The sequence below is a fragment of the Bacillus sp. UNC322MFChir4.1 genome, from assembly GCF_000746135.1.
Lineage (GTDB): Bacteria > Bacillota > Bacilli > Bacillales > Bacillaceae_G > Bacillus_A.
In genome coordinates, this window is sequence record NZ_KN050809.1 from 1 (window position 1) to 57,671 (window position 57,671).

General features: G+C 35.0%; 63 protein-coding genes, 3 other RNA genes and 3 riboswitches (1 of these 69 running past the window's edge). Of the genes, 15 read left to right on the forward strand and 51 right to left on the reverse strand.

Going from position 1 to position 57,671, the window contains the following annotated elements; genetic code table 11:
- Together BR72_RS17235 and BR72_RS17240 are read right to left on the reverse strand one after the other, a co-directional pair.
- On the reverse strand, positions 1–201 hold a 201-nt coding region (locus BR72_RS17235), incomplete at its 3' end, for a transposase (RefSeq protein ID WP_035434793.1).
- A 177-nt stretch (positions 202–378) separates the two neighbouring features.
- Positions 379–1,857, reverse strand: coding sequence for an Lsa family ABC-F type ribosomal protection protein (locus BR72_RS17240; RefSeq protein ID WP_035434889.1), 1,479 nt, complete (start codon positions 1,855–1,857; stop codon positions 379–381).
- 688 nt (positions 1,858–2,545) lie between these two features.
- On the opposite strand from BR72_RS17240, the gene BR72_RS17245 reads away from it, so the two are divergent.
- Positions 2,546–3,148, forward strand: coding sequence for an HD domain-containing protein (locus BR72_RS17245; RefSeq protein ID WP_035434891.1), 603 nt, complete (start codon positions 2,546–2,548; stop codon positions 3,146–3,148).
- Between the two features lie 98 nt (positions 3,149–3,246).
- Here BR72_RS17245 and BR72_RS17250 read toward each other — a convergent pair whose 3' ends face one another.
- From BR72_RS17250 to BR72_RS17305, 13 genes are all read right to left on the reverse strand, one after another.
- The gene (locus BR72_RS17250) at positions 3,247–3,669 is read right to left on the reverse strand and encodes an NUDIX hydrolase (RefSeq protein WP_035434893.1); all 423 of its coding nucleotides are present in this window, start codon (positions 3,667–3,669) and stop codon (positions 3,247–3,249) included.
- Positions 3,670–3,684: 15 nt separating this feature from the next.
- Positions 3,685–4,482, reverse strand: a complete 798-nt coding sequence (locus BR72_RS17255; RefSeq protein ID WP_035434895.1) for an ABC transporter permease — start codon at positions 4,480–4,482, stop codon at positions 3,685–3,687.
- Between the two features lie 2 nt (positions 4,483–4,484).
- Positions 4,485–5,468, reverse strand: a complete 984-nt coding sequence (locus BR72_RS17260) for an ABC transporter ATP-binding protein (protein WP_035434897.1) — start codon at positions 5,466–5,468, stop codon at positions 4,485–4,487.
- A gap of 11 nt (positions 5,469–5,479) precedes the next feature.
- Positions 5,480–6,289, reverse strand: coding sequence for an ABC transporter permease (locus tag BR72_RS17265; RefSeq protein ID WP_035434898.1), 810 nt, complete (start codon positions 6,287–6,289; stop codon positions 5,480–5,482).
- Positions 6,280–7,011, reverse strand: a complete 732-nt coding sequence (locus tag BR72_RS17270; protein ID WP_231559730.1) for an ArsR/SmtB family transcription factor — start codon at positions 7,009–7,011, stop codon at positions 6,280–6,282. Before BR72_RS17270 ends, BR72_RS17265 begins: the two co-directional genes overlap by 10 nt.
- 72 nt (positions 7,012–7,083) lie before the next feature.
- Complete coding sequence (locus tag BR72_RS27180; protein ID WP_231559731.1) at positions 7,084–7,251, reverse strand: DUF5937 family protein; 168 nt, start codon at positions 7,249–7,251, stop codon at positions 7,084–7,086.
- A gap of 267 nt (positions 7,252–7,518) precedes the next feature.
- Positions 7,519–8,253 (reverse strand): oxygen-insensitive NADPH nitroreductase, encoded by a 735-nt coding sequence (nfsA, locus tag BR72_RS17275; protein ID WP_035435626.1) that lies wholly within the window; start codon positions 8,251–8,253, stop codon positions 7,519–7,521.
- 463 nt (positions 8,254–8,716) lie between these two features.
- Positions 8,717–9,427, reverse strand: a complete 711-nt coding sequence (locus BR72_RS17280) for a Crp/Fnr family transcriptional regulator (RefSeq protein WP_035434900.1) — start codon at positions 9,425–9,427, stop codon at positions 8,717–8,719.
- A 393-nt stretch (positions 9,428–9,820) separates the two neighbouring features.
- Positions 9,821–9,985 (reverse strand): rubredoxin, encoded by a 165-nt coding sequence (gene rd, locus BR72_RS17285; protein WP_035434903.1) that lies wholly within the window; start codon positions 9,983–9,985, stop codon positions 9,821–9,823.
- Positions 9,986–10,011: 26 nt separating this feature from the next.
- Positions 10,012–11,232 (reverse strand): NAD(P)/FAD-dependent oxidoreductase, encoded by a 1,221-nt coding sequence (locus BR72_RS17290; RefSeq protein ID WP_035434905.1) that lies wholly within the window; start codon positions 11,230–11,232, stop codon positions 10,012–10,014.
- 21 nt (positions 11,233–11,253) lie between these two features.
- Positions 11,254–12,489 (reverse strand): FprA family A-type flavoprotein, encoded by a 1,236-nt coding sequence (locus tag BR72_RS17295; protein ID WP_035434907.1) that lies wholly within the window; start codon positions 12,487–12,489, stop codon positions 11,254–11,256.
- Positions 12,490–12,648: 159 nt separating this feature from the next.
- Entirely contained in the window at positions 12,649–13,356 is a 708-nt protein-coding gene (locus tag BR72_RS17300) for a class I SAM-dependent methyltransferase (protein WP_035434909.1), read from the reverse strand.
- Positions 13,357–13,681: 325 nt separating this feature from the next.
- Complete coding sequence (locus tag BR72_RS17305) at positions 13,682–14,404, reverse strand: YwiC-like family protein (protein WP_035434911.1); 723 nt, start codon at positions 14,402–14,404, stop codon at positions 13,682–13,684.
- Between the two features lie 710 nt (positions 14,405–15,114).
- On the opposite strand from BR72_RS17305, the gene BR72_RS17310 reads away from it, so the two are divergent.
- Both BR72_RS17310 and BR72_RS17315 read left to right on the forward strand, forming a co-directional pair.
- Positions 15,115–15,342, forward strand: coding sequence for a DUF1858 domain-containing protein (locus BR72_RS17310; RefSeq protein ID WP_035434913.1), 228 nt, complete (start codon positions 15,115–15,117; stop codon positions 15,340–15,342).
- Positions 15,343–15,354: 12 nt separating this feature from the next.
- Positions 15,355–16,584, forward strand: a complete 1,230-nt coding sequence (locus tag BR72_RS17315; RefSeq protein WP_035434915.1) for a DUF438 domain-containing protein — start codon at positions 15,355–15,357, stop codon at positions 16,582–16,584.
- A 223-nt stretch (positions 16,585–16,807) separates the two neighbouring features.
- Here BR72_RS17315 and BR72_RS17320 read toward each other — a convergent pair whose 3' ends face one another.
- The 8 genes from BR72_RS17320 to BR72_RS17355 form a co-directional block, all read right to left on the reverse strand.
- A complete protein-coding gene (locus tag BR72_RS17320) occupies positions 16,808–17,389 on the reverse strand; it encodes a YdcF family protein (RefSeq protein WP_035434917.1) in 582 nt (193 codons plus the stop codon).
- A gap of 167 nt (positions 17,390–17,556) precedes the next feature.
- Positions 17,557–18,909 (reverse strand): MATE family efflux transporter, encoded by a 1,353-nt coding sequence (locus BR72_RS17325; RefSeq protein ID WP_035434919.1) that lies wholly within the window; start codon positions 18,907–18,909, stop codon positions 17,557–17,559.
- A 102-nt stretch (positions 18,910–19,011) separates the two neighbouring features.
- The gene (locus tag BR72_RS17330; protein ID WP_035434921.1) at positions 19,012–19,845 is read right to left on the reverse strand and encodes a MerR family transcriptional regulator; all 834 of its coding nucleotides are present in this window, start codon (positions 19,843–19,845) and stop codon (positions 19,012–19,014) included.
- A 92-nt stretch (positions 19,846–19,937) separates the two neighbouring features.
- Complete coding sequence (locus tag BR72_RS17335) at positions 19,938–20,423, reverse strand: hypothetical protein (protein ID WP_035434923.1); 486 nt, start codon at positions 20,421–20,423, stop codon at positions 19,938–19,940.
- A gap of 172 nt (positions 20,424–20,595) precedes the next feature.
- A complete protein-coding gene (locus tag BR72_RS17340) occupies positions 20,596–22,146 on the reverse strand; it encodes a solute symporter family protein (protein WP_035434925.1) in 1,551 nt (516 codons plus the stop codon).
- Positions 22,147–22,149: 3 nt separating this feature from the next.
- Complete coding sequence (locus BR72_RS17345) at positions 22,150–22,488, reverse strand: DUF485 domain-containing protein (RefSeq protein WP_035434927.1); 339 nt, start codon at positions 22,486–22,488, stop codon at positions 22,150–22,152.
- 200 nt (positions 22,489–22,688) lie between these two features.
- Positions 22,689–23,309, reverse strand: coding sequence for a sterol desaturase family protein (locus BR72_RS17350; RefSeq protein WP_035434928.1), 621 nt, complete (start codon positions 23,307–23,309; stop codon positions 22,689–22,691).
- Positions 23,310–23,369: 60 nt separating this feature from the next.
- On the reverse strand, positions 23,370–23,678 hold the full coding sequence (locus tag BR72_RS17355) for a hypothetical protein (protein ID WP_035434930.1): 309 nt from the start codon (positions 23,676–23,678) through the stop codon (positions 23,370–23,372).
- Between the two features lie 561 nt (positions 23,679–24,239).
- Between BR72_RS17355 and cspD the strand changes: the two genes are divergently transcribed.
- Together cspD and BR72_RS17365 are read left to right on the forward strand one after the other, a co-directional pair.
- Complete coding sequence (gene cspD / locus BR72_RS17360) at positions 24,240–24,437, forward strand: cold-shock protein CspD (protein WP_035434932.1); 198 nt, start codon at positions 24,240–24,242, stop codon at positions 24,435–24,437.
- Positions 24,438–24,772: 335 nt separating this feature from the next.
- A complete protein-coding gene (locus tag BR72_RS17365; protein WP_035434935.1) occupies positions 24,773–25,021 on the forward strand; it encodes a DUF2564 family protein in 249 nt (82 codons plus the stop codon).
- Between the two features lie 110 nt (positions 25,022–25,131).
- Here BR72_RS17365 and BR72_RS25805 read toward each other — a convergent pair whose 3' ends face one another.
- The 3 genes from BR72_RS25805 to BR72_RS17375 all read right to left on the reverse strand — a co-directional run bounded on the left by BR72_RS25805 (position 25,132) and on the right by BR72_RS17375 (position 26,695).
- Positions 25,132–25,308, reverse strand: coding sequence for a zinc-finger domain-containing protein (locus tag BR72_RS25805; protein ID WP_081904923.1), 177 nt, complete (start codon positions 25,306–25,308; stop codon positions 25,132–25,134).
- Positions 25,309–25,321: 13 nt separating this feature from the next.
- Positions 25,322–25,981: a ribonuclease H family protein gene (locus BR72_RS17370; protein WP_035434937.1), complete on the reverse strand. Its 660-nt coding sequence runs from the start codon at positions 25,979–25,981 to the stop codon at positions 25,322–25,324.
- 228 nt (positions 25,982–26,209) lie between these two features.
- On the reverse strand, positions 26,210–26,695 hold the full coding sequence (locus BR72_RS17375; protein ID WP_035434939.1) for a QueT transporter family protein: 486 nt from the start codon (positions 26,693–26,695) through the stop codon (positions 26,210–26,212).
- 10 nt (positions 26,696–26,705) lie between these two features.
- Positions 26,706–26,750: riboswitch (PreQ1 riboswitch) on the reverse strand.
- Positions 26,751–26,918: 168 nt separating this feature from the next.
- On the opposite strand from BR72_RS17375, the gene BR72_RS17380 reads away from it, so the two are divergent.
- Genes BR72_RS17380 through BR72_RS17390 form a run of 3 tightly spaced genes read left to right on the forward strand, consistent with a single transcriptional unit; the run spans position 26,919 to position 29,112 of the window.
- Positions 26,919–27,791 carry an aldose 1-epimerase family protein gene (locus tag BR72_RS17380; protein WP_035434941.1) on the forward strand — a complete coding sequence of 291 codons (873 nt, stop codon included), beginning with the start codon at positions 26,919–26,921 and terminating at the stop codon, positions 27,789–27,791.
- A gap of 15 nt (positions 27,792–27,806) precedes the next feature.
- Positions 27,807–28,202, forward strand: a complete 396-nt coding sequence (locus BR72_RS17385) for a reverse transcriptase-like protein (protein WP_035434943.1) — start codon at positions 27,807–27,809, stop codon at positions 28,200–28,202.
- A 4-nt stretch (positions 28,203–28,206) separates the two neighbouring features.
- The gene (locus tag BR72_RS17390; RefSeq protein ID WP_035434945.1) at positions 28,207–29,112 is read left to right on the forward strand and encodes a DMT family transporter; all 906 of its coding nucleotides are present in this window, start codon (positions 28,207–28,209) and stop codon (positions 29,110–29,112) included.
- A gap of 2 nt (positions 29,113–29,114) precedes the next feature.
- On the opposite strand, the gene BR72_RS17395 is transcribed toward BR72_RS17390, so the two are convergent.
- From BR72_RS17395 to BR72_RS17420, 7 genes are all read right to left on the reverse strand, one after another.
- Positions 29,115–29,375, reverse strand: a complete 261-nt coding sequence (locus BR72_RS17395) for a DUF6123 family protein (protein ID WP_035434946.1) — start codon at positions 29,373–29,375, stop codon at positions 29,115–29,117.
- A gap of 161 nt (positions 29,376–29,536) precedes the next feature.
- Entirely contained in the window at positions 29,537–29,677 is a 141-nt protein-coding gene (locus BR72_RS25810) for an FbpB family small basic protein (RefSeq protein WP_081904924.1), read from the reverse strand.
- A gap of 874 nt (positions 29,678–30,551) precedes the next feature.
- Positions 30,552–31,418, reverse strand: coding sequence for a 5'-3' exonuclease (locus tag BR72_RS17400; protein ID WP_035434948.1), 867 nt, complete (start codon positions 31,416–31,418; stop codon positions 30,552–30,554).
- Positions 31,419–31,535: 117 nt separating this feature from the next.
- On the reverse strand, positions 31,536–32,249 hold the full coding sequence (locus tag BR72_RS17405) for a P-type ATPase actuator domain-containing protein (protein WP_035434950.1): 714 nt from the start codon (positions 32,247–32,249) through the stop codon (positions 31,536–31,538).
- Positions 32,250–32,559: 310 nt separating this feature from the next.
- A riboswitch (M-box (ykoK) riboswitch) is annotated at positions 32,560–32,725 on the reverse strand.
- 287 nt (positions 32,726–33,012) lie between these two features.
- A complete protein-coding gene (locus BR72_RS17410; RefSeq protein ID WP_035434951.1) occupies positions 33,013–33,399 on the reverse strand; it encodes a DUF350 domain-containing protein in 387 nt (128 codons plus the stop codon).
- Positions 33,396–34,628, reverse strand: a complete 1,233-nt coding sequence (locus tag BR72_RS17415) for a glutathionylspermidine synthase family protein (RefSeq protein ID WP_035434952.1) — start codon at positions 34,626–34,628, stop codon at positions 33,396–33,398. Before BR72_RS17415 ends, BR72_RS17410 begins: the two co-directional genes overlap by 4 nt.
- A gap of 3 nt (positions 34,629–34,631) precedes the next feature.
- Complete coding sequence (locus BR72_RS17420) at positions 34,632–34,943, reverse strand: hypothetical protein (RefSeq protein WP_035434953.1); 312 nt, start codon at positions 34,941–34,943, stop codon at positions 34,632–34,634.
- 81 nt (positions 34,944–35,024) lie between these two features.
- Between BR72_RS17420 and BR72_RS17425 the strand changes: the two genes are divergently transcribed.
- Entirely contained in the window at positions 35,025–35,474 is a 450-nt protein-coding gene (locus BR72_RS17425; protein WP_035434954.1) for a hypothetical protein, read from the forward strand.
- Positions 35,475–35,706: 232 nt separating this feature from the next.
- On the opposite strand, the gene ssrS (BR72_RS25815) is transcribed toward BR72_RS17425, so the two are convergent.
- The 5 genes from ssrS (BR72_RS25815) to BR72_RS17440 form a co-directional block, all read right to left on the reverse strand.
- A non-coding RNA gene (gene ssrS / locus BR72_RS25815) (6S RNA) lies at positions 35,707–35,891 on the reverse strand.
- 21 nt (positions 35,892–35,912) lie between these two features.
- Positions 35,913–36,097, reverse strand: a non-coding RNA gene (gene ssrS / locus BR72_RS25820) — 6S RNA.
- 115 nt (positions 36,098–36,212) lie between these two features.
- The gene (locus BR72_RS17430) at positions 36,213–37,046 is read right to left on the reverse strand and encodes a sulfurtransferase (protein ID WP_035434956.1); all 834 of its coding nucleotides are present in this window, start codon (positions 37,044–37,046) and stop codon (positions 36,213–36,215) included.
- Between the two features lie 2 nt (positions 37,047–37,048).
- Positions 37,049–37,321, reverse strand: a complete 273-nt coding sequence (locus BR72_RS17435; RefSeq protein ID WP_035434957.1) for a YpbS family protein — start codon at positions 37,319–37,321, stop codon at positions 37,049–37,051.
- Positions 37,322–37,333: 12 nt separating this feature from the next.
- Positions 37,334–37,795, reverse strand: a complete 462-nt coding sequence (locus BR72_RS17440) for a GNAT family N-acetyltransferase (RefSeq protein WP_035434959.1) — start codon at positions 37,793–37,795, stop codon at positions 37,334–37,336.
- Between the two features lie 70 nt (positions 37,796–37,865).
- Between BR72_RS17440 and BR72_RS17445 the strand changes: the two genes are divergently transcribed.
- A complete protein-coding gene (locus BR72_RS17445; RefSeq protein WP_035434961.1) occupies positions 37,866–38,120 on the forward strand; it encodes a DUF3931 domain-containing protein in 255 nt (84 codons plus the stop codon).
- Here the strand turns inward: BR72_RS17445 and BR72_RS17450 are convergent.
- A complete protein-coding gene (locus BR72_RS17450; protein ID WP_035434963.1) occupies positions 38,117–41,779 on the reverse strand; it encodes a dynamin family protein in 3,663 nt (1,220 codons plus the stop codon). The genes BR72_RS17445 and BR72_RS17450 overlap by 4 nt on opposite strands.
- A gap of 492 nt (positions 41,780–42,271) precedes the next feature.
- On the opposite strand from BR72_RS17450, the gene BR72_RS17455 reads away from it, so the two are divergent.
- Positions 42,272–43,438, forward strand: coding sequence for a DUF418 domain-containing protein (locus tag BR72_RS17455; protein WP_035434965.1), 1,167 nt, complete (start codon positions 42,272–42,274; stop codon positions 43,436–43,438).
- A 14-nt stretch (positions 43,439–43,452) separates the two neighbouring features.
- Here BR72_RS17455 and pbuX read toward each other — a convergent pair whose 3' ends face one another.
- A complete protein-coding gene (pbuX, locus tag BR72_RS17460) occupies positions 43,453–44,775 on the reverse strand; it encodes a xanthine permease PbuX (RefSeq protein WP_035434967.1) in 1,323 nt (440 codons plus the stop codon).
- Positions 44,775–45,368 (reverse strand): xanthine phosphoribosyltransferase, encoded by a 594-nt coding sequence (locus tag BR72_RS17465; RefSeq protein ID WP_035434970.1) that lies wholly within the window; start codon positions 45,366–45,368, stop codon positions 44,775–44,777. Before BR72_RS17465 ends, pbuX begins: the two co-directional genes overlap by 1 nt.
- Before the next feature lie 106 nt (positions 45,369–45,474).
- Positions 45,475–45,576, reverse strand: a riboswitch (purine riboswitch).
- Positions 45,577–45,940: 364 nt separating this feature from the next.
- On the opposite strand from BR72_RS17465, the gene BR72_RS26485 reads away from it, so the two are divergent.
- The 3 genes from BR72_RS26485 to BR72_RS17475 are packed head-to-tail and all read left to right on the forward strand — an operon-like array spanning position 45,941 to position 48,237.
- Positions 45,941–46,087 carry a cytochrome c oxidase subunit 2A gene (locus tag BR72_RS26485; protein ID WP_090995267.1) on the forward strand — a complete coding sequence of 49 codons (147 nt, stop codon included), beginning with the start codon at positions 45,941–45,943 and terminating at the stop codon, positions 46,085–46,087.
- Positions 46,088–46,117: 30 nt separating this feature from the next.
- A complete protein-coding gene (locus BR72_RS17470; protein WP_035434971.1) occupies positions 46,118–46,591 on the forward strand; it encodes a cytochrome c oxidase subunit II in 474 nt (157 codons plus the stop codon).
- Positions 46,588–48,237 carry a b(o/a)3-type cytochrome-c oxidase subunit 1 gene (locus BR72_RS17475; protein ID WP_035434973.1) on the forward strand — a complete coding sequence of 550 codons (1,650 nt, stop codon included), beginning with the start codon at positions 46,588–46,590 and terminating at the stop codon, positions 48,235–48,237. The genes BR72_RS17470 and BR72_RS17475 overlap by 4 nt, the downstream gene beginning before the upstream one ends.
- Positions 48,238–48,305: 68 nt before the next feature.
- Here BR72_RS17475 and BR72_RS17480 read toward each other — a convergent pair whose 3' ends face one another.
- The 10 genes from BR72_RS17480 to BR72_RS17520 form a co-directional block, all read right to left on the reverse strand.
- Positions 48,306–48,770: a GNAT family N-acetyltransferase gene (locus BR72_RS17480; RefSeq protein WP_035434975.1), complete on the reverse strand. Its 465-nt coding sequence runs from the start codon at positions 48,768–48,770 to the stop codon at positions 48,306–48,308.
- Positions 48,771–48,826: 56 nt separating this feature from the next.
- Positions 48,827–50,344: a carboxypeptidase M32 gene (locus BR72_RS17485; RefSeq protein WP_035434977.1), complete on the reverse strand. Its 1,518-nt coding sequence runs from the start codon at positions 50,342–50,344 to the stop codon at positions 48,827–48,829.
- 125 nt (positions 50,345–50,469) lie between these two features.
- Entirely contained in the window at positions 50,470–52,407 is a 1,938-nt protein-coding gene (locus BR72_RS17490; protein WP_035434979.1) for an ATP-dependent DNA helicase, read from the reverse strand.
- Between the two features lie 132 nt (positions 52,408–52,539).
- Positions 52,540–52,725 carry a DUF3921 family protein gene (locus tag BR72_RS17495; RefSeq protein WP_035434981.1) on the reverse strand — a complete coding sequence of 62 codons (186 nt, stop codon included), beginning with the start codon at positions 52,723–52,725 and terminating at the stop codon, positions 52,540–52,542.
- Between the two features lie 63 nt (positions 52,726–52,788).
- Positions 52,789–53,925, reverse strand: coding sequence for a THUMP domain-containing class I SAM-dependent RNA methyltransferase (locus tag BR72_RS17500; RefSeq protein ID WP_035434983.1), 1,137 nt, complete (start codon positions 53,923–53,925; stop codon positions 52,789–52,791).
- Positions 53,926–54,138: 213 nt separating this feature from the next.
- Positions 54,139–54,528: RNase P RNA component class B (gene rnpB, locus BR72_RS25830), an RNA gene on the reverse strand.
- 87 nt (positions 54,529–54,615) lie between these two features.
- Positions 54,616–54,957 carry a cell division regulator GpsB gene (gene gpsB, locus BR72_RS17505; RefSeq protein ID WP_035434984.1) on the reverse strand — a complete coding sequence of 114 codons (342 nt, stop codon included), beginning with the start codon at positions 54,955–54,957 and terminating at the stop codon, positions 54,616–54,618.
- A gap of 70 nt (positions 54,958–55,027) precedes the next feature.
- Positions 55,028–55,582 carry an SLOG family protein gene (locus tag BR72_RS17510; protein WP_035434986.1) on the reverse strand — a complete coding sequence of 185 codons (555 nt, stop codon included), beginning with the start codon at positions 55,580–55,582 and terminating at the stop codon, positions 55,028–55,030.
- A gap of 59 nt (positions 55,583–55,641) precedes the next feature.
- A complete protein-coding gene (locus BR72_RS17515; RefSeq protein ID WP_035434988.1) occupies positions 55,642–56,172 on the reverse strand; it encodes a CotD family spore coat protein in 531 nt (176 codons plus the stop codon).
- 569 nt (positions 56,173–56,741) lie between these two features.
- On the reverse strand, positions 56,742–57,278 hold the full coding sequence (locus tag BR72_RS17520) for a YppG family protein (protein ID WP_035434989.1): 537 nt from the start codon (positions 57,276–57,278) through the stop codon (positions 56,742–56,744).
- A gap of 194 nt (positions 57,279–57,472) precedes the next feature.
- Here BR72_RS17520 and BR72_RS17525 point away from each other — a divergent pair, with 194 nt between their 5' ends.
- Positions 57,473–57,671, forward strand: the 5' portion of a protein-coding gene (locus BR72_RS17525; RefSeq protein WP_035434991.1) for a YppF family protein. 11 nt of this gene lie beyond the right edge of the window; 199 of the gene's 210 nt are visible here — the first part of the coding sequence; the start codon lies at positions 57,473–57,475; its stop codon lies off the right edge, out of view.

A 57,671-nucleotide genomic window follows, 5' to 3' on the forward strand; every position in this document is an offset into this window, starting at 1 on the left:
CGGTGCATTACCTTTACTACGTTCATCAAATGGTTCACCATTTTTCCATTTTTTCACCCAAACCTTTAATTGTGTACAACTTCGAATACCTAATCGTTCTGAGAGCCTTTGATAACTTTCGGACCCATTCACATAGGCCCTAACGGCATCTAACTTAAATTCTTCCGTGTAGGATTGAAATTGTTGTCCCTTTTTCGCCATAGAAAAATCCCCTCCAAGTTTCATTCTTTCCTTCATCTTATCATGAAGGTTTTTTTGAATGTCTACTTAAAGGGGATAATACCATAGAGAAATTAGGCTTTTTTCATCACTCCATTAAAGCGTCCTATAGTTTAATGACTTGATTTACTGATTATATCTTCAATCATTCACTTTGAACTACATAGATATAGTTTTTGTTGCAACTGTTTGTTGAAATGTCTTATCATGCTCAACAATAACCATTGTTGGATTAAATTGTTGAATAAGCTCTTCAATCTGCATACGCGAATAAATATCAATAAAGTTTAATGGTTCATCCCATATATATAAATGAGCTTTTTCACATAAACTTTTAGCGATAAGCAGCTTTTTCTTTTGTCCGCCAGAATAATGAGATATATCTTTCTCAAATTGAATTCGGTCAAAATCCATCTTACGTAGGATGGATTTAAATAACGTCTCATCAATCTCGTGCTCTTCAATAAAGTCCGATAACGATCCCTTCAAATGAGAAGTATCTTGCTCGACATAGGAAATGATGAGTCCTGAACCTAAATTAACTGAGCCTGTATGCTGTATTGAATGTCCTAGAATTAGCTTTAGGATACTACTTTTCCCGCTTCCATTCTTTCCATCAAGTACAATTCGGTGCCCTTGTTCAACTATGAAGCTAATTGGTTCATTTACTATTTGGTCATCATACTTAACAGACACATCAGCCAAAACAACCAATTCATTTGACTGAAATTTCAATTGTTCTAATTTTAACGACTCAGTTTTCTCTACATTTTTTAGTAATTTTGACTTTTCTTCAATAGCTTTTTGTTGCCTTGATTCAATGTTCTTCGCTCTCTTCATCATCTTGGCCGCTTTATGTCCTACAAAACCCTTATCTAACTTAGATCCTGAATTCCTTGTTCCATTTTTGGAAGCTTCCACTTGATGAGACCAACCTACTGAACGCTTTGAAGACTGTTTTAATCTCTCTATGTCTTTTTGTAGACGCTCATTTGTAGCCTCCTCATGTTCCTGCTGTCTATCAAAATTTAACTTCCAAGAAGAATAGTTACCACTTTGAACTTCAATATTCGCTCTATTTATAGATAAAATATGGTCAACACATCCATCTAAAAAGATTCTGTCATGTGAAATTAAAATAAACCCTTTTTTCTTCCTTAGATAAGCAGAGACCATCTTTCGTGCATCAGTGTCTAGATGATTTGTTGGCTCATCAATTAATAGAAATTGACCCTCATTCAAAAACAGTGCAGCAAGCAACACCTTTGTTTGTTCTCCATTTGATAATGTTTTAAATGGTCGGTACAGAACCTCAGCATCAACATTTAAATAGGATATTTCACGCAGAAATTCCCAATCTTCTGCTTGGGGACAAATTTCTTCAAGAATTTCATAAGTAAACTTGTTCTTATCCGAAACTGGATAAGGAAAATAATTAAATTCTACCGAAGCAGTGATTTTCCCACTATATTCATAATTCCCTAATAACAAATTAAAGAATGTCGTTTTACCTCGTCCGTTTCTACCAATAAAGCCCAATTTCCAATCTGTATCTATTTGAAAGTTTACACCTTCAAAAATATTATCAAAGTTACCTGGGTATGAAAAAGTTAAGTCTTGAACTTGTATCATTGACATAATAATTCCTCCTTTATAGATCAACACTTTTCGTATAAAGTCGGAATATCCATCAACTTTTTAATTCCTCCATATAAGTGTGATGGATATTAACGACTTATATAGAGCATTACATGTGTAACAATAGTGTCTGAATTACTCATTTTTCTCTCTCCTTTATTTGTTCAGTTACAGTTACTGATTAATAAATATGAACTTACCTATAAGAGAAAAAAAATCCTCCCAATTTGTAATTGGAAGGATTAGTCTTTCACTTATACTTAATAAGTCCATATTCATCATTGGAATTATGACAAATAAAGCATGAACTGATTTATAAAAAATGGATAGACTAACCCTATATTTTGTAGTTTGAAGTTATTCATTTCAAATTAAAATATAGATTAGTTAATCATTATTCACTCATCAGTCCTCTCATAATTCTATTTTCAGACTAACATTCTTTTTTACGGAATGCAATATCAGAATCATCTTCACCTAATCCAAACTCCTCTAAAATCCTTCGAGTAAAGAGATAAAACATCGTCACTTTATTTCAAACCCACACTACTAGCAAGTGAACCATATTTTCTAAACGTACAGGTTTTCATTTAGCCCAATTACATAATATCTATAAATCTTAATATAAATATAAAATTGACACATTCTACTTTCGTATTAAGATTAAAATATATGGAGGCGAATTTATATGGAATATAACATTTTAAAAGTTATTGCACTAGCAGAAAAACTAAAATATGAAATGCGGCACAGTTGGCTCTCTAACGGCCGTCAAGAGAGTGTAGCAGAGCATACATGGCGTATGTCACTCATGGCTATCCTCGTTCATCCTTATTTAGATGAAAAAGTGAATATCGAAAAATTACTTAAGATGGTAATTATCCACGATTTAGTCGAAGCGGAAGCTGGTGATATCCCTGCATTCGATACGATGAATAGTGAAGAATTAACACGAAAAAAACAAGAAAATGAACAACAAGCGATTCTGAATATTAAACATACACTGTCAGGCCCACTTGGGGAAGAATTATATGAACTATGGATGGAGTTTGAAGAAAAAGAAACGTATGAAGCAAAAGTAGCAAATGCTTTAGATAAGCTAGAAGTAAAAATTCAACATAATGAAGCAGACATCGATACATGGCTGCCTATCGAACACAAAATGACATTCCAAGTTGCTCAGCATACGGATTTTGATTCATTCTTATCAAAGTTACAAAAGATTATTGAAAAAGAAGGCGAACAAAAATTAATTGCTGCTGGGATTGATGTTGGGGCTTGTAAACAGTAACAGTTTATACTTTAAAGAAACTACTTATATATTTTATAGAAGAAACCGCATGAAAATTTTTCATGCGGTTTCTTCTATCTTACTATTCTCTTCTTTCATTAAAAGTAATTTTCATCTAGAACAAATTGATGAAACAACTCTTTATCCTCTGGAAAAGATAAGTGGATTCTTTCTATTTCACTCAAACTTTTCCAACTAATTTCATGAATTAAACCGTCCGGATCACATATTTCTGCTTTTCCGCCAATCACTTCTACTTCATAGTACACAATATGAACGTTATACCCATTGCTATCACCAGTTTTTTCATGTACCTTTTGAATGATTCGTACATCATATCCCGTTTCTTCTTTCACTTCACGAATACAACACTGTTCAAATGTTTCATTTTCAAATTTCCCTCCAGATGGCACGGACCATTTTAATTCTTCCTCTTTTACATCTGGTCGTCCTTGTAATACCATTAATAAATTTTCATCTTTATTGATACATAATGCTGCTGCACCTTGAAAAATCTCCATTTTTTCTCCCTCCTCTTAAAACAAAACCATATTCCCTGTTCGTTTCGCATGCTTTTCTGCCTTCCGAACGAGCAAATAAGATATGATCACCAACAAGGCTAACATACTAAATAACAAGCATAAGTTTGGGAATAAATCTAAAATACTCTTTCCCTCCATCAATAGTGAGCGAAATATTTGTAGCACATATGTTAATGGAAACAACGCTGCCATTATTTTTCCCCATAAAGGCAACACAACAATAGGAATACGTACACCAGCAAAAAATTGCATCGGTTCTTCTAAAATTGTAAAGAGAATGCTCGCATCTCTTGAAAATAAAAAGATAGTGTTCAAGACCCCTCCCCATACAACTGCTGAAATACATAACACAATAAAAGCAAATACAATATTTTCAACTGGTGGTACCTTCACATCATCAAGAAATAAGACAATGAGTATAGAGAAAACGGTAAACATCCATACACCTTCTATTAAATTTGCTCCTGCCCGGCAATACATCATCCATACGCGTGATACAGGTGTTAAAAAAATGAGCTCTAATGTCCCATTTTGACGTTCCCATGACATTTGCCATGCTGATTGGACAAGACTCCAAAAGAAAACATAGCCGATATAACCTGTAATGAGAAAAAAGCTAATTTGCTTTGGATCCATCCATTTTGCCAGTGGACTACTATTTGATGTATCAAATGGTTTCACCGAAAAATAAGCGGTCGCAAATAATAATACAGGCCAAATGAATAAAGAAAAATAGACCATTTTACTATGAAAATGATTACGGTGACTCTTCTTCCATTCTGCAAAAAACATATTCACGCACTCACCCCATTTGCAATTTGCAAGATTGCATCCTCTAATCTCGCTTTATGTGTTTCTAATTGTAGTATGCTAATTTGATGTTTTGCTAATAACGATAAAACTACCGTGGTCATATCAAAAGATGCTGTTAATTCATAGCGCAGTCCATCTCCCATATGTTCCTTTACAAACTTTATTTCTCTTTTTCCAAAAGAACGCTCCAATTGTTCCGTTAATTCATTTGATAATACAGAAATCACAATTTCTAAATGATGCTCACGTACAATAGATTGTATAATATCTTGAGGAGTTCCTTCATACAGAAGACTTCCTTTTTCAATAATATAAAGACGATCGCAAAGCTCTTCTACTTCTTCAAGATAGTGACTTGTTAATAAAATTCCTTTATTCTGTTCTTTCGCTAATTTATATACCATTTCTCGTAATTTTTTTGCTACTGGTGCATCTAATCCTAATGTCGGCTCATCAAGAAATAAATAATCAGGATCATTGATGAGTCCTCTTGCAATTTGTAAGCGCTGTTTCATTCCCTTTGAATATCGTTCAACAGGTGTATTGGCAGCTTCTTCTAACTCTACTTGCTTCAAAAGAAAATGAATGCGTTCTTCTAATTCTGCTCCTTTTAAACCATATAGACTTCCAAAATACTGAAGATTTTCTTTCCCCGTTAAGCGCCAATAAAGCATACGCTCCCCACCAGCAATCATATTAATTTTTTTCTTCACAAGAATATCCTGTTTTGTACTATCTGTTCCATCAATTTCAATCACACCTGAAGTCGGTTCAAGAAGCGTAGCTAACATTTTAATGGTTGTTGTTTTTCCAGCACCATTCACACCTAACAAACCAACAATTTCTCCTTTCTCAATTGTTAAATCTAACCCGTTCACTGCCTCAATTATTTTTCTTTTTTTGCGAAAAAAACCTATTTTTTCTTCTAATTCATAGCGTTTCACAAGTTGTTTCGCCCGTATCATCCAAATCTCCCCTATGCAAAATGTTTTTCAATAACATACTTTTCCATTCGTTTTATAGCTATTACACCAATTACAAAGTAAACAACTCCTAATCCTAGTAACCACATAAGATCAGATTGTATAGCAGTTACATTCCCGCCCTCGATTATGCATAATCGAAATGCTGATAGGCCATGTGATAATGGCATGAGCAAGCTTATAGTCTGTAAAAACGCAGGAAGATAGCCTACCGGAAAAAATACTCCGCTAACAAGACTCATAAAAATAAACAACGTATTTTGCGTTAAATATGTATCTCGAAAATAAAGCATGAAAGCTCCAAGCACTAATGCTTGCGCAAAAATTGAAAAAAAGAAAATAAGTAATAACAGTGATACAGCAACGATATTCATTTCACGAAATTGCAATCCAAACAACAAACCAAACATAAAAATTGCAATAAATTCAAGTCCAACTCGAAGCATTCCTTGCGCAGCTGCTCCTAAAAAATATCCTTGCCGAGATGATGGAGTTAACAACAGTACATCTAACGTTCCCTCACGTAATTCTGTAATGAACGTTCGACTCACAATCATTAATAAAGAAACGGCAAACGAATAAAAAACAGCACCTAGTATAACGTAGGAAAGATAATCATCTGTTTTTCCTAGTTTTATAAAGCTATCATTTAATTTTCCTTGGAACATAAAGTGGTACGATAAATACGAAAACAATACAATATAAATACCACTTAAAATATGGCCAAGAAAAAATGCCCATGGATACGCTCTTTGCATCGTATAAAAATCACGACGAAATGTAGCCCAAAACGTTAACCACACGTTTTTTCCTCCTCTATTTTATGAATGGCTGGAAAGTCCATAAATTGATCTAAATCTACTCGAATTTGTTCCAGCTTTTCACGATTTGTTTGATAAAATACGTAATATCCTTTTCTTTCTTTTTGTACTAGTTCAGTTGCTTCAAGTATTTTCAAATGATTCGAAACAGTCGATTTCGTAAGGTTGTATCTCTCTGTTAATTGCTGCGTACAAAACGATTGAAATGATAAGTCTCGCAACATTTTTAAACGTGTTTCATCTGATATCGCTTGTAAAATTTGCAATAAATCTTTTGGTACTTCATCTGGATAGGATGAAGCAATTCCGACTTCATAATACACTTTTATATGAGTAGAAATGAAGTTATCCATTAGCAAATGGGGTGCGATAAAAGTTGATGGATAAAACGTGATTGCAGATAAATCTACAAAACGATACTGCCATGTACGTGCTTTTAAAAATGTGATGTGCTCCCCTTCAATTAGAAATCTTGGATGTAACGTCTTAGAAAGTAATAATGGATTTTGTTTTATCATTTCTTTCAAATCATGTACGGATTGCTGGAGCCAAGGTTCAATTCGAAAAAGCTCCCTTGCAAAATAACATTGATGGTATTCGTATAAAAAATTACAAATCGTTTCTTTCTCTAAATCCGGAAAAAATCTTTGAAATGCCTTTTCATCTGTAGCTCGTAATCTTTCAATCCCTTCTTCTACATACACTTCAACTGAAAAATCTGAACACCAGTCGATAAATCGAAACCAATCATCACTTTTTTTGTTAATTTCATGCAGCTATTCCTTTTCATTTTCATTCATCATACTCAATAGATTTTCTGCCCACGGTAGTCGCTTCACATGATGTGCCGGATTAGATAAAACGTGCAGACTTAATAACATTTCGCGAAATGGTGAATAAACAACTTTGACATGCCGCTCAAACCAAGATGTAATGTGTACCATATGGTCCCCTCTCTTTGATTCGGTATCTATCGAATCAGTTTTATAATTTTGCAAAATTATTCAGTATATTAGCAGCATAGGAATAAATCGTCAATCAAAAATTTGAAATATTTTTATTTCGCAAACAAAAAAAGACTTTAGCTTCTGCTAAAATCTTTTCCGGTGATTTTTTTATGATTGAAAAACACATGGGAATAAATTTTAAAGACCTTGTTTTTTAATCATGCAAAAAAGCAAACCTGTGTGAACAGATTTGCTTTTTCTACATTATTTTTGGTTAAATCCCTTCTTAACCAAAAACTCTTTCATATACAATCGTTTCTCCTGTGACATAAACTTGCTCATTGATCCTGTCCACGTTATATCCTTTTGATTTGTCAATCTTTCTTTATAATATTCATTGGTCGTATGATCATATTCATCTAGTAGTTCGTTATATTTCTTCTCATCATATGTGTTTTCATGTAAAATAGCTTCAACTGGTAAGCGCGGTTTCACCCCATGCTTTTCATCCGGTACACCAACTGTCATTCCAAAGACTGGGTACACGTTATCTGGCAAATGTAGTAGTTCACTCACTTGTTCTGGGTTATTACGAATACCCCCAATATAACAAATGCCATATCCGAGAGATTCCGCTGCAAGTGCTAAATTTTGAGCAAAGAGAGACGCATCTACCGTTGCCACAATAAAGTTTTCTGTTGTACCAGCTTTTATTTCTGTCCCTTGTTTTTCACATGCTACTTCTAACCGCTTTAAGTCTGCACAGCAAACAAAGAATGCTGCACAACTTTTCACATGACGATTTCCAGATAGCTCTGCTAATTGCTCTTTTAACGCTTCATCTGTTACATATACAACTGAATAAGCTTGCACAAAATGTGATGATGCTGCATGCTGTGCTGCTCCAATCATTCTTTCGATTATATTCTTTGGAATTGGCTCTTTCTTATACTTCCGTACTGATACGTGTTGTTCCATCGTATGTATTATTTCATTCATCATATCCTACCCCCTATGGTGTGAATACTCCATAATTACCATATTTTTTGTATACGCACAAACGATATGCTTAAAACACAATGATACATGAAAAGAATCAATCGTATTTGATTGCTCCTTTCTTACATATTAAACTGCTTTCAATTTCTCTACACCTTTAACAAATTTCCAAACGAAATAGTGTATTCCTACCAGTGCAAAGAAAATGCTAAATTAACATAATACAGATGAAATATGATTGCCTTTCGTACAATTCACCTCTAAAGTTTTGTTACTCTTATTAAAACATTTCATTTTTCAACATATAAATCGCAGCTACGCAGAATACAACATGACCGCTTCTATGCATGGTCAGATGCTCTCGTCCCCCCTAGAAAGAAAGGGGTTTTTATGTCGTTTTTTCAACTTGTATATATAGTTAACTTAACCTTACTTTTTATCCAGTTCAATATCAATTATCCATCTACTCTATATATTTTCTAAAGGCTAACTTATTTTTAATTATTAGCTGCTTATTTCCAATTGATGTTATAAACCCTAAGTCTTCAAATTTACTAAATTTACGACTAATTGTTTCCCGTGTCACCCCTATATAACTTGCAATTTCTTCCCGTGTTAACGGTAAATTTATAATTATCCCTTTATCAGTATCCTTACCATACTTTTCACAAAACTCTAAAATGATATAGGCAATTCTAACTTCTGGATCATTTGTTGCAAGATTATGAGCTAAATTTTCTGTATGCGCTAACCGTTTTGTAACGGTTTTTAACAGTTTTAATGCAATACCTGGATTTCGCTCTATTATACTATCCATATCATTTTTCTTTAGCATACAAATTTTCGTATCTTCCATAGCATACGCACTAAAATTACTCTTCTCATCACAATTAAATATGTTTAATTCACAAAAACACTCACCGCTCGTTAAAATATGCAAGATTTGCTCTTTTCCTTGAGGGGTTAGTTTAGATAACTTTACTTGCCCCTTATTAATAATAAATAATGTATCTGATTTCTCCCCTTCATGAATTAATGGTTGTCCCTTTTTAAATTGCTTATGTTTTGACATTGCAGCTATTTTTAAAATTTCCTCATCAGATAGGGATTTAAAAATGAGAACTTTTCTTGGACAAGGCTCCACTGCATTTTTATGATAACAATGTTCTTTCATATTACCTCACCTAACTTTACATATAGTATATAAAATGAAATTTTAATCAGTGTCTTTTCATTATTAGCCCTCACCAATCAGGCTTTTATGGACATTAATACGTAATAAAGTGAAACTTCCGTCAGTGGGGGTTTTCTTCATCCCCACTGATGGTTAGTTGAACCAATCGGGCTTTTACGGGCAGTTATCCCCCACCTATCTTCTTTGCTTCTCTCTGAATCTTGAGGTGGGGGTCTTACTGCCCGTTAATGCGGGATAAAGTATCCTTATGATACCTAAATTATTATATCTCTTCCTAAAAGCTAAACCAGTGACCTAAATCACATCAAAAAATTCTTTTCATATAAAAAAGTAACGAGAAATTATATAACCTTCTCGTTACTTTTTCTTTTGCTATTCCTCTACCGGTGCAAAATGTTCAGTATCTTCTCCACATACTGGACACACCCAATCTTCTGGTAAATCTTCAAAACTTGTTCCTGGTTCTACATCTTCATCCGGATCTCCAACTTCTGGATCATAAATATAGCCACATGGTAAGCAAATATATTTTTTCATTATAATGTCCTCTTTCTATTATTATATTAAGATTTCAGTTTCTCTTTTACCTTGCTCATTATTTCACTTACATTCGTATTTTTCATATCAATCTCTTCTAATGATACCTGCTTTTCAATAGCAGACTTGTAAGGAATGGATGCTGCAACTCCTTCTAATGAGATGACACCTACTATTTTATTATCTTTGATAAATAACCTTGTATACTTCTCTTTACCATCTTCTTCAACGATAGTTGTATCACATTGTTTCTCATCAACGAATCCAATCGAGAATAAAGATACATCGAACGCATTAAAAATAGTAGTTGAAATTGCTTCCTTATAAATTGCAGGATTAGAAACCATATTACTTCCGGCAATTTTCCCTTGATCCATTGCTCGTCCCCATAGTCCGCCAATTTCACCGTTTACTTCTGCTACATCCCCAGCAGCATATACAGATTCCACATTCGTTTCCATCTTCTCATTGACAATAATGCCTCTATTTACATGAATAGGAGTATTGTTTACTAAAGAAATGTTAGGAGTGACCCCAATTGAATACACAACACTATCACAATCTATTCGTTGTTCACCATTCACTTTCATTCCAGTTACTACTTCTTCTCCAAGAATAGAATCAATAGTCGTATTTACATATACTTTTACTCCGGCACTTTCAATTTTTTCTTTTAATAGAAGAGAAACTTTTTCATCTAATTGTCTTCCCATTAGTGTAGCGGCAACTTCTACAATGGATACTTGTTTGCCAGCTTTCATCATAGACCAAGCTGTTTCTAATCCTTGTACGCCTCCACCAATGTTTACAACATGCTTTTTATCTTCTAAACATGCTTTAAAGTTATCCGCTTCCTGCATGTCTCTAATCGTAAAGACACCTTTTTTATTTATTCCACCTACTGGTAGCCTTCTATTATTTGCACCGGTACAAATTAATAGTTTGTAATAAGAAATTGTTTCATGATTTGATGTAACAATATATTGCTGCTCTGTATCAATTTTTACTACTTTTGTATTTGTGAAAACCGATATATTATTATTTTGGTACCATTTTTCTTTTTTGATTAAAACTTTTTCACTGTGTAAATCTGAATATAACTCTTTTGACAGTTTAATTCTGTTATAAGGTAAAGATGGTTCTTCACCAAAAATAAATATATTTGAATCCTTGTCATGATCTCTAATTGTCTTTGCAGCATTTACAGCGGCTACTCCACTTCCGATAATAACAAAATTCTTTTCCATATTTTCACCTACGTTTTTCTATTAAATAGAACTTAATAATAAATCTGTAACAAACGTTGTTGCATGTTTAATTCGTTTTGTTTTCTCTTCATCCTTTGGAGAGAATCTTATACGAATAGGGAATTCAACATGAGTCATACCTGTAGACTTAATAACATTTGATGTACTTTGTACATTCATGTTTGTTTCATTTAGGTAATCTTGTACGACCTCAATTGCCTCACCACTCCAACCATATGATCCGAATGCAGCTGCGATTTTCCCTTCTAAGTTCATTTCCTTCATTTCTATTAAAATTTCTTCTAAGTTTCCAATCATATCTGCGTATTTAGTTGAAGATCCGATGAAAACTGCATCTGCTTCTTGAATACTTTCTAGAATTATAGCTTTTTCTGATTTGTCAGCATTAAATACTGTTACTTCAATGTTTTCTGCTTCAAATGTTTCTTTAATGATATTCGCGATTTTTTTCGTGTTATTTTTAATGGTTGTATATACAATAGTTACTTTTTTTCCTTGTGTTGTATCTTTACTCATTTCTGCATATAAATCGATATATTTTTGTACATCTTGACGTAAAATGTATCCATGAGACGGAGCAATCATTTGAACATCTAAGTCTTTCAATGCTTCCATTAACGTTCTGACATATCTTCTATGCGGGTGAATAATCGCATTATAATAACCTATGAAATCTTCCGTAATATCTTCATTCGCTTCATCGTTAAAGAATTCATAATTCGCTACATGTGTACTGAAAATATCACATGGGAATAAAATTTTATCCTCTATGCAATACGTGATCATTGTTTCTTCTGTATGAAGATATGGAGTTTCTTTAAATTTCAATGTCTTTCCGCCGATATCTAATGTGTCACCATCTTTTACAACTAAAAAGTTTCTGTGATGCAATTTATACATTTCCTGCAATTCAGGTACTGCGATTTCTGTACATACAATTGTAGCATTCGTAGCTCTTGATGCTAATGCTGCCAATCCACCTGAATGATCGGGTTCTGTATGATTCACTACGATATATTGAATGTCTTGTGGATCAATTAATTCACTTAAATATTCTACAAATTCTCTTCCAAACTCTATGTCAACTGTATCAATTACTGTTGGTTTTTCAGTTTTTAGAAGATACGCGTTATAAGTTGTTCCTTTTGCTAAGATTAAACGATGAAACGGAACTTCCCTATCATCAATTTTCCCTACCCAATATATATCTTCAGTTAGCTTAATTTCTCTATTCATATTTTTCAATTCCTCCTAATTGTTATCTCTTAACAACAAATTTATTATAAAAATTTTCCTAAGATAAAAAGAGGACTTGAATCACATTTTATAAAAACAAAAAAAAAATACTTGAGTAAATGAAAATTTTTCTTTACTCAAGTATTTTTTATGACATATTTATTTTGTAGCTACAAGAACTAAAGCTGGCCCATTCGGTAAATACGCCTCTTTTTTAAAATTACCGAAAGTTTCTACAGTACGAAAACCACATTCTTTTAACATAGGCAGTAGTTGTTTTTTCGTAATGGGATATAACGGAATACTATTTGATACTTCTTTATCATCCACATTCAATGTTGCAGTAAATAATACTTTTTCTCCTTCTAACGTATAATTACGCTTAAACGAGAAATGTTTCTTCTCCAGTATCGGAAATTTAAAATTATTTTCATTTAATACTTTTTCATAATTTACAATTTGAATAATTAGTTTTCCGTTTGCTTTTAATTTTTCATAAGATCCACAGATAAAATTAAAGATTTCTTTCGAATTGTCCAAATGAACAAGTGTATTTCCAATACAATAAATACCATCAAATACTCCAGGCACATTTTCAATTTGTTGCATTCCAAATGTATTTACACTAAATATCCCTTCGCAAGCTGCAGCTTTCTCCCGAATTTTTGCAGCCAGCGTCTTCTCTGGTTCCATCGCAGTAACAGCAAACCCCATTTCAACTAGCGCTTGGGCTACATTACCTGTTCCTGCGCCCACATCCAGTATAGAGCTACCTTTTTGTAAATAAGAGACTATAAAATTTATTTGTTTCTCATTTGCAGGAAAAATTTCATCATAATATGGCGTTAACATTTGATAGAAAGTCATTATTTATACAGTCCTTTCAGGATTTAGCATTCAAATCATAATCAATTACTATCCGCAAATAGCAGGATAATATATATAAATCGCTGCTATGCGAAATACAACATGCCCTCCTACTGGCCTGCTCCTTTTGTTTTAAACATCGCACATGGCAGAAAAAGGTCCTGACCGCTTCTATGCATGGCCAGTTGCTCTCGCCCACCTAAAAAAAGAGGGTTTATGTCGTGTTTTCAATTTGTATTTATATATACGAAATGTAAAGAAACTATTTGAGTTAGTTTTCTTATCAAAATATTACTAAACATTCACAAACTTACTGTAATAATTATTACAGCAATGCTCTGACTAATAATACTACTGAAACAAAAAAGTAAATAGAATTTATACTCTCTAAAATACCCACTTTTAGAATCGAAATATTTCTACCATAAAATAATATAGATCGTATCAAACTTGGTATAAAGGCAATGGTAAACCACGGTGATACAATTAAAGTCACAATCACAAGTAAAGAATGATACCCCCATGAAACAAAGCGATACGTTGGATTCTTTTTCTCACGAATCATCGTCTTCACATAAAACGTACTTCCCATAAAATATAAAAATGATATAGTTGCAACAACCCATATCTTCTCATCAACTGTTTTCATTGTGAAATAATAACTAATGATTCCTCCTATACAAAACAAAATAATGGCACATGTATCATTTAGTAAAGCTCGTTCGTTTTTTTGGCGAGAAAAATAAATATTTATGAAAAAACATGGGAGCATAATAATGGAAAAGAACACAATACGCCATTCGTATATAAGAGCAATGATCGCACACACACAAGCTACACTAAAATAAAGAAAGAAAGAATGTAAATAATACTTCTTTCGTGGTTGTTTTACGTACATTAATAAAGGATACGTGGCTAAGTACACAAACAACCATGCTAAAAAGAGTGGTATGTGATACCATGTCCCTTTACCAATTAAAACACCCAAAATGAATGGAATAAGCAACATTCCCCATGCCCCGTGCTGCTTTGGAATAATTAACTTCATTCTTTCAACACCCTTACCCAAAGTTTTTTATCAACAATGTCATTTACTGATACTTACAAAAGAATTCATGCCATTAACCCTATAAAGTTTTGTAAAAGTGATATTTCTAATAGTTTTTTAATATACTTTGCCACCGAATGAAACAAAGAGCTTGAGAACAATACCTATATAGAATAAAGTAACACTCTTATCAGTTGGGATTTGCTTCATCTTCCACCTAACTTCTTTGCTTTCGCTTAATTTTGAGGCGGGGGTATTACTAGAGATAAGCTTTTTATTAAGGATAAACTATATTGAGGAAAGATACTGTGAGCGAAATCACGATTAATCAAAATTAAACCCTCCTATCGATTTATATCCTCATTGTAAAGTTATATAGACATTCATGTTGTGAGATATATCACGCATGAAATTGTCATTGCAAAGTGACACCTAAATCAGCCTTTTATGGACCTATTCCCTACCTATCTCTTTGGCTTCTTTAAAATCTTGAGATGGAAGTCTTAAGTGCCCGTAAATAGCGTGATAGAAATTCCTCTTTATCACGGTCTCTGGTACTTCTTTTTACACAGCGTACCCCAACTAACATTCCCTAGTTTTCTCTTCAAATTTTCAAAAATCACACGTGTGATTTTCCTCACTTCTTATTCATTCTTTCTATGTTACATTGTTTTCGAGAATTAATATCACTTATTTCCGAGGTGAGAGTGATGACAAAGATGATTGATTTTAGTCAAACCGTTTGCGATTTGGCTAACAAATACCCTGAAATCATCCCTATCTTAAAAGAGCTAGGCTTTGAAGATATAACGAAACCTGGCATGCTGCACACGGTCGGCCGTGTGATGACTATTCCAAATGGATGCCGGATGAAGGGAATTTCTTTCGATATCGTTAAAAAAACTTTTAAAAATAATGGATTTAACATGAAAGAATAGAGGAGGATCCTTATGAGTGAAATAATTAATAATCGTGAACAAGAAAGTATGAATCAATTTGAAAGACAAGCTATCTTAAAGGAAATTATTAAAAATCTTCATAATGGAAAAAGTGTGGAAGAAGTGAAGGCCCAATTTGAAGAAGCAGTCGGGAATATTACCGTCGCGGAAATTTCAAAACTTGAACAGGCACTCATGGAAGAAGAAGGAATTCCAGTGGAAGAAGTACAACGTTTATGCTCGGTGCATACAGCTATTTTTAAAGGTTCCATTGAAGAAATCCATCGATCCGATAAACCCGAAGATCAAGCTGGGCATCCAGTTCATACATTTAAGCTTGAAAACAAAAAAATTGATAAGCTTGTTAACTTCAAGCTTCAACTTCACTACGAACGTTTCGAGAAAGAAGATAGTGAAGAAAACATTTATAAACTAATCGAAGATTTAAATCTGTTGCTGGATGTGGATAAACACTACAGCCGTAAAGAAAATCTGCTTTTTCCCTATTTAGAAACATACGGAATTTACGGCCCGACACAAGTAATGTGGGGAATCGATGATGTCATTCGTAACGCTATTAAAGATGTGAAACAAGCATTAGCAAACTATAACGGAGATAAAAAGACGGTCTTAGACGGCGTTTACTTTGTCATCCGTGAGGTAACTGAAATGATTTTTAAAGAGGAAAATATTTTATTTCCAATGGCACTTCAAACTCTTACAGAAGATGAATGGGTTAAAATCGCTCATGAAAGTGATGAAATTGGCTATTGCTTAACAGGTCCTGCGAGTGTATGGAAACCTGAAAGAAAAGCAGTGCAAGAGCAGGCTATGTCTGAAGGATTCATACGTTTAGAAACAGGTATACTATCTTTAAAAGAACTAGAGCTGATGTTGAACCACTTGCCTGTGGATATTACGTACATTGATCAGAATGATGTCGTACGCTACTTCTCTCATGGAAAAGAGCGAATCTTTGCTCGTACAAAAGCGATAATCGGCAGAACAGTTCAAAACTGCCATCCTCCAAAAAGCGTTCATATCGTTGAAAAGCTCTTGGAAGACTTTAAATCTGGAAACAAAGATTGTGAAGATTTCTGGATTAAGTTCAAAGATAAATATGTATACATTCGCTATTTCGCTATACGGAGTGAAGATGGAGAATACATGGGTACCCTTGAATTCACACAAAATATTAATCCGATTCAAGAAATCCAAGGAGAAAAACGTATTCTCTCATAAGTTGAGATTGTTACAATTCCCTTGACCTTTCTTTAAAGAGGATGAATCCATTACTAAACACCCGGTTCATCCTCTTTAAGAAAAAAATGTCAATTCCTCTCTATCTCCCCACCTCTTTCTCTCTAAATATTTCAAGGTTTTCATACATATAAACGTACTCATTGATTCAGTCTGCATCGCATCCTTTTGATTTGCCAATCTTTCCTTTTGGTAAGGTTTCACATTATATTTGGTTCATAAGCCAATACTTCGTAATTGCTAAATACTCTCTAAGATTAGATTGAATGATGATTGGCTTTGGTGTTCTTGCAGACAATCCCTCTAGCTGCAGTCCCTGTTTTCCAGCAATTTTTTTCGCGCGGTACATATGAAAATCATTCGTAACAATGATTCCTTTTTTCTTATTTGTTGGAATAAGCGGTTTTGAAAATTTTATGTTCTCATCTGTATTCGAAGAACGATCTTCCATTGTAATTCGTTCTTCTTGAACTCCCTGTTTCATCAATCCGCGTTTCATAACCAAAGCTTCGGAAATATCTTCTCCTTTTCCTTTACCCCCAGACACAATTACAGTTGTTTGTGGATGTGTTTTTAAATATTCTGCTGCTTTATCGATACGATATTGCAAAGCATAAGAAGGCTCTGTTCCTTTCACACGAGCACCAAGTACAATCATATAATCTGCATCATTCGGCGCTTCCATGTGACCATGCTTGTAAATAATGTATTGTAAACTACTCATATAAATTGCTGCAATGATAATGAAAATAAAACAATACTTTTTGAATCTCTTTCTTTTTGACATTCCTATAAACTCCCCTATTTCACCATTTTTTTCATCATAATATGCTGCCAATTACTTGTATAGTTTTATTTTCCAATTCAAGATAGTTTATCCTTTAAAAGTAATATTTGTACGAATTCGTGTAGAACAAGAAAAAATCCCCTTAACATGTTAAGAGGACTCCATCATTATATATGTTTTTCTTCCAACACCCGTATAGAAACAGGATGTGAAAAGTGATTCGCTACAAATACAGCACACGCTGTTAATAGTTCGGCAACTGGCATTACAAGCCATATTCCATTTACACCAAATAATTTTGGCATCACCCACAGTAGCGGAATGATAAGCAGCAAACCACGACTTAAAATAATAAAAACAGATTTTTTGGTTTGTCTTACCGATTGAAAATATTCCCCATATACGATGTTATAACCTAAAAATACGTATTGCGTGAAGAATAAACTAATTCCAATTACCGTCATATTTAATAATTCTTCAGATTGAACGTCAAATAAACCGATAAGGTTTTTCCCAAAGAATAAACCAATAAGTGTTGCGATCACACCAAGTACAACCGCTGTTTTTACTGCAAGTTGCAATCCTTGTTTCAATCTTTCCGTTAAGTTCGCACCATAATGGAAGCTCGCGATAGGTTGCAATGCTGCCCCAACGCCAAAGAATAAAAGTAACGTCATAGCATGAATACTGTTTATCATAGCATACGATGCAACGCCTTGTTCACCAGCATATTGAATAAAAGTGACATTAAATCCAACCGTTACAATCGCTACCGTAACCTCTGTCGTGAAACTTGGAAAACCAATAATCATAATTTGCTTTACGGTTTCCCATTCTAAATGAAGTTTCGTCCATTTTAAAATACTGTTTTTTCTAAAGAAATGACTCAGCAGCACAAGAAAACCAATTGCTGCAGATAAAATAGTTGCAGATGCTGATCCTGTTACCCCCCAGCCTAGAATAAAAATAAAAATATAATTAAATACAATGTTTAACAATGCTGTGACAATAAGACCTGCCATAGCTAAATTTGGATTTCCATCATTTCGTATAAATGTACTTAAAATATTTTCTAATACATATATCATTCCAAATGTGAATAATACATGTAGATAGTCTAATGAATACGGTAAAATTACATCATTTGCTCCAAACAAGTATGCTATATCTTCTATTTTCCATAAACAAATAATCATTAACATAGCAACAATCGCAACAGCTACCGTCATAGATTGTGTGAAAATAGAACGCGCTCGCTCTATTTTATTTTCTCCTAAAGCGATAGAATACAAAGTAGCTCCGCCCATCCCAATCCATAGCGAGATGGAGAAAAAGATAGAAAATGCGGGAACAGCAACGTTTACTCCAGCTAATCCATTTGCTCCCACACCACGGCTCACCATAACCGCATCGATCATAATATTCACCGACATCAGTACCATTCCAAGTACAGCCGGAATTAAATAAGAAATAAATAAACTTTTAATCGGTTTTTCTCGTAATTGCTCAGTTGTTTCCATTACAAAATTCTCCTTTACGACTCTCTGTTCACATTGTAAACCTTCAAGTTACTTTAAGGTCAAGAGAGAAGTAAAAAATATATTTTGTTATGAATGGTGTTTTTATTTTTTTCTCACCACAGGGATTTGGATTTCTGTCACTTGCTCCTCTTGATTATTCGTTACAGACCAATCAATTAAGGCTAGCTCAATTGCGTCACCGCATATTTCATACCCATCTTTCTCAATAGCTAGTAACAGCCTTTTATATGTCTTACCAGTTTCTTCATATGGCCCATGATGATACGCACACCCATATATTCCTTCTTCAATTACATTTGAAGGAGCAGCATGAAATGGCATGTAATCAAGAAGAATAAATACGCTATTGTATGCTTGAAAATCATGTTGTAATAAGGCATTTTTTGCAACAGTTACACCTATATCACCTGAAAATATACTATCATCTACTTGTTTCATATTTTTTTGCAGTGAATGAATATAATAATCAAACATATCATCTGTTACATTTGGAGTAATCGGAAGATCTGTAATGTTACGCTTTGGTAATTCTTTAAAATTGACCGTATAACCATTTGTTTGTACAGCTTCTCTCATTAAATGAATTTTATGCTTTATTTTTGCTAACTTATATTCCATTTCCCTTTGTTTTTTCAGTAGCAGCTCTTCTTGTTTTTCTAATAAATCCAGCGCAAAGGCTGGTGTTCTTTCATCTGTATATCGTTTAATTTCTTTTAGCGGTATATTTAACTGTCGTAAAAACTTAATCGTATCTAACATTGAAAATTGGTCGATCGTATAATAGCGATAATTTGTTTGCGAATCAACAATTGCTGGATGAAAAATTCCCTTTTCATCATAGTATCGCAATGTTGATTCAGGAATATTATGCATTTTCGCCATTTCTCCAATAGTAAACCTCTGATTTAGTAACATATTTACTTCTCCGTTCTTTTTATTTCTCCATCTGTTTACTTTATTATACAAGTAATACTATTACAATAAATGAGCAGGAATGAAAATTTTCACTAACTCTCTATTTTTTTCCGCACATCCGCATTTAGTATATTCTTACATTTTCTAATATTTTGTTTGATTTGCTGATTTTCAAAAAAATAGACCTCTGTACCTGACCAAATAAAAACCCAACACACAATGCTTAATACTCCTCCAATATAGGCATGATTGCTCGAAAGCTTCAAGTATATCACCCCAACAATAATACCAATCACAAACAAAACAATAGCCCTCTTAACATTTCTAGCATATGTATATTTCTCTTCGTTCAAGAAGTTAGAAAAAGTATTAAATGTGGCAATCTTCAATGACTTTTCGTCAAATTCATTCTGACCTAAAAACAAGATTTCTACTTCTTTTCTTTTGCCACCGTGCAGCTTTGACAAAAGAAAATCTTCAAGGTCAGAGCTTAGATGAACATCATCTGAGCTATAATATTTTGAAAACGGAGTATCAGTTTCATCTAAATAGATATTTATACTTAATTCATCTTTCATGTAAACCATCCTTTAACTCCAATGTACTAGTTGAAAGTCAACCTGTTATTAATATGGTCAAAATAGCAACAATTCTTACGAGAATATCAATTCATAAAAAAATTCAAGGTGAAAATCAAAAAACAAATAAAAACAGAAGCGCCTCCCTTTAGAAGGAAAGCACTTCTGTTTCTTAATGTGCTGAAACATCACTAATTCCATGACCTGTATTCGACTTTACAAGTATTTCATCAAACTTCGCTGCATCTTCTTTCTTACTTGAGAAAATCGTTCCTAAATATGCTGCTAGAAATCCAAGTGGAATAGAAACGATTCCTGGTGTTGTATATGGAAATAATGGATCGCCAACAAAAATCGCTTTTCCTGCCACTGGATTCCATACATTCGGACTCATTGCAACGAGCACAATTGCTGAAGTTAAGCCAACCAACATGCCACAAATTGCCCCCGTCGTATTAAAGCGTTTCCAATATATCGTAAATAAAATAACTGGTAAGTTCGCACTTGCCGCAACAGCAAATGCAAGTGATACAAGAAACGCTACATTTAACGTTTGGGCAAATAGCGCTAAAATTATAGAAAATACCGCTACCCCAACTGATGCGTAACGTGCCATTTTTACTTGTTCTTTTTCCGTCGCTTTTCCGCGGCGTAAAATTTCATTATAGAAATCATGAGCAAACGCTGATGCCGCTGTTAAGACAAGTCCTGCTACTACAGCTAAAATTGTCGCAAACGCTACTGCCGAAACGAAAGCAAATAAAAGATTTCCACCTAACGCTTCTGCTAACATTGGCGCTGCCATATTACCAGCTGCATTCGCTTTCACAATTGCCTCATTCCCAACAAATGCTGCTGCACCAAATCCTAAGAAAATTGTCATAATATAAAAAGCTCCGATTAGCCACGTTGCATATACAACAGATTGACGGGCTGTTTTTGCATCACGCACTGTAAAGAAACGAACGAGAATATGCGGCAATCCCGCTGTACCAAGAACAAGCCCTAAATTTAACGAAATTGTATCTAAGCCAACTTTATACTTTACACCAGGATTTAAAAATGCTTCTTTCAATGGTGTAGCTGTCTTCATTTGCGCAAACATTTCAGTAATACTAAAATTAAACTTCGCAAACACAATAACAGAAATAATAAAAGTACCAGCCATTAATAATACTGCTTTAACAATTTGTACCCAGCTCGTTGCTGTCATTCCTCCAAAAATAACATATACAGTCATCAATATCCCAACAATGAGTACAGCCGCCCAGTATTCGATTCCTAATAATAATTTAATAAGTGCCCCGGCTCCGACTAATTGTGCAATCATATAAAAAATTGAAATTGTCATCGTATTAAGCGCTGCTACCCCGCGTACTTTTTTTGCATCAAAACGCGCTGCAATCATATCTGCTAACGTAAACTTCCCGAGGTTTCGAAGAGGCTCTGCAACAAGATACAGTACAACTAAATAAGCAACAAGAAAACCAATGCTATAAAAGAATCCATCAAACCCTGTTAATGCTATTGCTCCGGCAATTCCAAGAAAAGACGCAGCGGACATATAATCACCTGCAATTGCCAAACCGTTTTGCCATCCTGTTAATCCGCCGCCTGCTGTATAAAAATCACTTGCATTTTTTGTTTTTTTCGATGCATAGTACGTAATGACAAGCGTTCCAAGGACAATAACTAAAAATAAACTAAAAGCTGTTGTATTCAATATTTATCCCCTCTCTTTATCCAAGTTTTCAAGAATTCGATTTGATAACTGATCAAATGATTCTGCTTTTTTGTTGTAGATCATGCATAATGTCCATGTCATAATAAACTGAGCAAATGCAAATATCCACGCCCATGTAATATCACCAAACGCTGCTGTGTTGAGCACTTTTGAATACGATGTTAAAATAGGCAAAGCAATAAAAAAACTGAAAAAGAAAATGCTCATCGGTACAATAAATTTTTTCTTTGCCTGTAACAAATTTTGAAACTCAGCAGACTGTACTACGTTTGTATAATTGATTTCACCATTCAATTTACGTGCAGATGTTTCTTGTTTCATTTCATACCTACTCCTTTCTTTTCAATACAAATCTCTAATTACTTTCTTTCACAACCCAAAACACTAAATTTTATAAATATTCAGAAACTTAAGTTTATTGTAGACAATCTATTTTTGTAAGCAAAGATTTTTCGATAGACAAATTCTGTCATTTTTCTCCAAACTTCAATATTTTCTTAGTTAAAAATAAAAAGCAGTGCTTATCGCACCGCTTTTTCACTTTCTAAATTTCGAGCTGTTTCACTCGTTTCAACATCTTTTCCTTCTTTAAATGTCTTAAACAGAAAATCGTAAAATAAGTTCGATACTCCAAACCAATAATTCTCATTTTTATAATGATGCAGTAAATGCTGCTTCTTTAACCATCTTCCATATGGAGTCACTGGACGAATTGGACGATGAGCAATGTAATGCTTCCACTCATATACTAATAGCATAAAAATCATTCCAATTCCAAATGATAATGTTAGCGTAATGTTAGAAGTAATACCATATACAATACATAAATAAATCGTAAATCCAGGAAGGCTATACCACACAGGTAAAAATAGTAACTTTAAATCATTCGGGTATACATGATGATCATAATGAAGACGCTTTAACATTTTTAATAAAAATGTATTCTTTGGTGGTTTTAAATGGAATAAAAAACGATGCGTTACATATTCGTTTATTGTATAAAAGATAATACCTGCAATAATAGCAATTACCGCCATCCATGTAAACAATTTCATGTTCAAAAACACAATAAAAGCAATTAAAACTCCTATCATAATGACAATATCGTGCTGTAAGAAATACTCTTTTATTACCCTTTTCATCCCCATTCCCCTCTCTTTAGAAAGCGGCCGTAACACATTGTTATGGCCGCTTTTTTATTTCTATTCTATTCCCATTACAAGTTGACTTGTTTCCCCATTTGGATAGAAAATATTACTCGAACCGAATATATTCTGTTTTGGTATAATATGTTCCACTGCAAAAACTGTCACTTCTCCTCGTTGTACTTCTCCAATAATCAATCCTAATATTTCATGATTTACAGCAAATGTCGGTTGTTTTGTTTGAAACAATCGTTCAGCTATTTGAAGAACAGTCTCGTATAATGAATTTCTATCTGTTACTTCTTTACGTATTTTTGCGGCTAATGTAATAATAATTTCTTTTTCATTTACTGTGGTTCGATACATAGAAATCTCCCCTTCAATCTTATATAAACAATTGTAAAGCCTTATACGCAAAATGAATAGAAAAAGTGGTATTTACATCCCATAAAATAATTGTATGTTCATATACTCCAAAACAAAATGTAAGGGATTAAAACCTCCACTTCAAATCTGCCATGAGCAATCGATGAAGATCATCTATCTCTTCCTAATCTTTATATTCGATATTTGAATATAAAATTCCTTGTTTTACACATTGAAATCCATAATAAAAATACTCACATTTAAAATATCCTTTTTTATCCATAAACATACAAGCACCGTCTGAACTTACAGCTCCCATACAGAACAAAACATAACCAAAGTTTTATGTTGGTTTCTTAATCAATTATATGTTGAGAAAATTATTTAAACATACAAATAATAAAACCGCTTACTTGACTAAAATCTCTCATTACATATATATTTAAGTTATCATTTAGCAGAATATTCGAGAATATAACAATTTCAATTTTATGAATTTGTATATATTTTAGGTACCATTTACTAAATGAGAAAGTAATTATATTTAGGGGGCATTATAGTATGCAAGGTAAAGTAAAATGGTTTAATAGCGAAAAAGGTTTTGGATTTATCGAAGTTGAAGGTGCTGAAGATATATTCGTACACTTCACTGCAATTCAAGGTGAAGGTTATAAATCTTTAGAAGAAGGTCAAGAAGTTTCTTTCGAGATCGTTGAAGGAAATCGTGGACCTCAAGCTGCTAACGTAGTGAAACTTTAATTTAATATATGACAGGAGGCTGCCCCAAAGGTTTCACTTTTGGAACAGCCTCTTTATTTTTATATATAAGGAACTGACTAAAAAGTTCACTTTTCGGTATAATTCAGCTCAGTGAATCGACTACTTTTATGTCGAATATCAGCGAAGTATCTTTATTTCGTGTCGAATCGCCGATATATTATGAAAAGCGCTGATATATTCTAAAAAGTGGTCGATATATCGTAAAAAGCACCGATATATTGCAATGAATGATCCGCTCCTTTGTTATTCTTCTGCATATTTCTTTTCCATAGAGCAAAAACTATGTGAAATGAGAAAATAAGGAGGAGAAAACAATGGGTTCACCTATAAACGATTTTGAAGAAGTGAAATTGCGTGTAGAAACTGCGCAAAAGATGGTTGGTTCTGCGACGATTACAATGGATCCTGAATCATTGCAGCATGCTACAAATGCCGTTGAGTCCGCACGTTCGCAGCTCGAAACAATGAAAGAAGTAGCAACAGATTTAGATGCACCATTTTTGTTGGACCAAGAGGACAAATTAGAAAGATGCGAACATCAATTACAAGAAGCAAAGAATTAAAAAACACCTAGAGTTTTTCTGGGTGTTTTTTACATTTGAAACATTTTAACCTGTATACCTATTATATCTTTATAGTCAAAAAGCTTTCACCTGAGCAAAGAGATGATTGTTCAAGACAGGTGTTTTCCATACTCTTGTAGCTTTTCTCCAATCGTACATTGCCGAATACAGAAGGAGTGAGCATAATATTTACTCTGTTCTTTTCGAAAATGTTTTTGCAAAAAACAACCATCGCAATATGTTTCTAATAAATCGTTCACCTCGTTAATCAGCTGCTTACGATTCACTCCTTCTACACTCCTATTCTGTTATTTCTTTATGACTATCAATATCCGTTCTTTCTAGTGCTTGTGTTGCTAATTGATGCGCTTCTTTATTTTGCTTTCTAGAAACCGGTTCACATACTAGTTTTAGTTTCATCTGTTTTGCTTTTCGTTCAATTTGATCTAAATAATGAATTAAATGTTCCTCATAACACGGCCATTCACCCGCTAATTGTTGAAGAACCACTTGAGAATCACCGCGTAGTATCACCGATTCATACTTAACCCCTAGCTCTTCTAACATGTTCATTCCATATAATAACGCTGCATATTCCGCTTCATTATTATCATCAATTCCTTCTATGTAAGCATTGCGGCGAATTCGATACGATTTTCCCTGTCTCTTATAGTAAATACTTATCCCTACACCCGCTTCTTTTGTCTCAACATCATATCCTCCATCAAAGTACAGCGTAAGATCTTGTGGCTCTTCTTCAACTTGTTTACTTAGTTTCTTAACTTCTTTTAACGTCCACTCTACTCCCATTTCATCATGAAAAAACAATTCCTTTGCTCTCCCTGTTTTTTCAAAATCCGCAGCGAGCTGTATTGCCTCTTCTAAACGAAGAAAATCTGTTTCTAGGTTAGTCTCTAAACCTTGTTTTGTTCGATATAACCAAGTAATTTTATATTTCATTATGCTCCCCCTTTAATATGCAAAACCCATGCACATTCATACTAAATATTATGCTCTTATTTTATCCTATTTTGTCTATGCGGACCGTATTCTATTCGAAATTCATTTATCTCCATAAAGCGGATGAGTGTATTTAACCGCGCGTAGTAGCGATTTATATGCTGCAAAATAACACGAGAAAAATAAATAAGAGCTGCCACAATAAAGTGAACAACTCTCTAATGAATCTTACACAAATTTCTCAAACTGTACTCGTTTGTTAATAAAATACATAACAGGCCCTCCGATTACCATTACAACAAACTCACCAATCGCACATGTTAACCATGTAAACAAAAATGGTAAATCAAACGCAAGATTGAGTTCAATTGCAATGATAAACATTGTAATTGTAAAGACCACTGTATTAAAGATCATACGACCCCATATCCCTTTTATAAAACGCATTGAAACAATTGTACAAAGTAAGGCGATAATAGATTGCCCCACTCCAAATACAAGGTCATATGCAATCATTGGTGAGAAAAAGAGGTTTGCTAAAAATACACCTAACACAATTCCGTAAATATATTTTTTATTGAACACAATAAGATGATTAAACATTTCTGAAATACGGAATTGAATATTCGTAAAACCAAAAGGTTGAATAAGCATAGTAACAGCAATATATAGTGCCGCTAAAATACCGTTAGCAACAAGTGTTTTAACTTTCATTATACGATCGATCTCCTTAGTTTTTTTACGTGGGATGGTTACGAACCACGTCAATATTTTAATAAACAAAATTAAATTATAATTATTATTCGAGTCCAAGTCAATATAGAAAAATCGTTACTTTATTTATGAATAAATAAAGTACAAAAGGGTGCTCATACACTGTCCTTTTCTATTTAGAGGACGTATAATAAAAAACATGAAAGATTTAGGAGGTTTGTTCATGGCAACAACGATTCAAAACGAAAAAATGATCGTGTCGATTTCTGAAAAGGGTACAGAACTGCAAAGCATTCGCTTAAAAGATGATTCTACCGAATATTTATGGCAAGGAGACGCAAAGTATTGGGGAAGACGTGCACCTATTTTATTCCCAATCGTCGGAAGATTAGTAGAAAATACATATTATATTGATGGTAAACCGTATTCATTAACACAACATGGCTTTGCCCGAGATTTAACATTTACGATTAAAGAACAAGATGAATCAAAAATTACATATGCAATAACTAGTAATGAAGAAACTTTACAAAACTATCCATTTGCATTTGAATTGCTTATTTCTTATGAATTAAATGAAACATCTATATGCGTAACATACGAAGTATTCAATTCTAACTCGGAAGAAATGTATTTTTCAATTGGAGGACACCCCGGTTTTAATTGTCCATTATTACCAAATGAATCTTTCACAGACTACTATTTATCTTTCGGTACTCCAGAGCGTCTAGAAGCAAGTGTATTAGAAGGACCGTTTCTTTCTAAACAAAAACTCGTAGTAGCAGAAGAAGCAACAGAACTTCCACTTACGTATGATTTATTTCAAAACGATGCGCTTATATTTGAAAATATGCGCAAAAGTGAAATTACTATCCGTTCTCACAATCATAATAAATTTGTCAAAGTATCATTTGAAGGATTCCCATTTGTCGGTGTATGGACACCAGGAAAAGATGCACCGTTCTTATGTATTGAGCCTTGGTATGGCATCGCCGATGAATTAGAACCGGCAAACGAATTCAAAGAGAAAAAAGGAATTCAAATGTTAAAAGCGAATGAAACATTTACATGTTGCTATAGTATTACAATCGGTTAATTGGAGGGTTTCAGTTTGATTGAAGTGTACATTGATGGTGCATCAAAAGGAAACCCCGGCCCTTCCGGCGCTGGGGTATTTATTAAAGGGATTCAACCGCCTGTACAGCTGACTGTTCCGCTTGGAGTTATGAGCAACCATGAAGCGGAGTATCACGCATTACTTACTGCATTAAATTATTGCACCGAACATAATTATAAAATTGTATCGTTTCGAACAGATTCACAACTTGTAGAACGCGCGGTTGAAAAACAATATGTAAAAAACCCATTATATGCACCACTTTTAGATGAAGCACTAAAAATAATCCAGCAATTTGATCTCTTTTTTATAAAGTGGATTCCAAGCAGTCAAAATAAAGCAGCCGACGAATTAGCACGAAAAGCCATACAAAAAAATGAACGGAGGTAGTGTATTGAAAAAAGAGTGGATTGCGCCTCTCGCCTTATTGTTTGTTGCTTTCATTTGGGGAGCTACGTTTGTTGTTGTTCAAAATGCCATGTCATTTGTCGGGCCATTTACTTTTAATGGTGTACGTTTTTTATTAGCTGGAATAATTTTATTGATCATTCAGCTCATTTCTATGAGAAAAATACCTATTAAACACGTAGGCTATAGTAGTGGTGCTGGTATGATAATAGGATTCTTTTTATTTGTCGGGTATTTATTACAAACATTTGGTTTATTGTATACAACCTCTTCTAAGGCCGGGTTTTTAACAGGGCTCAGCATTGTCATGGTACCCATTTTATCGTTTATCTTTTTAAAACAAAAAGCGAATCTATTTATCGTACTTGGAATTACAGCGGCTACAATTGGATTATTTCTATTAACAGCTGGAGACGCTTTTCAATTTAATTTGGGAGATTTTCTTATCTTAGGTTGTGCTGTAGCATTTGCCGCACACATCCTTGTAAATGGATTCTATTCAAAAAAGATATCTCCGTTATTATTAAGTACAACACAAATATTAGCGGTTGGACTCTTTTCTTCTATTTGCGCATTTTTGTTTGAAGATTGGGAAAAATTATTTTCGATGTCATTATGGACAAATCGCTCATTTTTATTGGCACTATTGTTAACATCACTTTTTGCCACTTCCCTTGCATTTTTCATTCAAACCACAGCGCAAAAATATACATCTCCTACCCGCGTTGCAATTATTTTTGCAATGGAACCCGTCTTTGCAGCAATAACAGGTGTTCTTGTTGCAAATGAGCAATTATCCATATCAGCTATCATTGGGTGTATTTGCATTTTCATAGGAATGATCTTTGTAGAATTACCAAATAAACAAAAAAAAGAAGCGCAGGCTGCATGAAGTTATGATTGTAACTTCCGCAAAAAAGCCATTGCGCTTTTTTTATCGGTAATTTCTTCTTCCCTCAATCGTTCTAACAAAGCGATAAAATAACTACCATCAAACTGTAATTGATGCTTAATGGTCGCTTCAATTGCCGCATTCACAATTCCATCAGATGAGCCTGTATAACCTTGGCCAAACATAATAAATCCTTGCGCTTCCTCTGATAATTTAAACCCTTTCGTATGTAAGAATGAAAGATAGTCTTGAACTGTTTGCATCATTTTCCCACCTAAATTCAAAAATTCTACCTTTCCTATCATACATGTTTTCTAACACAATGAGAATGAAATTTCTTTAACAACTCCTTTAGAACCTTCTTTTTCCTCAAAAAAACAAAGCGAAACCACTAAGTTCCACTTTGTTTTTCAGCTGCTCTTTCTCAATTACTCGCCGCTCTATATGACGTATGTCTTCTTTCAATTTTTTCTTCAATTTCTCTTATGTTTTCTTTATCATTCATTAATAATTGTTTATTTTCTATTAATAACTGTTTAAAGGATTTTCTTATTTTTTTTCGCATTTCAATCTTCCTCCTTAATTAGTACAAGTGAAACTTCCCTAAGCGAGAGTTTTTTCATCCCCTGCTCCTCGGTTCTCTTTGAATCTTGGAGCGGGGGAGCCGTTATAAGATTTTATTTATATAAAAGATAAATAATTATCTGTATTGTGTAATAATAATAGATTCTTGTGAAATCTATTTGAAATCCAAATGAAAACTACGTATATTTTCACGTTCGTTTTGTATGTCTTCTGTCTTACTATTCAAATATAAAGTGAAACTTTAATCAGTGGGGGTTTTCTTCATCCCCCACTGATTATTAGTTGAACCAATCGGGCTTTTACGGGCAGTTTATCTCCCACCTAACTTCTTAAGAAAAGCGGAAGCGGCTCGCTCAGAATCGCAGGGCGTTGGAGCCCCTGACAAAGAGGCGCTTTTTGCCTCGTCCGAGGGGGCGAAACGACTGGAGATTCTGCCGCTGGAGCTGGACAATGCTTTCGCTGAATTTTGAAGTGGGAGTATTACTGCCCGTTAATGCGGGATAAATTTATAAACAGCTTATTTACTATCTTTCTAAAGAAACTTCACAATTGTAGAAACCAGCTCTAGATACATCTTTTTCATTTTTCAACATATAAGCTGCTGTGTAGAGCAAAGCATAACCACCACTTGCTTTCTCCTTGTGTTTTAAACATTGCATGTGGCAGAAATAGGTCCTAACCGCTTCTATGTATGGCCAGTCCCTCCCAGGCCATTTAAAAAAATACTTTTCCGCCTTTTTTTATAGAGTGACTGAGTAGTTACCATTTATCTTTATATAAATAATAACGCCCGATCAAATTACGAATTTGATCGGGCGTTATCTCTAATATAAGTTCTTTTCAAAAGCCTTTTTCTATAGCATATTTACAAACATTTCTGGTCTGCCCCAGTGCATTTTCTCACAAACGAAATGTATTTTTTCCTTATCTATTGTGTGAAATGCTTCTTCTAATTGGCAAGAAATTGGCACTTCACAATGAATTTGTGCAAGTTGTAGTGACATGTGCAAATTATCTAAGTCACTTTCAATTTTTGTGCGCTGTGCTTTTGTTAATAATGTAATGTTTTCTAAGACACCTGCAACTGTTCCGTGCTCTTGAATAAGCTTATAGGCAGTCTTTTCACCAATGCCTTTAACACCTGGATAGTTGTCACTTGAATCACCCATAAATGCCTTTGCATGAACAATTTGCCACGGCTCTACGCCTTTTTCCTCCATGATTTTTCCAGGCGTGTAAAATTCATAATTTCCAATTCCTTTTCGAAGAAGCATAACTGTAATTTTTGTATCAACAAGCTGTAGTAAATCTGTATCACCTGTTAAAATAAATACTTCTGCTTCATGTTGATATGTTTTAGCTAATGTCCCAATACAGTCATCAGCTTCATATCCTTTCATACCAATAACTGGGACAGACAAATGCGTAGTCATTTCTTGCACTAGATCAAATTGTGGAATTAATTCTTCTGGCGGTGCTCCGCGATTTGCCTTATAATTTGAAAATGCTTCTGTTCGAAACGTTGTACTCCCCATATCCCAGCACGTTACGATATGAGTCGGCTCAATTGTACTAGCTGCTGTTAATAAATGCTTCATATAACCATGTATCCCGTTCGTCGGAATGCCATCTTGTCTTTTCATAAATTGTCCGTACACACTTGTTGCATAAAAGGCACGAAATAACAATGCCATACCATCTACTAATAATACTTTTTTCATAATCCATCTCCTAATGACAAAAATAAAAACCTCACGTCATGACGCAAGGTTGTATAATCAAATAATGATTGTAATTTTTATTATACAATGATTTGCTTTATTTAGCATCCATAAATATTACTTACAGCATTGATGTAATAGTTCCACATACGTATTATTTCCGGTCGAAACAACAACTGCTTTTGCTGTGCCACTAACGACATGAGTACCTTGATAGCATAAATTTTCAAGACAAAGTGGATTATAGTCTTTTATGCGTTTTAATGGCATAAATCGTTTTTTTTCAATATGATAACAGCTTTCATACTTTTCTACAAGTATCTCTTTTCCCGATAAAGGAGATTCATCAACTAGTACATCTTTTGCATAAATAATGCGTGCATCAGCTGGTACAGTATCACCTGCTGAAAGGCAAATCACATCTCCTGGGACTAATTCTTCTATTGGAATATTCATCATCTCAGAATCTTTATCTATCCCATTCACTTTATCATTTGCCACTCTTAAAACAGTAACTGTTTTTGCGTTCGTTTGATTTGCTTCCTTTTCAAACAGATTTACTATTCCCATCAACTTCATCACCATATGAGTCAACATCACTTTTTTATTCACATATCGTTCATTTTTCCCATATTGTACAATTCGTCTTTTTGCCTCTTTAACAGAAAGGCCATTTCTTGTTGTTTTAAAATAAGCGTATACAGATTTTACATCTCGAATCGCGACTTCCATTAGCATTTCATTATTCTTTTGTAAAACCTCTTGCACTTTTATCGTTTTTTTATGAGTAATATTATTTATAATTCCCTCTCGTTTGTTTACATATAACATCGTCCGTCTCCTCCTTCGCACATGCAGGAAGAAACTCATTGTTTCTCAATTTATCTATTTACAGATATAGAGGGAGGAACAAGTCGTTTCCTACCTACATCACACATTCTATTTTCGAAATACCTGGGTAACGGAACCGAGTCCGAAGCTGACATTGCTCCTCACCTCCTCAAATGATTATTTTTAGCTATGTATAATTGATACACCGTAATAAAAAAGACCTTTACCCGAGAGCGAGTAAAGGTCTGAACATACATAAATAAGCAACGTTTAATACAACTACATATCATGTAGCCTATATTAAAAACAATTGCACCTCTCCCTCGCCGAGCTTTAGCACTGTATAGCATAGGTTCTTAACCAGCTACATTAAAAAAGACCTTAATTCGATCATTCTTGTTGACCCATTGGCGTCTCTCGACATTTTTGGGCAGTAGCATCTCTCTATACAGGAGCCTCACCTAACAGAGACATATTTAGTTACAAGAAAAATGTTACTCCTATTTAAAATAGATGTCAACACTTTGAATTCAAACTTTTTTTGTTACAACAAGTATTTTTTATATAAATCCAAATTAATAACGACATAAAACCATTCTTTTTCGGTGGGCCAGACGCAATGTAAAAGAAAAGGAGAAACCAAGTGCAGACTCCTTTTCTTTTGCATAGTCGCAACTTATATATCGAAAAAGTAAAACTAATTTATATAGAAAGCGATTTAGACTCGAAACACTCTTATTCTAATACTAATTTTTATGGTTTTTTAATATGTTAAACACCCAGCAATCACAATTCCGATAGAAATTGATAAAAACATAAGGAAAATTCCGACGGCTTGGTTATCTTCTTCGATGCTTTGATTAATGTTAAAACGCGGTGTGCACAATTCGGCTAAATAAAATACAACGATTTGTGCTAAAATTCCAATCCCTCCCCATAAAGCCATATCCATTAGTGAAACAGAATGAGCAGTAGCCGAATACAAAACGATAGCAAGACCAAGAAGCCTTCCTCCAAGTGCGTAGCTTGCTGCACGATTCCCTTTAGCCATTAATGAAAATTCCTTCACTTTTGTTGTCACTTCCATTAGAAACAGACCGATACATAAAAGACCGAGTGAAACTGCTAAATAAAGTAAAAAGTTCATCATTTATAACCCTCCTTTTTAATCCCAACAGGTAAATAATAAGATTCATTTCCCGTAATTTTTTCACCAGCACGTATACCAATACTACTTGCTTTCCCAGCAATTAAAAACGAGCCAAACACATACGATAGCTCTTCGTTCCCTTTTTCAGTCTCAAAAGAAAAAACTGGAAGCTTTATGTACTCTTGAAATACAGGGAGTTCTTTTTTATATGTTTGATATGCATTTTGAATTACAACCTTTGTATCTTTGTCACGAATTGTAACCGTATCACCTTCTCTACCAAACGAAGGTTTTTGAACAAAAGAACTCTTTCTTAAGAATTGATCTGGTTCTAAGTATGTAGGAAGCATATATTCTTTAATCCATTGTCGTTCTTCATTCGTATAAAAAGCTCCCATCTCAGCTAATCCCCAAATCAAGCATTGAATCGATTTTGGCTGTAGTAGAAAGGATGAAATAGGATTTATAATAAAAAGTTTTCCTTCCTGTACAAGTCGCAACAACTCAATTCCTACAAAATCTCCAGTTTTAGGATCACGGTCCTCAACTAAATCTTCAATAGGATATGTTTGCCGATACAAAATATCAATTGGTACACCGTCTCTGTCGAGCAAGGCATCTTCAGTAATTCTGAGGTCAGACATTGATACCATTTTATTTTCAACTTGACATAACTGACTCAAATACATAGTAGTATTCCAATCTTCTATATGTTCATGATGCGCTGTGAAAACAACGTTTGGCATTTCTATTCCTTTAGCAAATTCCATTACTGCTTTTGTGATACCAGAAGAAAGAAGACGTTCTTGACTTTCGTTTGGGTCAAGATAATTTAATTCTTTACACACTTCTCCATTCATTTGAAAACATTCTAGAATAAAAGTTGGTGTATCACTATTAAACTCAAGCATTTTGATACGACCATCTGTTAAAGCAAAATCAAACCGTGAAATAACAGATTCAGGAAACAGAGATTTCATTCTGATAAAAGGCAAACTTGAAGATGGAAAGCCAAGTTCAAGAAGCTGATCGTCAGCCAAAGTGCGAAGAAGTCTAGCAGTCTTAAAAAATACTTCTCCCATTCGTTCTGTTGCTAATTGTAAATTCCTAACAGTTTGCTCTGTTATTTCAAAAACATGAAAAAGGCTATACTCACTTCCATATAAGTCAGACCAAAAATGAGGAAATCTTGAATAAAATTGCTTACGTTCCTTTATATAAGTCGACATGATTTAACCTCCAGATCCTCCTTTTGAACCGCTTCCAATCCCCCCTTTAAAATTAGACGAAGCTTGATAGGATTTAAATTCAGGCGAATTTTTGAAAGTTGACTTATTTTGATAATAGTTACCGCTGTAATAATAATGTCCACGATAACTTGAATGATTATCATCACATCGCCACACTCCAAGTTCATCATCAAAGTCCCAATCGGAACAGCTCCTATCATTTGGTTTTGGAGGGAGATCTTTTGTACAACCTGATAAAGTGCTAGTCATTAAAGAAGTAAGAACACCTGTTACTAACCATTTCGTTTTTGTCACCTTCCCACACTCCTTATAGATTATATTACTATTATAAAAGAATTCATGATAAAATAGAAGAAAAAGGAAGAGGGATTACTATTGCGATTAGAATATCGACTTAATGATGAAGCTAAGCAATATCCTGCTTTATGGAACTATCCGGATATTTCTATCTCTGAAACGGTCGCAAGGATGACTTGCGAGTATTTCATAAAAAAAGGAGATACATATGTCGTAACAGCGACCGCGATGGACTCTGATGGAACAGCAGTAATATATGTCAAAAAAGAAACGTTCTTCGAAGATTCTTCAGAAACAATATATTCACATATAGGTTTTGAGATTAGAGAACTACAAGGAGAAAGTTCAATTTTGATAGAAAGTAATGATGTACGGAATCATGAGGATATCTTAACATACCTCCATTCAGATATTTTGTACGTTCATAGGAACGGAATATTAATGGAATTTGCCTTAGACTCTAGGGAGATTGATGAAGATCGAAAGTGCTATGTTTATTATGGAGAATTTACAGGTGAATGCAGATAACATTAAAAAGCTCTATGCTATATAAGTAAAAAACCGCCGCTCTTTTTAGAAGGCTGGCTATGCATAGAAGCGGTCAGGGCCTGTTTTCTGCCAAAGGCAAGGTGTAAACAAAAGGAGAACGTAAGTATCGGTTATGTTGGATTCTCTGGATAGTAACGAACTCATATGTCAAAAAAGAAAAATGTTTTCTCAACAAATTAAAAACCTTACGTATAAAACGTAAGGTTTTTTATATAGCCCCACATATGCCGTTCTCTTCTAGATGTCCATAAACCCGCTCTCGCAGGTGGATGTTCTCAAAAATGCTTTCATCTTCCTTCTTCAAAAGATGGCTTGATGGCCACATTTTAATATTGAACTTCCGTATTACTATCATTGGTTTAAGACATACACAAGCTACGTACATCGTAGGTAATTATTATGAACCATAAGTATAAATAGAACCCCGCACGTGCCGTCTCTCGTAAATGTCCAAAAACCCGCTACTCGCAGGTGGATGTTCTCACAGTTGCCTTTCATCTTCCTTCTCAAAGAAAGGCATGATGTTGGCTCCTAAATATCGAACTTCCGTATTACTAACATCGGTTTTAGACATAAATAAGTTACGCACACCGCAGGATGTTTTATTTATTTGTCGTTATCTTATCACATTGTTCGCAACGTGTAAAATAATTTGTTTTTTAAGTATTTGTTGTTTGTGCCCCTATTGTAATACAAATTTTTTTAAGGTGCAATAGGCTACTGTTTTTCTTTCACAATTATATTTTCAGGATAAGAAATCCAATCACTCCAGCTGCCTACATATAATTTTACATTTGTAAAACCAGCCATTTTTAATGTTAATACATTTGGACATGCCGTTACACCAGATCCGCAATAGACAATCGTTTCTTTCTCTTTATCAAGATGCATAAAACGATCTTCTTGTTCCTTTTGCGTCTTAAAAGCATCAGACTCTGTTACACCATTTTTCCAAAAGTAATTTTGCGCAGTTGGAATATGGCCAGCTGCTTTATCAACTGATTCTTCTAATCCTGTAAAACGTTTTGGTTCTCGCGAGTCAATTAGCGCTATATCTGCACGTTTATTAATTTTCGCTTGTAGTTCTTCCATTGTAACAACAAAATCGTTTTGTATAGATGGAATGAACGTCTTCGGTGCAAAGACCGGTATCTCACTCATCACTTCAAAATTTTGTTCCTTCCACGCCGGGAAACCGCCATTTAATACATACACTTTATCATGCCCAAGATAAGTTAAGAGCCACCAAAGGCGAGAAGCCATCGCTCCCCCCTGACTATCGTAGGCCACAACTGTCGTATGTTCATCAATCCCCGCTTGCGAAAGCTTTTGGGCAAATTCTTCTATGTGTGGAAGCGGGTGGCGTCCCCCGTGCCTTGTAACCGCACTTGATAAATCTTTATTTAAATCAAAATAGAGCGCAAACGGAATATGTGCTTCATTATATTGTTCTTTTCCCCAATTTGGATTTGTTAAGTCAAAACGGCAATCAATAATTCTAACATGCTCATCTTGTAAATGTTCATGTAACCATTCGACTGTAACGATCATACTTAACGACCTTCTTTCTCTTTTAAACGTCCTACGTATTCCATTACCATCTCTTCTGTTACAATTTTACGTTGCTGTGCAATGCCGTTTTTTGCAAGTTCATTAATTTGTTTTGTTATCATATTAATTACATCAACAGAGAAAGATTTTCCATTTGATGCAAGTGATACAGCCGCTTCAATCGCCGCTTCACGCTGTGCATCTAACTGTAGAAATGCTTTCACCACTTCATTTTGTTTACGAGAATGTGCTGTAATTGCTTCATGTACTTCCATGTCCTCTTCCTCCTACTGTAAGTGCATTGTAAGCCGAATCATGTCACGACATACAATGCCATTTTCCATAATCTCTTCTTCATAATGCTTTGAAAAGTAATCAAAATCAATAGAAAAGATGCGAAATCCACATTTTTGATACAAAGTAAGCTGTGAAACACTAGAATTGCCTGTGCCAATTTCAAGCGTGTGCATATTTTGTTCTTTTGCAGTTCGAATCGCATGCTGTAACAACTGCTTTCCGATGCCTTTTCCCTGCTCTTTTTCAGAAACAGCAATATTCATAATTTCCATTGTACTTGGGCGCGTTTCTAACAATACATACACTCCAATCACATCTTCAAGGCGCTTTGCGACATAAATGATGCCCCGATGGAGATACGATTTCAATTGTCGTTCGCTTGGATCAGCAAGTAATAATAGCTGGAGCGGCGCCTCATTTGGTAAAACATGTTCTATTACTAATTCTCCCATGAAAATTCTCTCTCCTCTTTGTTCTAAACCATACTTGTCTTCCATAAGTAATACAAAGGAGGTCATTATTATGGACAACAATGAAAAGAAGTGCAATATAATCTCCATTGATGAGAAGAAAAAGAAAAACGGTACGTACTCCTATCCAAAATTAACGATAGAAGGAAAACCATATGAGTTCACTTCCTTCGTCTTATGCGGCGAAACGCCAGACGGAAGACGTCTCGTCCTAACTCATATGGTTTCCTCAGATGAATTTGCCGGATTTGTAAAATCATTAGATACTGTACTACAAAAACGTATTGAACGTATTTTTTTCTCTTAATACGTATCTTCTAGTTCATCTTCTAGTATTATTAATTGTTTTCCTAATTCTTCTTTTCGCTGTTCGTATGCAGAAACATCAATTGTTTCCAATAACACAAATAATAAACTTTCATAGTATTGTGTTACATCTTGCATCATAGCTGTTTTCACAAGTTCCCATCTATGAAGCCATTCTTGATTATAATGATTAATAAATAGGCGTTGTTCTTCCGTTACGTAATCTGCTACAAACGGTTCTAACGTTTGCTTCATTTCTTCTTGCATCAATGCTTTATCATTTTTCTCAAAGAAATTTTTCTCGCTTTTAAAATGAGCTAACGCTCTTTTAAATTGTTTTTCTTCTATATTTGGAAATGGATTTTCATGAGTAAGAACGCGATAGTCGTATGTTACCTCTGTCTGAACTACGAGCTGTTCATTTCTTGTAACACATTGCTCTATTACTTCTTGTTGTACATGTTTCATTGTTTCATTTATCCATTTTTCAAGACGCAGTGAAGTTGCACGCATTTCTTGTAATAAGTCATGTTGTAAGAAAGCAATTAACTCCATCATGCACTCTTGTAATTTATCTTTCACATTCCCTTGCGTTCGTAAAGAAGCTGGATTAATAAATTCTGTAAACACATCATTGTAACGTAAAAATAACCGTTGCTTTACATAATACAGAAGTTCTTTTGCTTCATTTTCCAAAGACTTTTCCTCTGTTATTACGCTGTGAGAAGAAATCATGTGAAGCAGTTCTTCGCGTTCTGCTTCATATTTTTTTCGTTGTTGTTCTTTTACTTCATTGCCTTGCATTGCGCTTTCAATCATATTTGCAAGAAGCTTATGACCATTTTGAAGTGCGCTGTATAAAGAATGAACCGACACAAGCATTAAATCCCTCATAATAAACGAAGTGAAAGCTTGTTCAAATTGTGCAAGACCAGATTGCTCTAGAATGCCATACGCTGCTTTCGAAATATCTTTCCCTTGTTTTTCTTCTAATGCAAATAAACTAGATATTGCAAACAAGCGTGGATTACGAATCCCATACTGTAGTAATTGATCGCTAATATATCCTTTTACTGTTTGTAACTCCTCTTCGGACTGTGCTAAATCAGCCGCATTAATTAAGAAAAACATTTTATCAAGCGCAAATGTATCTTTCACACGACCAAGTTGAATTAAAAATTCTCGATCTGCTCGTGAAAATACGTGGTTATAATATGTTACAAATAAAATCGCATCTGCATTTTTTATATACTGGAACGCTACGTCTGTATGGCGAGCGTTAATAGAATCTGCCCCTGGCGTATCTACAAGTGCAATGCCCTGTCTCGTTAACTCACAATCAAAATAAAGCTCCATATACTCTACAAAACATGATTTTTCTTCGCTCGCAACATAATCTGCAAATTCAGCTAACGTTACATGAGACTTTTCTCCTAAACGCTGCTTTACATCATCATATCCACGCTTTACAGCACGTAAAAAACTAAACGTTGTTTTTTGTCTACCACTTGGTGCTGGATATTGCAGTACATCATCAATTTGCAAAAGCGCCTCTTCTAACGAAGTAATCTCACGATAAAATAATTTATAAACAGCCTTTAAGTCCTCAAACAGTGCCGTTTCTGATTTAAACTGGACAATTACCGTGCCATGCGGCAACTCATCTGTTACTGGCAAAATTTGATTAATTGTTGCTGTTGTAGGATTAGGTGATACTGGTAATACCTTCTCCCCTAATAATGCGTTCGCAAAGGAAGATTTCCCAGCACTAAACGCTCCAAATAGCGCCACTGTAAACTGTTTCGCTTCCACACGTTTCCTTTTCTCCATAATTTCTTGTTGTACATGTTTAAGAGCTGGAATGTGCTGTAAAACATCTTCTGCATCCTTAACATGCTCTATGATTTTGGCAATGTTAAGCTTTGTTTCCGTGATTGGTTTCGGCTCATTATTAGTAAGTTCACTCTCTAATTCGCTTTGTGTTTGTAACTGAAATTTTTCGTTTGTTACGTTCTTTGTTTGTTGTAAAGCTGTTTCTATATCTATACTTTGTGAAACAGAAGTACGATTGTGCCATATATCTTGTAAATATTTTTCATACTGATCATACTCTTGCATGCACTGTAATTGTATTGTCTTTGCCTCTTTTATCGATTCATATTGCGCTATTTCTTCTCGTATATGCCCTCTATCAGCTTGTACTTTGCTGTGCAAGAGCGTCAAGCTTTTTTCAAATATATTTTGCGCTTCACGACGATAACGTTTCTTCAATTCATTTGCAACATCTGCTGTATAATGAAGCAAATAGTCTCCAGTAAATCCTGCTCCTTGTTTAATAGTCGCTTCTAGTAATGCAGGAGTAAAATCTACATTTAAATCATGTATTCCTTTTCCAAGCTCTTCTGTGAATAACTCTTTTTTCTTAAAAAAGGAGACAACGTACTCTTTCATATGAAAATCAAGCTGCGTTTCTACTGCTTTCTGTAGTGCCTCATAAAACACTTCTAAACGACGCTGTTTTTCTTGTTCTGTTTTTCCTTTTGAAAACAGTAAACCAACTTTAAATTTTGTAAGCTTCGTTTCCAAATATTGATTTGCTAAATCCCGCATCTCAAACGGCATTAAATACGCATTGTCTAAAATATTTTGCAAACCGCTAAAAAACTGCTCTTTCATTTCTGCTTCTGTATGTTCAATCTGTTTTTCATTTTCTGCAAGCTGTCCTAAAACCACCGTTACGTCTTGAAGTGATAACATCGATGCTAACTCGTTTTGAAACGGTTCCAATTGTTTTTCATATTGTGAATGTAAAAACGAAAAATGTTCTTGTAACAAATAAGATACTTCTCTTTCCATTCCTCTTTTTACATACACATCTTTTTCCTTTACTATCGAGGAAAGGCATTCCTCTAGCTGCCCTAATTCGTTGTGTGAATGATTTGGCATACGTAAAGACGTATAGAATATACCATCTACTTCTATATTCCAATTATAAAATGATTGCGCTACGCTTTTTTGATATGCGTCAAAAGGCAATTCATTTTCTTTATGTTTATCAATTTGATTCACAACAAGATAAACGGTTTTGTTGCGCTGTTTTAACTCTTTAACAAACTGTAAATTTACTTCTGATTGCACATGATTATAATCCATCATATAAAAAATCACATCAGCAAGATGCAATGTAGATTCTGTTGCAAGTTGATGGGCATCATCAGTTGAATCAATACCCGGTGTATCAACAAGAACAATGTCTTCTGGAAGCGGTGCATCAACGCGATAAATATGAATACCAATCACTTCATCACCATTTTTGCAAAGCTCTTTTAATTCTTCTGCTGTATACATACCGTCATACTCGTATTTCTGTCCTGATTTTAAACTAACAACAACGCGATTTTGTCCTTTTTCTATTTTTACAACATTCGCGCTCGTTGGAATCGGACTAGTTGGCAACAATTGATTTTTAAATAAATAATTCATCATTGTTGATTTCCCAGCAGAGAAGTGCCCGCAAAATGCAATCATCAGTTGGTCTTCTTTATACTTTCGTACAACTTCAAGCAACTTTTCGCTCTGTTCAATATCTCCTTTTTTCTGCCATTCTTCATAAAAACAAACGAGTTTTTCTAAACTGTTTGTTTGCATTGTTTTTGTCATCCCCTCGTGCCCCTTTATTCCATGATGTTTCCACCTTATATATATTACTAAATTTTCAGCATCTTCACAGTAAAAAAATAAAAAATCCTTTTCATTCTCTGTGAAAATGAAAAGGATTTCTATGTAGTATAGTTCATTATTTAGTTGCTCCTACTCGATGTAACACATGCTTTGTAACAACTGCATATAAAACAATTGTTCCTCCTAAAAATGCATATACCATATTTATCACACCTTACTTTTTTTGATAATGATTATCAATTTTAAAGATATTGTATCATTAAAGAGAATGATTATCAATATATATTTCAAAAAGAAAAGCTCCCTTTTAGAGAGCTTTCATACTGCCTGTTTTAAAGGAATTGTAGATTGTTGTGCATTTTTATTATAACTCACAAGTGAATTGTTAACAGTTGAAAAATTTTGGAAATTTATATACCTTACAATTCATCCTGTATTATACTTAAAGAAATATCGATAAGGAGATGAAATATGAACAGCATTTCACAAAATGAAAGAATTCATTCTATTGATATGATACGAGGGATTGCTATTTTTGGTATTTTCCTTGTAAATTGGCCTACGTTAGCTGGAATCGAGTCTCGAGATTTAACGACTGTTTACGAAGGATTTGATCGTTACATCCGATTATTTTATGATCTATTTGTCCAAACAAAATTTTACACTATCTTTTCATTTTTATTTGGTCTTGGCTTTTATATTTTTATGAAGCGCGCAGAAGAAAAAACAAAGCATCCAAAATTATTATTTATACGAAGACTACTTATTTTATTTTTATTCGGATTTTTACACTATGTACTACTTTGGGACGGCGACATTTTACATAATTACGCAATAAGTGGCTTCGTACTACTTTTCTTTTATAAAAGACAGCCAAAAACTTTATTAATCTGGTCTCTCATTTTATTAAGTATTTGGGAACTTTTTGTGTTGATGTTGAATTTAGTAGCACTAAATATGACACCTGAAGCACTTGACACTTTATCTGCACCTATCGTTCCCTTGTTAGATTGGAACTTGCAAGTTCAAGATCGCTTTACTACTTTTTACTCAGAAGAAATTAGCGGTTCTCTAATCATGCTACCAGAAACAGTTGGTCTCTTTTTACTCGGTCTATATGCCGGAAAAAAAGAAATGTTTCGCCGCGTAAACGAGATTGATACAAAACTTAAGAAATGGCAAATCATTACCTTCCTTGCTACTTTACCAACATGGGGGATTATTATTACCTACTTTACTATGAACGATCTATACGTACCGTTTTCAATGATTTCATTTATTACACTAAGTGGAAAGACACTATTCATTTTTTATATTTTTACACTTATGCGTCTCTTGCAGCATGCGAAATGGCAAAAGGTATTCCGTCCTTTCCAATATGTTGGCCGCATGGCATTAACGAACTATATCTCGCAAACAATCGTTTCGTTATTCGTATTTGGATTACTATTCAAGGCAAATATTATTTTTCCGCTTTGGGGCGGTACACTTTTTTGTATTGGCTTCTATATCATCCAAATCTTTATCAGCCGCTGGTGGCTCTCTCGTTATCAATACGGACCGCTTGAATATATTTGGCGCCTTGGCACATATGGAAAAGGCATGCCGCTAAAAAAACAAAGCAGTGTCTCATCTTGAGACACTGCTTTCTCTTACGCTTCAGAAACTGTACTTTGTATTGAAATCTGCTCTTCTTTTACCTTCGTTGTCCTTTGCGGAACCATATTAAACACAATATTTAAAAGCACTGCTGATGCACTTCCTAATACAATGCCGTTATCTGTTAAAATACGAACGCTCTCTGGAAGCTGGGAGAATAACGTTGGCACAACGGTAACACCAAGCCCCATTCCTACAGAACACGCCACAATTAATAAGTTTTCCTGTTTTGCAAAGTTAACGCTGCTTAACATTTTAATACCATATGCCATAACCATTCCGAACATAGCAAGCATTGCACCGCCTAGTACTGGCTTTGGAATAATTGTTGTTACTGCTGCAATCTTTGGAATAAATCCAAGGACAATTAGCATACCGCCGCATGTGTAAATGACCACGCGATTACGCACACCCGTTAATTGGACAAGTCCGACATTTTGTGAATATGTCGTATACGGAAATGCGTTAAAAATACCACCTAACACCATCGCAATCCCTTCTGCGCGGTATCCCTTCGCTAACTCTTTTTCACCAATTTCTTTCTTACAAATATCAGATAATGCAAAATATACACCTGTTGCTTCAACAATTCCTACACAAGCAACGAGAATCATTGTAATGACCGGCGTTAATTCAAATGTCGGTGTTCCAAAGTAAAATGGCTGTACTCCATGAAACCAGTCTGCTTGTGCTACTGCTTGTAAGCTTACTTTCCCCATTAACGCAGCAATTGCTGTGCCAAATAATAATCCTAATAAGATCGAAATAGAGCGAATGAACCCGTCAAAAAAACGGTACATGATGATAATAAATAATAATACACCGAATGCTAACGCTAAATTAGATACACTACCGAAGTCTTTACTTCCTACACCACCAGCCATATCGTTCATCGCGACTGGAACTAATGTAACTCCAATAACGGTTACAACTGAACCTGTAACAACTGGCGGAAACTGCTTTACAAGTTTTCCAAACACACGAGCAAATAACACAACGAAAAGTCCTGCTGCAATAATAGAGCCATACACTGCAGATACCCCGTACTGCTTACCAATTGCAATCATTGGTCCAACTGCCGTGAAAGTGCAGCCTAACACAACCGGAAGTCCAATACCGAAGAAGCGATTCGTTAACGCTTGTAAAATCGTCGCAATGCCGCACATTAATAAATCAATTGATACTAAATACATAAGTTCACGCTGATTCAATCCAAGTCCGCCGCCGACAATAAGCGGAACGATAATTGCTCCGGCATACATCGCAAGCATATGTTGAATACCTAAAGACGCAATTTTAAAAGGATGTTGCTTCATCATTCTACCTCCGCTACTTCGTGTTCCACAAAGCGAACTGTCCCGTTGTCAAGCGATGCAATTTCCGCAAGCGATTCTACATGAACACCACTCTCACGCAATTTACTGCCTCCATCTTGAAATGCTTTTTCAATTACAATTCCGATACCTGCTACTGTTGCTCCAGCTTGCTCTACTAAATTTATTAAGCCAAGTGCTGCCTGACCATTTGCTAAAAAGTCATCAATAATAAGAACACGATCGTCTTCGTATATATATTGTTTCGATATAGAGATTTCGTTCGTTTCTTGCTTTGTATAGGAATATACTTTTGCAGTATACATATTATCTTGTAATGTTAACGATTTACGCTTTCTTGCAAAAACAACCGTTACACCAAATTGTAATGCAGCCATCACAGCTGGAGCAATTCCTGAAGACTCAATCGTCACGATTTTTGTAATCTTTTCGTCTTTAAAACGCTTTGCAAACTCTTTTCCGATTTCTTGCATAAGCACTGGATCAATTTGATGATTTAAAAATGCATCTACCTTTAACACATCATCTGACAATACTTTTCCTTCACTCATAATTTTTTCTTTTAATAATTTCATAGTTTGTTCCTCCTCTTATGCAATAAAAAACTCCAAAAGCAGCCTTCACCCAATACAAGTGAGGGACGTGCTTTTGGAGCTTGCAAAAAAAGAATGCAACTATAGTAATATATTCGTCCTCACTCATAGTCGAAGCATTTACGGTACCTCGGTAGAAACTTGCAGGCCATATCCCTGCGATTATATGAGTGTTGCTAACTTATTTATTTTATAGAAGGATTATAACGCACTTTTTTTACTTTGAAAAGTATCTTCTTAAAAAACACGTACAAAAATTATTTATCAACCATTTTCGTTCGACTTTTGCAATCCTTTTCATTCCGTCATCATAATCCACTAATTTCAAAATCAATATTTTTACTCCTATTGTAAATCAACATGAACTTCACATTTTTTTCACATTTCATCATTACAAAAACGGCAAAAAACCATGATTTATCAACTTTTCATCATCAGCATAGTTTTAATTGTATTAATGAACAATTTTTGAAAGCAACGCTGACGATATAGAAATTGTCGGAATTTTTCGTATCATAAAACTGTAAGATTCACTTTCTCAAGGAGGGAGAAACATGGGGGAACGTAAATTACAACAACCGGTGAAGAGAAAACAAAAGGAGAGCTCACTTAAAGGTACATTAATTTTTGTTTTTTTCCTTGGATTCTTTTTAATCTTTACATGGTTTAGTGTATATCAAATTTTTGTAAATCGATTGTAGTATTACTCAGAAATAAGGGGGAGATGAGATATGCACTTGCATAAGTACGAAAAAATTTGGCTCATTTTCGGTATCGGTTCATTATTTGTTTTTTTAGCTGTAATTGGAGTAAGCGCGTTTTATATGGGAAACCAGCCGCCTAGTTGCTTAACGACAATCAATCCAGAAAAAGTAAATGCGACTGCTCCCTTTGATCACCCTGGTGTAAAGCAAGTCGGGAAAGATCATTATCAAGTAACCATTGTCTCACAAGCATTTTCCTTTACACCAAATGTCATTAAAGTGCCAAAAGGGGCCAAAGTTGACTTTGTTGTTGCAACGAAAGATGTTGTACACGGCTTTGAAATTGCGGGAACAAATGTGAATATGATGATCGAGCCCGGCTATGTGAGCACAGCTTCTCAAGTGTTTCACAAAGCTGGTGAGTATTTAATTGTATGCAATGAATATTGCGGAACAGGCCATCATATGATGAGCGCGAAAGTAGAGGTGACTGAGAAATGATCGCACTGCAAGATAAAATAAGTAAACGCGATGCAAAATTAGCAATGGCTCATATCCATGTTGCATTTATCGCTCTATTCTTAGGCGGATTATGCGGACTATTACAAGTACTTGTCCGATCTGGAAAGTTTAATCTTCCAGCTAATATTGGTTATTATCAAGTGTTAACAACACACGGCGTATTACTAGGACTCGTATTAACAACATTTTTTATTATCGGTTTTTTATTTGCTTGTATGAGTAAAACAACAGGCACTCTTTCAAAAGGCGTGCGGAGGACAGGTTGGATTGGCTTTTGGCTTATGACAATCGGGACCGCCCTGACCGCTGTTTTTATACTGTTAAATAAGGCCACCGTTCTCTATACATTTTATGCTCCGCTAAAAGCTCATCCTGGTTTTTACATCGGTCTTACCCTCGTTATTGTCGGCAGTTGGTTTAGCGGTTTTGCAATGTTCGCTCACTATCGCACCTGGAAGAAACACAATAAAGGAAAAATCGGTCCATTGCTGAGCTTCATGGCTGTTATTACAATGCTCCTTTGGCTTGTTGCAACGATTGGCGTTGCTGCAACAGCACTCGTACAATTCATTCCTTGGAGCCTAGGCATTGTTGATAAAATTGATGTTCTTGTCAGCAGAACATTATTCTGGTATTTTGGTCATCCACTCGTCTATTTTTGGCTTCTTCCTGCTTATATGGCATGGTATGTCATCATTCCAAAAATTATTGGTGGAAAAGTTTTTAGTGATTCTCTCGCTCGTTTATCGTTTATTTTGTTCTTATTGTTTTCCGTTCCAGTTGGATTTCACCACCAATTAACAGAACCTGGAATCGATCCGGGGTGGAAATACTTACAGGTTGTTTTAACATTTATGGTTATTATCCCTTCATTAATGACGGCATTCTCTCTATTTGCATCATTTGAACAATATGGACGTTCAAAAGGAGCAACTGGACTATTCGGTTGGCTTCGTGTGCTTCCATGGTCTGACGCTAGGTTCTTTGCACCGTTCGTTGGAATGCTTATGTTTATCCCAGCCGGAGCTGGAGGACTTGTAAATGCAAGTCATCAATTAAATCAAGTAGTTCATAATACCATCTGGATAACAGGACATTTTCATTTAACATTAGCTACATCTGTTGTACTCACATTTTTTGGAATTGGCTATTGGCTAATCCCCCACTTAACAGGACGTGTATTGACAAAAGAGATGAATCGCCTTGCGATGATTCAAACTTGTGTATGGTCACTTGGAATGTTTTTCATGTCTGCTGGAATGCACTTTGCTGGATTATTAGGAGCTCCGCGCCGCTCTTCTTTTTCCACATACGGCAATGCACCACAAGCAGTTGAATGGATACCATATCAAATTGCCCAAGCAGTTGGCGGCACAATTTTATTTGTCGGAATCATTTTAGCTATCATCATTTTCCTAGACCTTGCTTTCTTCGCACCAAAAGGCCATACTGAATTTCCAGTTGCAGAAGTATCTGATGCATCTGATCAACCACCAATGGTCTTTGAGAACTGGAAACTATGGCTCGGTATTACAGCACTACTTATTTTATTCGCCTACACGATTCCGTTTATAGATATGATTCAAAATGCGCCGCCTGGTTCGAAAGGCTTTAAATTGTGGTAAATGAAAAGCAGAGGGAGCCCCCTCTGCTTCATTTCAAGTATATCTATTGAATCCATGTACCCGAAGGTCTAAATCGAATACATCATTTTTAAAAACTCATAGCGCCCGCCATTTGTCTCTTGAACAAATGTACCAACCGCTTTAAATCCTGCCTTCTTATATACTTTAATTGCCCTTTTATTAAATGTCGCGACTGATAGCGTCATATATTTAGGGTGATATTTCTTTTCACTAAAGGCTAACCCAGCCTTTACAAATTTTAATCCAAGACCATTTCCTGTTATATCAGGCCTCATCCCTAACCCAATGTCCACTGTTTGATTGTCTATCTTATGAAAACTAAAAAAGCCAACCAGCATTTTGTTTTCCTGAACTACAAATGTAGTGTCTACTCTTAATTCATCGTTTAAAAATCCTTCTAAATCTTCCATGTCTGCTTCCATATCATAAAAAGAATATTCCCCTTCATAATGCCAGTTATATGCGATTTCCCTTGCTTCCTCTTGTGTCATCGCTTTAAAAATATACCCCACTCTTTAACCCCCTAGTTCACAAAAAGGAGCTGCAATGAAGCAGCTCCTTTTCCTTTTTATAGTTCATAAATCTCTTTATACTTCGCCTCTAAATAATCTGCTAAATAATTCGCATTCAATCCTTCACCCGTTACATCTTGTAAAATTTCTAAAGGCTTTTTCGTTTTCCCATATTGGTGAATGTTTTTTGTTAACCATTCACGAATTGGTGTCACGTTTCCTTCCGCTAGTAATGCATCATAGTTTGGAATCTCTTCTAACATCTTATGTTTAAATTGCGCTGCGTACATATAACCAAGTGCATAAGATGGGAAGTAGCCAAACGATCCATCTGACCAATGCACATCTTGGAGTACACCCTGTGCATCCGTTTCTGGACGTATACCTAAATAACTTTCCATTTTATCATTCCATGCTGCTGGCAAGTCTTTTACTTCTAATGTTCCATCAAATAATTCTTTCTCCAGTTCATAACGAACCATAACATGAAGCGGGTATGTCAGTTCATCCGCTTCAATACGAATAAAGGAAGGTTTTGACTCATTAATTGCATCATAGAAATCATCTAGTGATACACTTTCAAATTGTCCATCACTAAATTGTTTCAATACATCATAATTCTTCTTCCAAAATGATTTATTACGTCCAATAAAGTTTTCAAAGAATAATGATTGTGATTCATGAATCCCCATTGATGTACCACTGCAAAGCGGTGTACCTTCTAATTCTTCTGAAATATTTTGTTCATATACAGCATGTCCACATTCATGAATTGTTCCGAAAACTGCCATGCGGAAGTCATTCTCATCATAACGAGTCGTAATGCGAACATCCCCTCTATTTAATGTTATTTCAAAAGGATGTATCGTTTCATCTAGACGACCGGCCTCGAAATTATAATTTAATTGTTTTAGTAACCCTAAAGTGAAATTCTTTTGTTGTTCTTTTGAAAAATGTTCAAATAAAGCATTTGTTTTTAATTCTTTATCGGACTTGGAAATTTCTTTTACAAGCGGAACAATACGCTCACGTAGTTGTCCAAATACATGATCTAACACTTCTACCGTAATACCTGGCTCATACATATCTAAAAGCGTATTATATTTATAAGTTTCATAACCCCAATATGTAATAAATTTCTTCTTATATTCAACAATTTTTTCTAAGTATGGCCGAAACATTTCAAAATCAGATTTTTCACGAGCTTCTCCCCAAATACTTTCCGATTTTGCTTGTAATTTGACAAACTCTTCATACTCGGTCTGTGGAATTTTTTTATTCCGATCATACTCTTTGCGGCACTCTTCTACAATTTTCTTCGTTGTTTCAGAAATTTTATTATCTGCAATTAGCTGTTCTAATTCTTTTAAATATCGTTCCATCTCATCAGAAGTCGATAATGAAAAAACCTCTGATGAAAGCATCCCAATTACTTCCGAGCGCTGATCGACACCCTTCTTCGGTGCTCCTGTTCGTAAATCCCAAAATATTAGACTTAATGCTTCCCCGTAATTTCCAATCTTTTTCACATATGCTAAAAATTCTTTTTCTACTTCATATGTAGCAATCGTCATATTATAAAAACCTCCTTTTTCTACCTCACCCTTATTTCGACATAAACAAATAAATTCCTTTTCTAATAGAAAAAAAGCTTAGCAAACGCCAAGCTTTTTCCGATTAAAAAGAGAAAGATGTCACTCTAAAGCACTGTACCTTCTACTGGAAGCACCTGTTTCACAGCTTCTACTACCTTTTCATTTTCATCTTCTGATAGGAATAACGAAATATATCCTTCATCTTCACTCGTACGAATTAAACGACCGATTCCTTGACGAAGACGTAAAATCATATATGGTACATCAACATCCCAAAATGGATCATTCACGTGCTTACGCTTCGCTTCAAATACAGGATCATTTGGAGGGAATGGAAGCGACCAAATAATAACATGAGATAAAGATGAACCTGGAATATCTAAACCTTCCCATAAATGAACCGCACAAAGCACAGTCTCTTCTTCATTTTGGAAACGAGAAACAAGCTGACTAATTTCCTGGTCTCCTTCATATAAGAACGGAACAGACATTTGCTCTTTATTCACATATTCTTTGAACGCCGCAAGCTCTTGTGTTGTGCGGAATAATACAAGCGTGCGTCCATTTGTTTTTTGAATGTTCTCAAGTGTATATTGACATTTTCGTTCCCATTCATTTTCCTTCGTATATGACGGTAAGTACACTTTCATTTGTTCTTCATAATCAAACGGTGAAGCAACAGAGAATGATAAATAATCTTTTACCCCTAAGCTATTTGCAGTAAACGCAAATGAGTCATTTTCTGATAATGTTGCAGATGAAAAGATGTACGGGATTTTTTTGGAGAATACTTTTTCTTGTAGCACTTCTTCTACAGCACGCGGCATAATTACAAGCGTAAAGGAACCATCGCTTTCTTCTCCCCACGTAATTACATTTTTCTCATGCATAAATAAGCGTAATGAATGCTCTAATACATCCAAATGCTCATCAACAATATTTAAATCATATGTGTTTACTGTGTACATTTCACTTTCAAAAACTAGCGCATCGCCGACTTCAGAGATTTTTGCATATAGGCGTTTCGCTTCTTTCGTGACTTTTTCTGTTAATTGAATTTCTAATCGATTAGAACCAGCAATTTCCTTCTTACTTTCTTTAAGCGCCTCAAAAAACTGCTCTGTTTGCCAAATTGTTTCCTCTACTAAATAAGCAAACTCTTCGCGAATATCATTTTGCAGTAGTCGTGTTAAAAGTTGTTCCATCATTGTTTGTTTTAAACGATACGTAAGTGCTTTTTGCGCTGCATACTCCACAAGATGACCTTCATCAAAAACAACGCAGCTACTCTCTGGTAACAATGGCATTTGTCCTTCACGTTTACGCGCATCATATGTCCAAATATGGTCCATATAGAAATCTTGCGAACAAATAATTAAATCTGCAGCTTTACGATAATGTTCACGAGATAATGTTTGTCCGCAGCGATGTCGGGACTCACATGTAAAACAATCTTGGAAATAATCCCACGATACTTTTGACCATTCTTCATCATTTAATAACGGAAACTCTTTGCGATCACCGTAATGAGTAAAGTTTTGCAGCGTTCCATGATCAAATACGAATTGTGGCAATTCATAATATAAATCTTCAATTACTTCTGGAGCTCGTCCACTCATTACATCTTCAAGTTTACGTAAGCATAAATAATTGTCCATTGATTTAGCTAGACGCACATCAACTGATAACCCTAATGCTTCTGATAATTTCGCAATGTCGCCTTCTTCTTTTACTAGCTGTTCAATTAATGTTTCGTCTGCACAAGCAATAACAGCTGGCTTTCCTGTATAGCGCGCATAACAAATTGCATATAGCAGATATACAATCGTTTTTCCTGTTCCAACACCCGCCTCAGCAAACATTACTTTTTTCTCTTGAAATGCTCGTTCTAATTGAAACGCCATAAAAATTTGCTCATCACGCTCTTCAAATCCCTTTTCTGGTAAAACGTCGTAAAATACGTCTCCAATCCACTCATTTAACTTGTCGAAAAAATTATCTTGTTTCCCCACTTCAAATGGCAACTTTTGCTTCGTAAACATGCTATTCCTCCAACTACTCAATTTCTATATAAAAAGACAGAGCAACTCCTCATATAAAGAGCAGTTGCTGTTTTCTTGTTGTTTGCACTACAATTGAGCGAAAAAAGTTTTCCTGAATGAAGGAAAACTTTTCTACTCTATCAATGATTTTAAATATCGCTTATCAATTAAAGTTTCATGTGATAAAGCTGATAAATACTCTTCACGTGCTCTTTCTAACTCATAATCGGCTACGCCGTGAAGGTTTACTTCCTTCTCTAATTCATCATACGTTCGATGAATAGCCTTTTGAATAATGGAAAATTGCAAACCATCCATTAGCGCTTCCTCCTTTAGATTATCGCATAATAGCAAGTATATGCGTTCTAAAGAAGTTTTATACTAATCGCGCGGCGGACGTTTACCGAAATACTGGTAGTAATCAGTGCGAATAAATCCATTAAATAACTTACGTTTCTTCGATGCATCTTTGCCAAACCATTTCTCAAATTCAGGATGGCTTGTTAATACATATAAAGACCACGTATCTAGCGGGCGGAAGGCCTGTCCCATCTCCGCATACATTTTTTCAACAAGAGGCTTTTCACTTAAACGTTCTCCGTATGGAGGATTCGTCACAACGTAACCGTATTCCTCTTTTGTAGTAAAATCTTTTACTTGCATTTGCTTAAATGTAATCAGATCACCAAGTCCTACTTCATCAGCATTATCTTGTGCAACCTGTACCATACGATGATCAATATCTGATCCGATAATTTGAAGCGGTTGATCGTAATTTGCTAAGTCCTCTACTTCTTCACGAGCTATGCGCCAATTTTCTTTACCAACCCAACCCCAACCATCAGAAGCAAATTCACGGTTAAAGCCTGGAGCAATATTTTGACCAATTAACGCCGCTTCAAGTGGAATTGTTCCAGAACCGCAAAATGGATCTACAAACGGACGATCTGGTTTCCAGTTTGTTAACATAATTAACGAAGCTGCCAGCGTTTCTTTTAACGGTGCATCCCCTTGTCCAACGCGGTATCCACGCTTATGAAGCCCAACACCACTTGCATCAATTGTCAACGTTGCCACATCTTTTAATAATGCAATCTCAATACGAAATAGTGGGCCATCCTCTTCAAACCATGTTGTACGTCTATATGTACTTTTCAATTTTTCCACGACAGCTTTTTTTACGATACTTTGACAATCCGGCACACTAAACAATGTAGATTTGATCGATTTACCGATAACAGGGAATTCTCCGTTTTCCGGGATATAATCCCCCCAATTTAGGGCCTTTGTTTTTTCAAATAATTCATCAAATGTTGTTGCCTTAAATTCACCAACTTTAATTTTCACACGATCCGCTGTACGGAGCCATAGATTACTACGACAAATAGCTTTTTCGTCCGCTTCAAACGTTACTTTACCATTGTCTACCTGGCATTCATAACCGAGATTGCGAACTTCTCTTGCAACAAGCGCTTCAATTCCCATTGCAGCAGTTGCAATTAAAGTAACTTTTCCCATCTTCATTCTCCTCATAATGTATAATCAAGCAATAATCAGCAATATAATCCTCTCTGCCGATCAGTAAAATTCATAACATCTTCATTCAATACAATTTCATTAAGTTTACAAAACTTTCTTTACCATTTTAACTCACATTCCAAAACTTCATACAAATAAAAAGCCCTCCTCTTACAAAGGAGAGCTGAACAAATTCATGATTGGTTCATAACGTTCTGTAAGCCATGTTCTGTACCTTTGTACTGCAAACGGCCCACGCCTCGTACTCCGGTGGCAATCATCTATCTACAGAGCAATTGCATCTGTCCTTTCCCATCGTTCATTTCCTTAGGAAAAGTTCCCCTACCAATATTTGGGTTTCTCGCTCGTGGGGTTTACCTCGTTCCACTCCCATCATTTCTTCTGGGACTTCGTCACTGTGGCACTTTAAAGGTAGTCAAACCATATCCAAATGGACTTAGGTTTTTTCCCTGCCGTTAATCCAGCTTTACGCCAAATTACCCTAGCTTATGACTTCGCTAGGCACGAACACTACGACCATCTCAGGTCGTGCGAGCATGGACTTTCCTCTACAACAAAAAGTTGCAGCGATTACCCAAACGTTATGACATGAATTAGTATAGTGGAAACACAAATATTTTGCAACGTTTTTTATCCGAAAAATACTACGAACTTATTTATTCTCTTCCATTACTCGTATAGTTTACTTCCAAATACAGCTTTCTCCAAATTCGAAAGACGTTTTAAAATGTCTGTATTTGTATTGTTATATACTGGTTGCGGAGTCGAAATTGGCGATGGTGTCGGTTGTACTTGTACACTCAACGCTTTTTGTTTTTGTTCTTCCAATTCTTGTTTTAAACGTGCATTTTGCTGCTTTAATTGCTCAACTTCCTTATGAAACGCCTCATAGTCCTTAATAATTAAATCTAAAAACTTATCAACTTCTTCTTGTTGATATCCTCGCATTCCTGTTTTAAACTCTTTTTCTAAAATATCTTTTGCTGTTAACTTAATTTTATCAGAAATCATTCATTCCACCTCAAGCCTTTACCAAAACTTTCATTACTTAAATTTTTTCAGAAACAGCTCATTTTGTCAATCATATATCTTTATTCCACTGTTCTTCTTCTATTATATCTTGTAAATCAGAAAAAAGTATGAAATAACATTGATAATTTTGAGTTTCTGCTTTTTTTCTTCCTACTTCCACCATATATTTAGGACTTCCGGGCTTTTCCTCATCATACATAGCAAGCAAAGCATCACTTTTTTCAATTAAAAATTGATTTTTTAAACGGAATTGCTCTGGGCTTTCATATTTTCGCTTTGTGATGCTATCCACATGATCCGCTTGCGAAAGAATAAATTCATAATACTCCCTATTGTTTTCTTTCCAATTTTCTTCCTGCTCTAAAAAAGGGGTAAATATAGCTAATTTTAAATCCGGGTATTCCAATTGTAAATCAAAGACCACTTCAGCCGTCCATAACTCTACCCCTAATTGCCCACTAATAATTACCCATTCTAATCCTTCATCTAACAACGAAAGTAACCCTTTGCGCACCGCTTTTTTTATGTACTCTACACCAGGATGTTCATTTGAGAAAAGGCCCAGTTCAAATGGTTTATATCCTGTAACAGCTACTACTTTCAAAATAATACGCCCCTTTTCAAAAAAAAAGAACTAGCAATTCGCTAGTTCTAGCATAGCACTTACTTTTTAAACATGCCACCTACATTTGGTCCCATGTTAGGCGCTGGTGATACAGCTGGACTCACATTCGGACCAAATGGCGATACTTGACCGCATGGGGTACATCCGCCGAATCCGCCAACCCCTCCAACTCCAGGGCCGAATCCGCCAACTCCAGGGCCGAATCCACCAACTCCAGGGCCGAATCCGCCAACTCCTCCAACTCCAGGGCCGAATCCGCCAACTCCTCCAACTCCAGGGCCGAACCCGCCAACTCCTCCAACTCCAGGACCAGGTCCACCAACTCCTCCAACTACAGTTGGCGGAGCAGGTTGTATAACATTCACGCTAGAGTTTGTTTGTGGGAAATAATGCTGCGACTGTACTACTTGGTGGTGAACATGTTTCATATGCGTTGGATGGATATGAGGTACAATCGTTTTTGAGCATGTGTGTGTTTCACAACATTTTGTCGGATGCACAACTGGCGGTGCTATTGTAATTGGTGAAACTGGGCCCAATCCTCCAAAACAAGGATGACAATGATACATAGTTTTTCTCTCCTCTCACAGTTTGAAAATAACCTTACATTTTACAATATGTGAAAAGAGTAAAAGCCGTTTGTAACAAACACCTATTTCTATATTGGAAATTTGTCTATAAAAATTGTTTAAAATTTGTGAAAATAAAAATAGTTAATGTAATCATAACAAAAAACAAAAGTAAAATAATTCTCTTCACATTCTTCCTCTCCATATACTTTATTTTTAATACTACTGCAATTGTAAAATGGATAGGAAGTCCGAACAACTATTTTTTATGACATTTCATCTGCCAAATTTGGGTATTTTATTAGTCTCCACATATCAAAATATCTTAAGACATTTCCCTATAACTTTTTACACGTCTCTTCCTATATAAAGACCTCAAAAAAACTACCTATATAATTTCAATTTTTTCAACTAACCATTCATAGGAAAGACACCCATGAATGGAAGTTTCACTTTACCCCGCTCTAACGGCTGGTATGAAGCGGAATCAGGAAGAGAATCAAACCATCCGTATGAGCCCGATTGGTTCTACTAACCATTCATGGGAAAATCGCCCATGAATGGAAGTTTCATTTTACAAAAAAACCACCTACTTGTTTGACAATACCGGTAATTTGGTTCATTGCATTCATCATTTGGCCTGCGGTACCCATCATTTTATTAATGTCATAATTTCCGTCAGATGTTTTAAACTGCGACATAAAGCTGGAAAATTGGCTTGGCTGTTGTTTTGTAGAGTTTTGTTTATTCATCATTGGATATGGCGTATGTGGATAAAAAGAAGATTGAGTAGGTTGTTTCGGTGGATAAAACATCGACTGATTCATTTGTGGAAGTTGAAAAGGTTGAAAATAATTAGTGTAATTCATATAGTAAGGCGCAAAAGGATACATATTATAACGTAAGTATGGGTCTTGTTCATTCTGATACATGTTAGAACCTAAGTATGGGTCTTGTTCATTTTGATACATGTTAGAACGCAAGTATGGGTCTTGTTCACTCTGATACATGTTAGAACGCAAATACGGGTCCTGTTCACTCTGATACATGTTAGAACGCAAGTATGGGTCTTGTTCACTCTGATACATGTTAGAACGTTGAAACATGCATTCTCCCTCCTCTAACTGTTTTTTATACAGTTAGAATATGTAATCAAAAAAAAAATGTGTAATCGTCCTATAAATTGCAAATTTTGAATACAAACTTTAAATTTAAAGAAATTTAAATTTTCGAAAAATAAAAAAGTAAGCGTTTGTATGCTACCATTAAATAGAAAGATTCTTATGGGGGAGGAATCAACATGGTATTAGGGGACTTAAAACAAGAATTCGTCATAAAAAAGGGGTATGAACCAGAAGATTTAAATGAGTTACTTGATTTCGCAAGAAATTCTTATCTAAAAGGAAAAATTTGCTTATCAGAGTATAGAAGTATAATTCGTGAATTAGAAACAATAGGGGCTACAAAACCAACTTACGAAACAGAAAAAGATATTATAA

Excerpts from the sequence above, each read along its gene's own strand:
- BR72_RS17520 (WP_035434989.1), bottom strand. The coding sequence starts at position 57,278 with ATGTTTCAACGTTCTAACATGTATCAGAGTGAACAAGACCCATACTTG.
- BR72_RS17350 (WP_035434928.1), bottom strand. The coding sequence starts at position 23,309 with ATGAAAAGGGTAATAAAAGAGTATTTCTTACAGCACGATATTGTCATT.
- BR72_RS17375 (WP_035434939.1), bottom strand. The coding sequence starts at position 26,695 with ATGAAAGTTAAAACACTTGTTGCTAACGGTATTTTAGCGGCACTATAT.
- BR72_RS17405 (WP_035434950.1), bottom strand. The coding sequence starts at position 32,249 with ATGTTATATGTAAACAAACGAGAGGGAATTATAAATAATATTACTCAT.
- cspD (WP_035434932.1), top strand. The coding sequence starts at position 24,240 with ATGCAAGGTAAAGTAAAATGGTTTAATAGCGAAAAAGGTTTTGGATTT.
- BR72_RS17495 (WP_035434981.1), bottom strand. The coding sequence starts at position 52,725 with ATGGATGGTTTGCAATTTTCCATTATTCAAAAGGCTATTCATCGAACG.
- BR72_RS17370 (WP_035434937.1), bottom strand. The coding sequence starts at position 25,981 with ATGAAATATAAAATTACTTGGTTATATCGAACAAAACAAGGTTTAGAG.
- BR72_RS17365 (WP_035434935.1), top strand. The coding sequence starts at position 24,773 with ATGGGTTCACCTATAAACGATTTTGAAGAAGTGAAATTGCGTGTAGAA.
- pbuX (WP_035434967.1), bottom strand. The coding sequence starts at position 44,775 with ATGAAGCAACATCCTTTTAAAATTGCGTCTTTAGGTATTCAACATATG.
- BR72_RS17455 (WP_035434965.1), top strand. The coding sequence starts at position 42,272 with ATGAACAGCATTTCACAAAATGAAAGAATTCATTCTATTGATATGATA.
- BR72_RS17440 (WP_035434959.1), bottom strand. The coding sequence starts at position 37,795 with ATGGGAGAATTAGTAATAGAACATGTTTTACCAAATGAGGCGCCGCTC.
- BR72_RS17500 (WP_035434983.1), bottom strand. The coding sequence starts at position 53,925 with ATGGGAAAAGTTACTTTAATTGCAACTGCTGCAATGGGAATTGAAGCG.
- BR72_RS17335 (WP_035434923.1), bottom strand. The coding sequence starts at position 20,423 with ATGAAAGATGAATTAAGTATAAATATCTATTTAGATGAAACTGATACT.
- BR72_RS17240 (WP_035434889.1), bottom strand. The coding sequence starts at position 1,857 with ATGTCAATGATACAAGTTCAAGACTTAACTTTTTCATACCCAGGTAAC.
- BR72_RS17450 (WP_035434963.1), bottom strand. The coding sequence starts at position 41,779 with ATGACAAAAACAATGCAAACAAACAGTTTAGAAAAACTCGTTTGTTTT.
- BR72_RS17300 (WP_035434909.1), bottom strand. The coding sequence starts at position 13,356 with ATGACTTTCTATCAAATGTTAACGCCATATTATGATGAAATTTTTCCT.
- BR72_RS17410 (WP_035434951.1), bottom strand. The coding sequence starts at position 33,399 with ATGATGAACTTTTTACTTTATTTAGCAGTTTCACTCGGTCTTTTATGT.
- BR72_RS27180 (WP_231559731.1), bottom strand. The coding sequence starts at position 7,251 with ATGGTACACATTACATCTTGGTTTGAGCGGCATGTCAAAGTTGTTTAT.
- BR72_RS17280 (WP_035434900.1), bottom strand. The coding sequence starts at position 9,427 with ATGAAAGAACATTGTTATCATAAAAATGCAGTGGAGCCTTGTCCAAGA.
- rd (WP_035434903.1), bottom strand. The coding sequence starts at position 9,985 with ATGAAAAAATATATTTGCTTACCATGTGGCTATATTTATGATCCAGAA.
- BR72_RS17260 (WP_035434897.1), bottom strand. The coding sequence starts at position 5,468 with ATGATACGGGCGAAACAACTTGTGAAACGCTATGAATTAGAAGAAAAA.
- BR72_RS17475 (WP_035434973.1), top strand. The coding sequence starts at position 46,588 with ATGATCGCACTGCAAGATAAAATAAGTAAACGCGATGCAAAATTAGCA.
- BR72_RS17325 (WP_035434919.1), bottom strand. The coding sequence starts at position 18,909 with ATGGAAACAACTGAGCAATTACGAGAAAAACCGATTAAAAGTTTATTT.
- BR72_RS17310 (WP_035434913.1), top strand. The coding sequence starts at position 15,115 with ATGACAAAGATGATTGATTTTAGTCAAACCGTTTGCGATTTGGCTAAC.
- BR72_RS17465 (WP_035434970.1), bottom strand. The coding sequence starts at position 45,368 with ATGAAATTATTAAAAGAAAAAATTATGAGTGAAGGAAAAGTATTGTCA.
- BR72_RS17430 (WP_035434956.1), bottom strand. The coding sequence starts at position 37,046 with ATGATCGTTACAGTCGAATGGTTACATGAACATTTACAAGATGAGCAT.
- BR72_RS17245 (WP_035434891.1), top strand. The coding sequence starts at position 2,546 with ATGGAATATAACATTTTAAAAGTTATTGCACTAGCAGAAAAACTAAAA.
- BR72_RS17490 (WP_035434979.1), bottom strand. The coding sequence starts at position 52,407 with ATGTTTACGAAGCAAAAGTTGCCATTTGAAGTGGGGAAACAAGATAAT.
- BR72_RS17485 (WP_035434977.1), bottom strand. The coding sequence starts at position 50,344 with ATGACGATTGCTACATATGAAGTAGAAAAAGAATTTTTAGCATATGTG.
- BR72_RS17290 (WP_035434905.1), bottom strand. The coding sequence starts at position 11,232 with ATGGAAAAGAATTTTGTTATTATCGGAAGTGGAGTAGCCGCTGTAAAT.
- BR72_RS17470 (WP_035434971.1), top strand. The coding sequence starts at position 46,118 with ATGCACTTGCATAAGTACGAAAAAATTTGGCTCATTTTCGGTATCGGT.
- BR72_RS17415 (WP_035434952.1), bottom strand. The coding sequence starts at position 34,628 with ATGTCGACTTATATAAAGGAACGTAAGCAATTTTATTCAAGATTTCCT.
- nfsA (WP_035435626.1), bottom strand. The coding sequence starts at position 8,253 with ATGAATGAAATAATACATACGATGGAACAACACGTATCAGTACGGAAG.
- BR72_RS17435 (WP_035434957.1), bottom strand. The coding sequence starts at position 37,321 with ATGGAAGTACATGAAGCAATTACAGCACATTCTCGTAAACAAAATGAA.
- gpsB (WP_035434984.1), bottom strand. The coding sequence starts at position 54,957 with ATGATTTCTGATAAAATTAAGTTAACAGCAAAAGATATTTTAGAAAAA.
- BR72_RS17380 (WP_035434941.1), top strand. The coding sequence starts at position 26,919 with ATGGCAACAACGATTCAAAACGAAAAAATGATCGTGTCGATTTCTGAA.
- BR72_RS17400 (WP_035434948.1), bottom strand. The coding sequence starts at position 31,418 with ATGAAAAAAGTATTATTAGTAGATGGTATGGCATTGTTATTTCGTGCC.
- BR72_RS17255 (WP_035434895.1), bottom strand. The coding sequence starts at position 4,482 with ATGTTTTTTGCAGAATGGAAGAAGAGTCACCGTAATCATTTTCATAGT.
- BR72_RS17315 (WP_035434915.1), top strand. The coding sequence starts at position 15,355 with ATGAGTGAAATAATTAATAATCGTGAACAAGAAAGTATGAATCAATTT.
- BR72_RS17395 (WP_035434946.1), bottom strand. The coding sequence starts at position 29,375 with ATGCAAACAGTTCAAGACTATCTTTCATTCTTACATACGAAAGGGTTT.
- BR72_RS17445 (WP_035434961.1), top strand. The coding sequence starts at position 37,866 with ATGGACAACAATGAAAAGAAGTGCAATATAATCTCCATTGATGAGAAG.
- BR72_RS17250 (WP_035434893.1), bottom strand. The coding sequence starts at position 3,669 with ATGGAGATTTTTCAAGGTGCAGCAGCATTATGTATCAATAAAGATGAA.
- BR72_RS26485 (WP_090995267.1), top strand. The coding sequence starts at position 45,941 with ATGGGGGAACGTAAATTACAACAACCGGTGAAGAGAAAACAAAAGGAG.
- BR72_RS17295 (WP_035434907.1), bottom strand. The coding sequence starts at position 12,489 with ATGAATAGAGAAATTAAGCTAACTGAAGATATATATTGGGTAGGGAAA.
- BR72_RS17330 (WP_035434921.1), bottom strand. The coding sequence starts at position 19,845 with ATGTTACTAAATCAGAGGTTTACTATTGGAGAAATGGCGAAAATGCAT.
- BR72_RS17345 (WP_035434927.1), bottom strand. The coding sequence starts at position 22,488 with ATGAAACAAGAAACATCTGCACGTAAATTGAATGGTGAAATCAATTAT.
- BR72_RS17355 (WP_035434930.1), bottom strand. The coding sequence starts at position 23,678 with ATGTATCGAACCACAGTAAATGAAAAAGAAATTATTATTACATTAGCC.
- BR72_RS17320 (WP_035434917.1), bottom strand. The coding sequence starts at position 17,389 with ATGTCAAAAAGAAAGAGATTCAAAAAGTATTGTTTTATTTTCATTATC.
- BR72_RS25810 (WP_081904924.1), bottom strand. The coding sequence starts at position 29,677 with ATGCGAAAAAAAATAAGAAAATCCTTTAAACAGTTATTAATAGAAAAT.
- BR72_RS17515 (WP_035434988.1), bottom strand. The coding sequence starts at position 56,172 with ATGTATCATTGTCATCCTTGTTTTGGAGGATTGGGCCCAGTTTCACCA.
- BR72_RS17305 (WP_035434911.1), bottom strand. The coding sequence starts at position 14,404 with ATGAAGTTAATTATTCCAAAGCAGCACGGGGCATGGGGAATGTTGCTT.